The organism is Streptomyces sp. NPDC031265 (assembly GCF_055570295.1).
Genome location: NZ_JBVIHM010000003.1, coordinates 407097 through 459131 on the forward strand (window position 1 = coordinate 407097; position 52035 = coordinate 459131).

Here is a 52035-nt window from a genome sequence, read left to right on the forward strand (position 1 = left end):
TGCCGTGCCGGCCCTCCTCGGCGGTCCAGCGGTGCACCCAGGTGCCCCAGGCGCCGTCGCGCCCGAAGAGGCTGGCGATCTCGTGGTGGTAGCTCGGCAGGTTGTCCTCGGTGAGGAGGTTCACCACCAGCGCGATCTTTCCTATGTCGGTGACCTTGGACTGCTGCGGCTCCCACGCCTCGCCGTCCTCGAAGAGGCCCGGGAAGTTGCGCGCGTCCGACCACGGCACATAGTCGTGCGGCATCCAGTCCTTGGCCACCTTGAGGTGCCGGTTGAGCTCCTTCTCGACGACCTCCTCCAGCGCGTACAGCAGTCGGGCGTCGGTCCACACGTCCGAACTGCCGAGGTGGGGAGAGGTGATCGTCACGAGGGTGCTCCAGGGGGACGGGAAGAGGGGACGGGCTACCTACGGCTACGTAGGTTACGAGACCGTAGGTTAAGCGCGCAGTAAGCCCCAGCCAAGTCCCGTCCTCCTCCCCCTTGACTACTCTCCGTTATTCCCGCAGGCCGTAGCGGTTTGAATAGAGACAAGTCGGACAACCTCAACTGCCCTCCCTCACCTCCTCAGCCGTCGTGTCGCGCAGCTCACCGTCGAGCAGCAGCCATCGGGTGACCCCGATCGACTCCAGGAACGGCACATCGTGGCTCGCCACGATCAGGGCGCCCTCGAAGGCGGCCAGCGCGTCGGTGAGCCGCCGCACGCTCGCCATGTCCAGGTTGTTCGTCGGCTCGTCCAGCATCAGCAGCCGCGGCGCGGGCTCGGCGAGCAGCAGCGCCGCGAGCGAGGCCCGGAAGCGCTCGCCCCCCGAGAGGGTCCCGGCCGGGCGGTCGGCCCGGGCCCCCTTGAACAGGAAGCGGGCGAGCCGCGCCCGGATCGCGTTGCCGGTGGCGCCGGGCGCGTACCGCGCCACGTTCTCCACCACGCTCAGCTCGTCGTCCAGCACATCGAGGCGCTGTGGCAGGAACCGCAGCGGCACATGCGCCTCCGCCTCGCCGGCCGCCGGTGTGAGCTGCCCGGCGAGCGCCCGCAGCAGGGTCGTCTTGCCGGCCCCGTTGCGGCCGACGAGCGCGATCCGCTCCGGTCCGTGGATCTCCAGGTCGCCCAACGCCCGCTCCCCGTACGGCAGCCGGAGGTCACGCAGGGTCAGGACGCCCTGGCCCGGGTGGATCTTGGTGTACGGGAGCTCGATGCGGATCTCGTCGTCGTCCCGGACCGCGTCGACCGCCTCGGTGAGCCGGCCCTGGGCCTGGGCGAGGCGCTCGGTCTGGAGGGCGCGGTGCTTGCCCGCCGACACCTGGGCCTCGCTCCTGCGCCCGTTGGCGACGATCTTCGGCACCCGCTTGTTCTCGTAGCTCTTCTGGGCGAACCGTTTTCGCCTGGCCAACTTGACGTGGGCGTCCGCGAGTTCGCGCTTCTGCCGCTGGACGTCGGCCTCGGCGGTCCGCACCATCCGCTCGGCCGCCTCCTGCTCCACGGCCAGCGCCTCCTCGTACGCCGAGAAGTTTCCGCCGTACCAGGAGACCTCGCCGTCGTGCAGATCCGCGATCTGGTCGACCCGGTCGAGGAGTTCGCGGTCGTGGCTCACCACGACCATCACTCCGGGCCAGGCCGCGACGGCGTCGTGGAGCCGCCGACGGGCCCGCAGATCCAGGTTGTTGGTCGGCTCGTCGAGCAGCAGGACGTCGGGGCGGCGCAGCAGCAGCGCGGCAAGGCGCAGCAGCACCGACTCGCCGCCGGAGAGCTCCCCGATGGTCCGGTCGAGACCGACGGCGTCCAGGCCGAGCTGTCCGAGCGCCGCCCGGGCCCGCTCCTCCACGTCCCAGTCGTCGCCGACCGCCGTGAAGTGCTCCTCGCGGATGTCGCCCGCCTCGATGGCGTGCAGCGCGGCCCGTACCCGGTCGATGCCGAGGGCCTCGTCGACCCGCATTCCGGTGGCCAGGGTCAGGTTCTGCGGCAGATAGCCGATCTCGCCCGCCGTGGCGACCCGGCCGCCTGTCGGGGTGAGTTCGCCCGCGAGCAGGCGCAACAGCGTTGACTTTCCTGATCCGTTGAGGCCGATCAGGCCGGTGCGGCCGGGGCCGACGGCCAGCTGGAAGCCGGCGAACACCGAGGTGCCGTCGGGCCAGGCGAAGGAGAGGTCGGAACAGCTGATGTGCGTCGAGGACGCGGAGTAAGCAGACATGGATGTCTCCCGGTTGCGGGGAAGGGCGGGGGCAACGGGAACTGAGACACCGGTGTCAGGGCAGCAGGAGAGAAGAAAAGAGGCCCTGGTCGTGGAGGACGGCTCGGAGGCAGGTCACACCGCGCGCGCGACACGGAAGGGAGTGCGCGAAACGGTGTCTCAGGTGCCTCAGACGAGCAACGTCCTACTCCGATCGACGACAACAGGGCCGAAATGAACGTACGACGTGGCGTCGGCCGGGGGCAAACGATTTACGGCACGCGGTTGACCGGCGCGGCGGCGGGTGCCGGCGGCGGGGCGGTCAGCACGCGTCGCGCAGCAGCACGGTGAGGTCCTCGTCGAGGTCGAGGTAGTGGTGCTCGTGGCCGGGGGGCACCATGAGCTGGGTGCGCTTGAGGAAGCGGCGCAGCTCGGAGGTGCGGATGTGCACCATCGCGGTGCCCTCGGGGGCGTGGAACTCCACGACCGTGCGGTCGAACCCGTACGGCCGGACCCGCACGTCGCCCATCCCCACTGAGGTGTCGACCCCCGCCTCAAGGAGTTCGCGCGCGAACGCCCAGCAGACCTCCACCCCTTCGAGGGTGGCGGGGGCGGGGAAGACCATCCGGACCGCGAACGGGTCCTCGCGGTCGTAGCTCAGCACCGCGGGGACGGTCTGCACCCGCGGGTCGGACGCGATCAGGCGGGCCTCGACGGCTTGCTCGATGACAGTGGACACGCCCTGTTCCCCTAACCTCACGACCGGGTACTTCTCTTCCTGCTGCTCACGAAGACGGCAGAAAACACGGTTGCGTGCACAAGAGCCGAGGGTGAGCTGTGTCACCTGATCGCTACGTGTGCGTCACTTACCGGTGCGTCACCGACCGTTCTCACGCGGTGCTCAACGGGCTCCGGATTGATGTCGGTACGGTCGAATTTCGCCCTCTGGACGCCCTTCGCGAGGTCGGCTAACTTCCAGCGCCATGAAGCCCATGGGGAAGACGAGACGCATGCTGTCGGTGGGGCTGGGCGGGGTGGCGCTGGCGGCCGCGCTGACCGCACCGGCCCAGGCGCACGGCCACGGCGAGCATCACGGCGACGGCCGCCCGGCACCGGCCTGGCAGCCGAGGCAGACCGGTACGGACGCGCGGTTCCGCGGCCTCGCGGCGGTCAGCCGGACCACCGCGTGGGTGGCCGGCACGAAGGGCACGGTGCTGCGGACCACCGACGGCGGGCGCAGCTGGCGCGATGTCTCGCCTCCGGGCGCGGGTGGGCTGGAGTTCCGCGACGTGCAGGCCTTCGACCGGCAGCGGGCCGTGGTGCTCGCCATCGGCGAGGGCGAGGCGTCCCGCGTCTACCGGACCGAGGACGGCGGCGCCACCTGGAAGGAGTCGTTCCGCAACCCCGACCCCAAGGCGTTCTACGACTGCCTCACCTTCTTCGACCACCGCCACGGCCTGGCGGTGAGCGACCCGGTCGACGGCAGGTACCGCATCCTGTCCACCGCCGACGGCGGCCGCTCCTGGAAGGTGCTGCCGAATACCGGGATGCCCGACGCGCAGCCCGGCGAGGCCTCCTTCGCGGCGAGCGGACAGTGCCTGGTGAGCTCCGGGCCGCACGACGTGTGGCTGGCCACCGGCGGCGCCGCCACCGCGCGCGTCCTGCACTCCGCCGACCGTGGTCTGACCTGGACGGCGACCGCGTCGACGGTCCCGGCCGGGGACCCGGCGCGCGGCGTCTTCGGGCTCGCCTTCCGCGACCGTACGCACGGGATCGCGGTCGGCGGCGACTACCGGGCCGGACAGGCCTCGCCCCGGGCGTCCGAGGTCACCGGGAACGGCGGCCGCAGCTGGCTCCCGGCGGCGGCCCCGGTCGCGGCCTACCGCTCCGGCGTCGCCTGGCTGCCGCACAGCCGGTCGGCCGCCCTCGCGGTGGGCCCCACCGGCACCGACGCCACCACCGACGGCGGCCGCACCTGGCGGACCGTCGACACCGGCTCGTACGACACCGTGGACTGCGCGCCGGACCGCGGCTGCTGGGCGGCGGGCGAGAAGGGCCGGGTGGCCAGGCTGGCTCGCTAGGGCCTGTCCGGCGGATCTTGTCCGGGACGCGGGGTCCTGGCGCGCCCTGCCCCAAGGCCTCAAGGGCCAGGGGGGACCCCCATCGCGTCGACGCCCTCCTCCGCCTTGCGGCATTGGGGTCTCCCCTGCTCGAACGAAGTGGAGAGCTTGGGGAAGCACCAGGACCCCGCTCACCAGGACCGAAAGGCGCAGGCACCTCGCGGGCGACCAGATCCGCCGGACAGGTCCTAGGCGGGCAGCTCCTGCTGCAATGAGGCCAGTTCGGGGGCGACCTTGGTCGCGTAGAACTCGGTGATCCGGTAGGCGCAGACGCCGTTGACGCTGAAGGGGTCGGTCGCCGTGATCTTCTCGATCGCCGCGCGGTCGTCCCCGACGGCCAGGATGATCCCGCCCTCGCGGGGCTCCTTGCGGCCGGAGGCGATGAACACTCCGGCCTCGTACTGCCCGTTCAGCCAGAGGACGTGCTCGGCGAGCAGGTCGTCGACGCGCTCGATGGGGGCGGTGTAGGTCAGGTCCAGTATGAACATGATCGTCAGGCTACTCCGGCCCGCGTCTAGGGTGAGGGGCATGGTGACGCTCACAGACATCCCCGAGGGCTGGCCCGCCGACGAGGCGCGGGCGCTGGCCGTGCAGGACGAACTGCGCGGCCGGGTCGTGCTCGACGAGCCCGGCCCGCCCCCCGGCACCGGGCTGGTCACGGGCGTGGACGTGGCGTACGACGACGAGCGGGATGTCGTCGCTGCGGCCGCCGTCGTCCTGGACGCGGCCACCCTGGAGGTCGTCGAGGAGTCCACCGCCGTCGGCCGGGTCGCCTTCCCGTACGTGCCCGGGCTGCTCGCCTTCCGCGAGATCCCCACGATCATGGCGGCCCTCGGCGCGCTGACCTCCGACCCGGGCCTGGTGGTGTGCGACGGGTACGGGCTCGCCCACCCGCGCCGCTTCGGCCTCGCCTCCCACCTCGGCGTCCTCACCGGGCTCGCGGTGATCGGCGTCGCCAAGAACCCGTTCACCTTCGCGTACGAGCAGCCGGGCACCCGGCGCGGCGAGGCCTCGGCGCTGGTGGCCGGGCAGGGCGAGGAGGTCGGCCGGGCGCTGCGCACCCAGGACGCCGTCAAGCCGGTGTTCGTGTCCGTGGGCCACCGGGTGAGCCTGGACAACGCGTGCGCCCACGTCCTGCGCTTGACCCCGAGCTACCGCCTCCCGGAGTCGACCCGCAGGGCGGACTCCCTGTGCCGGGAGGCATTGCGTACGGCGCTGCGGCTGGTGTAGCGCCCCGTAAGGGGCGCGGGGCTGTGTCATGGTGCGGCTCCGCCGCGATGGGGGTGCCTCCTGTTCGAGCGAAGCCGAGAACTTGGGGGAGCGACGAGCCGCAGACGGCCCGCGGTCGAAATCCAGCGCCCCCAGCGGAGCGCCTAGCGCGCGTCGGCCACCCGAAACCGGATCCCCGCCTTCTGGATCCGGTCCAGAAGGGCATCGCCCATCGCCGTCACGGTCGTCAACTGCCCAGCCACCTGTGGCAGTTCGTCGAACGCCAGGCTCAGCGCACCCTCCGCGAGGATCTTCGCGGTCTCGCCGTACCCCGGGTCGCCGCCCGAGACCTCGGTGAACACCCGGCGCCCGCCGCCCTCGCCGACGAAGCGCAGCGAGAACCAGCTGCGGTCGCGGCGCTCCTGGTCGGGGCCGCTGCCCGGCTCGTAACGGTTGATCAGCCACCGCCGCGCGGCGGGCAGTTGGGCCACGCCGAACGCCGCGCCCGCCCCGGCCAGCGCGCCGAGCGCCAGCGGCAGCCGCCGCACGGCCGCGTAGTGGCGGTAGCGGAAGTCGGGACCGTAGCGGGCGCTCGCCGAGGCCGAGCGGGCCACCACCATCGGGTCGAGGACCGGCAGCGGCAGCGCCCAGGCGCCGGTCTCGCGGCTGAAGTGCGGTGTGCCCAGCGGGGCACGGGCCCGGCGCCCGACGAGCCGGGGCTCGTGCAGCCGCCGCTCCCGGGCCGCCCGCAGCTGCTGCGGGCCGCGCCCCATCGCGGTGAGCGCGGAGGCCAGGGTGCCGCCGGAGAACGTCGCGTTGGAGCGTACGAAGCCGTCCACGCGCAGCGGTACGCCCTCGGGCAGCTGCTGGACCGTGTAGTACACACCCAGGTCGCACGGAACCGAGTCGAAGCCGCAGGCGTGCACCAGGCGCGCGCCGGTCTCCCTGGCCCGCGCGTCGTGGCGTACGTACATCGTGTCCACGAACTCCGGCTCGCCGGTCAGATCGAGGTAGTCGGTCCCCGCCTCGGCGCACGCGGCGACCAGGCCCTCGCCGTACCAGACGTACGGGCCGACCGTGGTGGCCACCACGCGGGCGGACTCGGCGAGCGCGCGCAGCGACTCGGGGTCGGCCGAGTCCGCGGTGATCAGGGGGAGCGAGGCGCACGCCGGGTCGATCGCGGCCAGCTTCTCGCGCAGCCGCTCCAGTTTGGCGGCCGACCGCCCGGCCAGCGCCCAGCGGCACCCCTGGGGCGCGTGCGCGGCCAGATACTCCGCCGTGAGGGTGCCCACGAAGCCCGTGGCCCCGAACAGCACGATGTCGTACGGCCTCGCCGCCCGCCGCGCCTGCTGCTCCGCCGACCGCTCTGCCCGTTGCGACCGTTCCAAGGGAATTTCCTCCGCTTCTGCCCCGGTCGCGCTCCCGCGCCGTTGCCGGTGGCTGAGGCGAGGGCCTGGCCGGTGCATCCGGTCGGCACGCGCACCGAAAACGCGCCGGGGCCGAAGCCGACCGAATCCGCCGGACAGACCCTAGCGTGAGAAGCGGTGTCGCGGGTGATCGAGGAGGACGGACATGGGAGCACCGCCGAAGGCCGCGCTGGCGAAAAGGGAGAAGGTGCGGGCGTTCGCCCTGGGCCTGCCGGGGGCCGTCGAGGAGTACCCCTGGGGCGAGACCGTGGTCAAGGTCAACAAGAAGATCTTCGTTTTCCTCGGCGTCGGTGACGGCAGTTACCCGCTGGGCATGGGCGTCAAGCTGACGGACGAGGCCACGCACGCGCACGCCCTGACCTCGCCGGGCGCCCAGCCGTCCGGGTACGGCCTGGGCAGGTCGGGATGGGTGCAGGTGCCGCTGGCCGAGAAGGGCGCGCCGAGGGCGGATCTGCTGTGTGAGTGGGTGGAGGAGAGCTATCGGACGATCGCCACGAAGAAGCTGATCGCGGAGCTCGACGCCGACTGAGCCGGGCCGGTGGAACACTGGAGGACCACTCGCTAAAAACCAAGCGCTTGCTCTCGCAAGGGGCTTGTGCGAAGTGGAACGTGTTCTTAGCATCACTGGTGTTACATCAGTTGTGTCACAGTGCTGGGGGCTCGATGACAGGTTCAGGGAACGGCCCGCTCACCGGGGTGCGCGTGGTCGAGCTGGCGGGGATCGGGCCCGGCCCGTTCGCCGCGATGCTCCTGGCCGACCTCGGCGCCGATGTGGTCAGGGTCGACCGCCCCGGCGGCGCGGGCCTGGCCGTCGACCCCGCGTACGACCTGACCAACCGCAACAAGCGCTCCGTGCTGATCGACCTGAAGTCCGAGGACGGCCCCCGCCGCGTCCTCGACCTGGTCGAACGGGCCGACATCCTCGTCGAGGGCTACCGCCCCGGCGTCGCCGAGCGACTCGGCGTCGGGCCCGGCGAGTGCCTGGCCCGCAACCCGAAGCTGGTCTACGGACGGATGACCGGCTGGGGCCAGGACGGCCCGCTCGCGGCCCGCGCCGGACACGACATCGCGTACATCGCCGTCACCGGCACCCTCGGCATGATCGGCAAGCCGGACGAGGGCCCGACCGTCCCCGCCAACCTCGTCGGTGACTACGCGGGCGGCTCGCTCTACCTCGTCGTCGGCGTCCTCGCCGCCCTCCAGCACGCCCGGACGACGGGGGAGGGGCAGGTCGTGGACGCCGCGATCGTGGACGGCGCCGCGCACCTCGCCACCATGATCCACGGAATGCTGGCGGCCGGCGGCTGGCAGGACCGGCGCGGCGCCAACCTGCTCGACGGCGGCTGCCCGTTCTACGGCACCTACGAGACCTCCGACGGCGAGTACATGGCCGTCGGCTCGCTTGAGCAGCAGTTCTACGACGAGTTCATCCGCCTCCTGGGGCTCGACGCGGTAGCCCCGGCCCGTAAGGACCCGGCCCGCTGGGACGAGCTGCGCACCGCCATCACCGAGCGGTTCCGCACCCGTACGCGCGACGAGTGGACGGCCGTCTTCGAGGGGTCGGACGCGTGCGTGGCGCCCGTGCTCTCGCTCCGCGAGGCGCCCGGCCACCCCCATCTGGCCGCCCGCGCCACCTTCGTCGAGCACGGCGGCCTCACCCAGCCGGCGCCCGCGCCCCGGTTCTCGGCCACCCCCGGCTCGGTCCGCCGTCCGCCCGCCCTGCCCGGCGCCGACACCGCCGAGGTCGCCCGCGACTGGGGCGTGCCGGAGCTCGCCGCGGCCGGGAGCGCCAAGTCCACAGAGGAGAACGACCGTTGAAGCGGCAGATCTTCACCGCCGAGCACGACGCCTTCCGCGAGACCGTCCGCACCTTCCTCGCCAAGGAGGTCCTGCCGCACTACGAGCAGTGGGAGAAGGACGGCATCGTCTCGCGCGAGGCCTGGCTGGCCGCCGGGCGCCAGGGGCTGCTCGGCCTCGCGGTGGACGAGGAGTACGGGGGCGGCGGCAACGCCGACTTCCGCTACGGCGTGGTCCTCGCCGAGGAGTTCACCCGGGCCGGCGCCGCGGGCCTCGCGCTCGGGCTGCACAACGACATCATCGGGCCGTACCTGACCGGGCTGGCCACGGAGGAGCAGAAGCGGCGCTGGCTGCCGGGCTTCTGCGACGGCTCCCTGATCACGGCGATCGCCATGACCGAGCCCGGCGCCGGATCCGACCTCCAGGGCATCGCCACGCACGCCGAGGACAAGGGCGACCACTGGCTGCTCAACGGCTCCAAGACCTTCATCTCCAACGGCATCCTCGCGGACCTGGTGATCGTCGTCGCCAGGACCACCCCCGAGGGCGGCGCCCACGGGCTCTCCCTGCTGGTCGTCGAGCGGGGCACGGAAGGCTTCGAGCGCGGCCGCAACCTCGACAAGATCGGCCAGAAGTCCCAGGACACGGCCGAGCTGTTCTTCAACGACGTACGGGTTCCCAAGGAGAACCTCCTCGGCGAACTCAACGGCGCCTTCGTCCACCTGATGACGAACCTGGCGCAGGAGCGCATCGCCATCGCCGTCGCCGGGATCGCCGCCGCCGAACACCTGCTGGAGATCACCACGCAGTACGTGAAGGAACGCGAGGCCTTCGGGCGGCCGCTGGCCACCAAGCAGCACATCCGCTTCGAGATCGCCGAGATGGCCACCGAGTGCGCCGTCACCCGTTCGTTCATCGACCGCTGCATCGTGGATCACTCGAACGGGGAACTCGACGCCGTGCACGCCTCGATGGCCAAGTGGTGGGCCACCGAGCTCCAGAAGCGCGCCGCCGACCGCTGTCTGCAACTGCACGGCGGCTACGGCTATATGACCGAGTACCGCGTCGCCAGGGCTTTCACGGACGGACGCATCCAGACCATCTACGGCGGGACCACCGAGATCATGAAGGAGATCATCGGTCGTTCCCTGCTCGGCTAACCCTCCTTGAAAGGCTTTTCAGTGAGCACCGAAGCGTATGTGTACGACGCGATCCGCACCCCGCGCGGCCGGGGCAAGGCCAACGGCTCCCTGCACGGCACCAAGCCGATCGACCTCGTCGTCGGGCTGATCCACGAGATCCGCGGGCGCTTCCCCGGCCTCGACCCGGCGGCGATCGACGACATCGTCCTCGGCGTGGTCGGCCCGGTCGGGGACCAGGGCTCCGACATCGCCCGGATCGCGGCGATCGCCGCCGGGCTGCCGGACACCGTCGCCGGAGTCCAGGAGAACCGCTTCTGTGCCTCGGGCCTTGAGGCGGTCAACCTGGCCGCCGCCAAGGTCCGTTCGGGCTGGGAGGACCTGGTGCTCGCGGGCGGCGTCGAGTCGATGTCGCGGGTGCCGATGGCCTCGGACGGCGGCGCCTGGTTCGCCGACCCGATGACCAACTTCGACACCAACTTCGCCCCGCAGGGCATCGGCGCCGACCTCATCGCCACGATCGAGGGCTTCTCGCGGCGCGACGTCGACGAGTACGCGGCGCTCTCCCAGGAGCGGGCCGCCGAGGCCTGGAAGGACGGCCGCTTCGCCCGGTCCGTCGTCCCCGTCAAGGACCGCAACGGCCTGGTCGTCCTCGACCACGACGAGCACATGCGCCCCGGCACCACCGCCGACTCGCTCGCGTCCCTGAAGCCGTCGTTCGCCGCCATCGGGGACATGGGCGGCTTCGACGCGGTGGCGCTCCAGAAGTACCACTGGGTGGAGAAGATCGACCACGTCCACCACGCGGGCAACTCCTCCGGCATCGTCGACGGCGCAGCCCTGGTCGCCATCGGCTCGCGCGAGGTCGGCGAGCGCTACGGCCTCACCCCGCGCGCCCGTATCGTCTCGGCGGCCGTCTCCGGCTCCGAGCCGACCATCATGCTCACCGGCCCCGCCCCCGCCACCCGCAAGGCGCTCGCCAAGGCAGGACTCACCATCGACGACATCGACCTCGTCGAGATCAACGAGGCGTTCGCCGGAGTGGTGCTGCGCTTCGCCCGGGACATGGGCCTCTCGCTCGACAAGATCAACGTCAATGGCGGCGCCATCGCCCTGGGCCACCCGCTGGGCGCCACCGGCGCGATGATCCTCGGCACGCTCGTCGACGAGCTGGAGCGCCGCGACCAGCGCTACGGCCTCGCCACGCTGTGCGTGGGCGGCGGGATGGGCATCGCCACCGTCGTCGAGCGTCTCTGACCGTCCTCTTCCCGGCCAACCCCGTTACGGAGCAGCAGCAATGACCGAGAGCACCACCATCCGCTGGGAACAGGACGAGACCGGCGTCGTCACCCTCGTACTCGACGACCCCAACCAGTCCGCCAACACGATGAACCAGGCCTTCAAGGACTCCATCGCGGCGATCGCCGACCGCGCCGAGGCCGAGAAGGACTCCATCCGGGGCATCGTCTACACCTCCGCCAAGAAGACCTTCTTCGCGGGCGGCGACCTCAAGGACATGATCCAGGTCGGCCCGGAGAACGCCCAGCAGGCCTTCGACACCGGCACCGCCATCAAGAACTCGCTGCGCCGCATCGAGACCCTGGGCAAGCCGGTCGTCGCCGCCATCAACGGCGCCGCGCTCGGCGGCGGTTACGAGATCGCGCTCGCCAGCCACCACCGCGTCGCGCTCGACGCCCCCGGCTCCAAGATCGGCCTGCCCGAGGTGACGCTCGGTCTGCTCCCGGCGGGCGGCGGCGTGACCCGTACCGTACGGCTGATGGGCATCGCGGACGCGCTCCTCAAGGTGCTGCTCCAGGGCACCCAGTACTCCCCGCAGCGGGCGCTGGAGAACGGCCTGGTGCACGAGGTCGTGGCGACGCCCGAGGAGATGCTCGCCAAGGCCCGCGCCTTCATCGACGCCCACCCCGAGTCCCAGCAGCCCTGGGACGCCCCGGGCTACCGGATCCCGGGCGGCACCCCGTCGAACCCCAAGTTCGCCGCCAACCTGCCCGCCTTCCCGGCCAACCTGAAGAAGCAGCTGAACGGCGCCCCCTACCCGGCTCCGCGCAACATTCTCGCGGCCGCCGTCGAGGGCTCCCAGGTCGACTTCGAGACCGCGCTGACCATCGAGGCCCGCTACTTCACCGAGCTGGTCACCGGGCAGACCGCGAAGAACATGATCCAGGCGTTCTTCTTCGACCTCCAGGCCGTCAACTCCGGCGCCAACCGCCCCAAGGGCATCGAGGAGCGCCCGGTCCGCAAGGTCGCCGTCCTCGGCGCCGGCATGATGGGCGCGGGCATCGCGTACTCGTGCGCCCGGGCCGGCATCGAGGTCGTCCTCAAGGACGTCTCGCCGGAGGCCGCGCGGAAGGGCAAGGCGTACTCCGAGAAGCTCCTCGCCAAGGCGCTCTCCCGGGGCCGCACCACCGAGGCCGAGCGCGACGAGCTGCTCGCCCGGATCACCCCCACCGCCGCCCCGCAGGACCTGGCGGGCTGCGACGCGGTCATCGAGGCCGTCTTCGAGAGCACCGAGCTCAAGCACAAGGTGTTCCAGGAGATCCAGGACATCGTCGAGCCGGACGCGCTGCTCTGCTCCAACACCTCGACCCTGCCGATCACCGGCCTGGCCGAGGGCGTCTCGCGCCAGGAGGACTTCATCGGGCTGCACTTCTTCTCGCCCGTGGACAAGATGCCGCTCGTCGAGATCATCAAGGGCGAGCGCACCGGCGAGGAGGCGCTGGCCCGCGCCTTCGACCTGGTCCGCCAGATCAGGAAGACCCCGATCGTGGTCAACGACTCGCGCGGCTTCTTCACCTCGCGGGTCATCGGCCAGTTCATCAACGAGGGCGTCGCGATGCTCGGCGAGGGCGTCGAGCCCGCGTCGATCGAGCAGGCGGCGGCCCAGGCGGGCTACCCCGCCAAGGTGCTCTCGCTGATGGACGAGCTGACCCTCACCCTGCCCCGCAAGATCCGCGACGAGACGCGGCGGGCGGTCGAGGAGGCCGGCGGCGTCTGGCCCGGCCACCCGGCGGACGCGGTCATCGACCGCATGGTCGACGAGTTCGGCCGCACCGGCCGCAGCGGCGGCGCGGGCTTCTACGAGTACGACGGCGACGGCAAGCGCGTCCGCCTCTGGCCGGGGCTGCGCGAGCACTTCGGCAAGCCGGGCGCGGAGGTCCCCTTCGAGGACATGAAGGAGCGGATGCTCTTCGCGGAGTCCCTCGACACCGTCCGCCTCTTCGAGGAGGGCGTGCTCACCTCGGTCGCCGACGCCAACATCGGCTCCATCATGGGCATCGGCTTCCCGGCCTGGACGGGCGGCGTGATGCAGTACATCAACGGCTACGAGGGCGGTCTGCCGGGCTTCGTGGCCCGTGCCCGCGAACTGGCCGAGCGCTACGGCGACCGGTTCCTGCCGCCCGCGCTGCTCGTGGAGAAGGCGGAGAAGGGCGAGAAGTTCGCCGACGCGTAAGCGAGGGGCGAGGGGCCGGGGACGGCGTTCCCGGCCCCTCGCCCCCCCCGGGTCCCCTCGTTCCGGCTATTCCGCTTCCGCGCGGAACGCCGCCCGCAGCTCCTCCTTGAGCGAGCGCTGGAACGCCGTGACCAGCGCCTGCACCACCATGGGCTGCATATGCGCCGACAGCGACCGCATCGCCGCCACATGGTCGGGGTCCGACTCCCGCTCCCGGTACGGGTTCCACACCTCGTCCCGGAACAGCCGCGTCAGCTCGTGCGCGGCCGAGCGGGTGTGTTCCAGCAGTACGGTCCGCGCCGCCAGGATCGTCTCGTGCGCGATCGGCACGTCCAGGAGCTGCACCCCGAGCGCGAGCAGGCCCGGGTCGACCAGGAACGCGTCGGTCTTCCCCTCGGTCCGCTCAAGGACGCTCATCGCGGCCAGCCGGTCGAGGTCCGTGTCGGACAGCGCCCGCCCGGCCCGCCGCTCCAGCTCGGCCCGGGTCGCCTCCTCGGCCGCGTCCGGGGCCCAGGAGGCGACCACGGCGCGGTGGATGGCCAGGTCGTGCGCGCTGAGGTCGGGCGGCAGCTGCTCCAGATAACGCTCGATCGCGGCCAGCGTCATCCCGTGATGCTGCAACTCCTCGATCAGCGCGAGCCGGGACAGGTGCGCCGGACCGTAGTGGCCGACGCGGCGCGGCCCGATCGCGGGCGGCGGCAGCAGGCCGCGCGTGCTGTAGAAACGGATGGTGCGGACGGTGACCCCGGCCCGCGCGGCCAGTTCGTCGACCGTCAGGGTCGGCTCCTCGGTCTCCGTCGCCATGGCGGTGCCTCGTTTCCCGGGTGCGCGGACTGCGACGCAACAGTATTGCTGTCTCACCACTGTTGTCACCCACCTGGGGAACGGACCGCCCCGGCCGGCTCAGCCGCCCGCGACCAGCGGGTAGTGGTCGGAGAGGTTGGTGTACGTGTAGCTCTTGCCCCAGCTGCTCACCGTCCAGGGCGCCGACTGCTCCTTGACGACGTTGTTGTTCCAGCCGGAGGGACGCGCGTGCCCCTGGTAGTGCAGCACGTAGTCGAGGTCCTCGCGCGCCTCACCGGGGTAGCGGTAGGTGGCGATCGAGTTGTCGACGGTGTCGAACGAGTACGTGTGGCCGGTGCGCGAGTCCGCCGCGACCAGGCCGCCGTCGGTGAGCATCGAGGCGTACTCGGAGCTGTGCGAGTCGACGTTGAGGTCACCGGCGAGCATGACCTCCTCGTTCGCCGGGATGTTCTTGGCGTCGAGGAACGACTTGACCGCCTTGAGCTGGAGGGAGCGGTCCTTGGCGGCCTCGCCCGCACCGCACCCGGAGTCGGTGGACTGCAGATGCGTGCCGACGACGTGCACCTTGGTGCCGTTGACATTGAGCACGACGTACGCGATGCCCTTGTCGGACCACCAGTCGGCGCCGCAGGCGTCCTTGAAGATCACCTGCTCCTTGCGCAGGATCGGCCACTTGCTGAGCACGGCGACGCCGCCGTCCTCGGGGGTGGTCGAGGAGTACGAGCCGCTCGTCGCGTCCCAGCCGTCCTTGCTCCGGCCGACGACCGGCGTCTGGTACGGGTACTGGGCGGCGGCGTTCCGCTTCAGCGCGTCCGACGTGGAGTTGTCGAACGCCTCCTGGAGGACGACGACGTCGTTGCCCTGGAAGAAGGACGCGGCGGGTATCGCCTGGGCGCGGTGCTCCTGGCCCCAGTTCGGGTACAGATCGGTGCTCATCATGAACGTGTTGTAGGTCAGGACCTTGAGCCGGGGCGCGTCCGCCGCAGCTGTGGCGGCCGATGCCGAAGGGGTGGCGGCGGCCAGCGTGGCGGCGGCGAGCGCGGTGGCGAGGGCCGCGCCGGGGACACGGCGAAGCGCGGAGTGCGGCACTGGAACTCCCGTGGGTGGAGTGGGGGGTTGGACTGGCGGGCACATCAAACCAGCCACAGTTACTTCGGGGTAACCGTCCGGTGGCGCATTTCTTGCCGGGGCCCTACGAGCGGGCGATCTTGCGCGGAGACGTGAGGTGCGAGAGGGCATCCAGGGGACGCCTGTCGGCAGAAGTGATCTGTCGGCCAAGGGATGACAGAGGGGGAATTGTGTCATCTGTCATCTGGTAAGTCTGGATACGTGATCGAAAGCCGTACGCCGTCCGACCCCGTCCCGCCTCCGCCCGGCGGCGTCCTGTGGAGCCTCGCCGGTGACGCGCGGATGCTGCTCACGCTGCCCGCCGCACTCACCCTCCAGGTCGCGCACCCGGCCGTCGGCGCCGGGGTCGACGAGCACTCCGTGTTCCGGACCGACCCCTGGGGGCGCGGCGAGCGCTCCCTGCGCTCCCTCCAGCTCTGGGTGTACGGCGGCGAGGCGGCCGTCGAGGAGGGGCGGCGGCTGCGCCGGCTGCACCGGACCATCCAGGGCACCGACACCCGGGGCCGCCGCTACCACGCGCTGACCCCGGCGAACTACGCCTGGGTGCACGCCACCGGCTACCCCGTCTTCGCCCACTCCCAGAAGTATCTGAACCGCCCCCTCACCGAGGCCCAGGAGCGGCAGATGTACGCGGAGTGGCTCCAGGTGGGGCGCGTCCTGGGCATCCACGACCGGGACATGCCGCAGACCATCGAGGAGTTCTGGCCGTACTACCGCAAGATGCTGGGCGCCGAGATCGACTCGAACGCGGTCGTCGAGGAGCTGATATCCGTCGACGCGAAGGTCCCGGCGCCCGACCGGGGCCCGCTGCCCGTCCGGCTGCTGCTCCGGCTGTTCTGGCCGGTGCTCCTGCCGCCCATGGCCCGCTTCCGGCGGTTCGTGACCGTCGGGTTCCTGCCGCCGGACGCGCGCGAGGCGCTGGGCCTGGAGTGGACCGACGCGCAGGAGCGGAAGCTGCGCCGGTTCGGCCGCGTGGTGCGGGCCGTCGTGCCCGTACTGCCCGAGCGGCTGCGCTACCTGCCGCTCGCCCGGGAGGCGAGGGCGCGGTTCAGGCGCTGACCGAAGCCTCCGGCCACTTCCCTCAGGCCGAAGCCCGGTGCACCAGCGCCGTCTCCGTGATCACCGACGTCGGAGTGTTGGCCGGGCCCTCGGCCAGGCCCCTCAGCAGCAGCCGGGCCATCAGCCGGCCCATGCCCTCTATGTCCTGGCGGACCGTGGTCAGCGGAGGGTCGGTCGTCTCGGCGACCCCGCGCATGTCGTCGAAGCCGACCAGGGCCACGTCCTCGGGCACCCGGCGCCCGCGTTCGCGCAGCACCCGCAGGGCGCCCGACGCCATCAGGTCGTTCGCGGCGAACACCGCGTCCAGGTCCGGGCGTCGCTCCAGCAGCCGGGCCATCGCACGGGCTCCGCTCTCCTCGGTGAAGGCGCCGCCCGCGATCAGCTCCGGATCGGCGCCGGGCAGGACGTCGTGGTACCCGTCGAGCCGGTCCGTCGCCGACGTCTGGTCGCGCGGGCCCGCGATATGGGCGATACGGGTACGGCCGAGCGAGAGCAGATGGCGTACGGCCTCCCGGGCGCCGCCCCGGTTGTCGGCGTCCACGTACGGGACGGGCCGGTCGCCCGGTGCCGTCGGCCAGCTCGGGCGGCCCCCGTACACCGTCGGCATCCCCGTCCTGCGGGCGATCGCGGGCAGCGGGTCGTCGGTGTGCAGCGAGAAGGCGAGCGCGCCGTCGACGTGGCCGCCCGCCAGGTAGCGCGCGACCCGGTCGTAGTCGCCCGGCTCCTCCACCAGGAGCAGCACCAACTGCGTGTCCTGCGCGGTGAGTTCTTTGCTGATGCCCCGGACCTGCTGCGAGAAGAACGGGTCGGAGAAGATCCTGATCTCCGGCTCGGCGATGATCACGGCGACGGCGCCGGTGCGGCGGGTGACCAGGGTCCGGGCCGCGTGGTTGGGGATGTAACCAAGCTCCTCGACCGCCTGGCGCACCTTGTCGACGAGCGGTGGCCGCACCCCCGCGCCGCCGTTGACGACCCGGGAGGCCGTGGCCCGCGAGACGCCGGCGCGCGCGGCGACGGCTTCCAGTGTGGGGCGGGACCCGGAGTGCTGCACGGTCAAGGCGGGTGCTCCTCGTGCGCGGCGGCGGTGGCGGTGTGCCACGTACAGCGTATGCGAGGCTGCGCGCTTCGCTGGAGGTGCATGATCTCCGACTGCGGACCCCGCGCCCCCAAGGGGCGCGGGGAACTGCGCGACCGGCCACAGACAGCCCGCAGTCGAATCACCACATCTCCAGCGGAGCGCTCAGCGGTGGTCGTGGATCTCGTTGGTCGCCGCGATCTTCTTCCAGGACTTCGGCTGCGCCGCCGGCGCAGCGGCCGGACCGGCCACCAGCTTCGCCTTCTTCTCGGCCGGGGCGGCCGGCTTGACGGGCTGGTACAGCCAGGTGTCGAAGAGCCCGGCGAGCGGCTTGCCGGAGATCTTCTCGGCGTACTGCACGAAGTCGCCCACCTTGGCGTTGCCGTACTGGTGGGCCGTCGGCCAGCCCTTGAGGAGCGTGAAGAAGCTCTGGTCGCCGACCGCGTTGCGCAGCGCCTGGAGGGCGAGCGCGCCCCGGTCGTAGACGGCGAGGTCGAACTGGTTCTCCGCGCCCGGGTCGCCCGGCTTCACCTTCCAGAACGCGTCGTCGGCCGGGTGCTGCGCGTACACGTAGTCCGCGAGCTCCTGCGCGGTGCCCTCGCCCTCCTTCTCCGACCAGAGCCACTGGGCGTAGCGGGCGAAGCCCTCGTTGTTCCAGATGTCCTTCCAGCCGTCCACCGAGACGCTGTCGCCGTACCACTGGTGGGCCAGTTCGTGGACGACCACCGAGGCGTTGGCGCCGTTCGCGAACTGCCTGGGGCTGTAGTACGGCCGCGTCTGGGTCTCCAGGGCGAAGCCGGTGGTCACGTTCGGCACATAGCCGCCGACCGAGTTGAACGGGTACGGGCCGTAGAGGTCACTCAGCCACTCGGCGACCTCCTTGGTGCGCTCGACGCTGGCGCGCGCCGCGCCGTCGTTGTCGCCGAGGTCCTTGCTGTACGCGTTGATGACCGGCAGGCCGCTCGCGGTGGTGTCGGTGGTGATGTCGAACTTGCCGATCGCCAGCGTCGTCAGATAGGTGGCCTGCGGCTTGTTGGAGCGCCAGTTGTACCGCGTCCAGCCCCGCGCGGAACTCTGCGACTGGAGCGTGCCGTTGCTGATCGCCTGGGTGCCTTCGGGCACGAGCACCGACACGTCGTACGTGGCCTTGTCCAGCGGGTGGTCGTTGGACGGGAACCACCACACGGCCGAGTCGGGCTCCTGCGCCGCCACACCGCCGTCCGGGGTGCGGTGCCAGGCCGTGTACCCGTCGACGCTGAGCTCGGACGGCTTGCCCGCGTACTTCACCACCACCGAGACCGACTTGCCCTTGGCCAGCGGCGCGGCCGGGGTGATCTCCAGCTCCTGGGTGCCGGACCTGGTGTACTTCGCCTTGGTTCCGTCGACCCTGATCTCGCTCACCGCGAGCCCGAAGTCGAGGTTGAAACGGGAGAGGTTCTGCGTGGTGGTGGCCAGGATCGTCGCTGTGCCCTCCAGGAGGTCGGTGGCGGGCTGGTACTTCAGTCTCAGGTCGTAGTGGGAAACGTCGTAACCGCCGTTGCCGCTGCTCGGGTAGTAGGGGTCGCCGATACCCGGGGCGCCCGGTGTGAAGTCCGTCGCGGATGCCGGGATCGCCAGCAGCAGGGACGCGGCGAGCACGCTCGGGGCGAGGATTTTGCGGTGCACGAGTGCTCCAAGTCGTCGGGGTGAACGATCTCTTCGGACCCTATTCAGCCCCGCCCGGCAGGTCATGTCCATGGCCCCTCCTGTCACACGATCGCCATTGCGCCGACACGTTGACCTGATCGTCCCGGAGCGCTTTTGGACCGCGCCTGCCCCCTTTTGCACGGGAGTTGACGGGAGTACCGTCCGCCCATGCCGATTCCTGCGCGGTCCAGCCGCACAAGGTTCAGATCGCTCCGGTCGCCCCGTTGGGCGCGCCTGCTCGTAGTGGCGGCCGCGGCCGCCCTGACGGCCCTGTTCCTCTCACCGGCGGGCGCCCAGGCCGCCCGCGCCAAGGAAAGCACGCCCGTCTACTCGTACGAGAACGCGATACGCGAATCCGTCTGGGTCGACACCCGGCTCGACGAGGACGGCGACGGCAAAAGCGACCGGGTCGCCGTCGACATAGTCCGCCCCCGCGAGCCCGCGAGCCAGGGCCGCAAGGTTCCGGTCATCATGGACGCCTCGCCGTACTACGCCTGCTGCGGGCGCGGCAACGAGAGCCAGCTCAAGACGTATGACCCGCAGGGCAACGTCGTCCAGATGCCGCTCTTCTACGACAACTACTTCGTGCCGCGCGGCTACGCCTTCGTCGGCGTCGACCTGGCCGGAACCAATCGCTCGGACGGCTGCGTCGACATCGGCGGACCCTCCGACATCCAGTCCGCCAAAGCGGTCGTCGACTGGCTGGGCGGCCGCGCCCGCGGCTACACCACACGGACCGGCGGCCAGCGGGCGAGCGCGGGCTGGACCAACGGCCGCACCGGAATGATCGGCAAGAGCTGGGACGGCACCATAGCCAACGGCGTGGCCGCCACCGGCGTCGAAGGCCTCAGGACGATCGTCCCGATCAGCGCCATATCCTCCTGGTACGACTACTACTTCGCCAAGGGCGCCCCGCTCTACGACTCCGGGCCCGACTGGCTCTCCAACGTGGTGGAGAGCCCCCAGGCGCAGGCACACTGCGGTGCCGTACAGCAGAAGCTGGTCGAAGGGGCGCCGCGCACCGGCGACTGGACGCCGCTGTGGAGCGGGCGCGACTATGTGGCCGACGCGGGCGACGTCAAGGCGAGCGTGTTCGTGGTGCACGGCATGCAGGACCTGAACGTACGGACCAAGAACTTCGGCCAGTGGTGGGACGCGCTGGCGGCGCACGGCGTCGAGCGCAAGATCTGGCTCTCCCAGACCGGGCACGTCGACCCCTTCGACTACCGCCGCGCCGACTGGGTCCCCACCCTCCACAAGTGGTTCGACCACTACCTCCTCGGCTACGACAACGGCATCGAGCGCGCGCCGATGGCCGACATCGAGCGCCACCCCGACCAGTGGTCCACCGACCGCACCTGGCCCCCGGCCGGCACCCGTGACGCCGTACTGCGCCCGGTCACCGGCTCCGCGCCCGGCGTCGGCCGCCTCGCCCTGGACCCGGCGCCCGCCGGCGCGACCGAGACGTTCACCGACGACCCCCAGCTGGACGAGGCGGGCTGGTCCGCCGCCGTGGACCGGTCCACCCCGGAGAAGGCCGGGTTCGTGACCCAGCCGCTCGGCTCCGACCTGCGGCTGTCCGGCTCCTCGAAGGTGACCGTCACCGCGACCCCGACCACCACCAGCGCCCACCTCTCGGCGGTCCTGGTCGACCTGGGCCCCGACACCGTCCGCAACTACGGCGGTGCCGGCGAGGGCATCCTCACCGGCACCACCCGCACCTGCTGGGGCGCGAGCACGGCCGGGGACAGTGCCTGCTTCAAGGTGACGTCGGCCGACACCAAGGCCGTCGACCACACCGTGTTCAGCCGCGGCTGGGCCGACCTCGGCAACTACGCGGGCGGCACCGGGCAGCCGCTCACCCCGGGCAGGCCGTACACGATCACCCTCGACCTGCACGCCACCGACCACGTCGTCCCGGCCGGCCACCGCCTCGCGCTGATCGTCGCGGGCACCGACAAGGACCTCATCGACCCGCCCGCGAGCCGCCCCACCCTCACCCTCGACCTCGCCCGCACCTCGGCGAAGCTGCCGCTCCTCGGCGGTACGGGGGCGTTCCGGCGGGCCACGTCCGCCGCCCCGCACCACCTCGCGCCGCAGGTCCCGCACCCGGCCGGCGTCGAGGTGCCGCGCCTGCTCCGCCCGGTCCCGGAGGCGCGATGAGAGGCCGCACGCTGCTCCTCGGCGTCACCGGGGCCGCACTCGCCGTGCCCCTGGTGACGGTCCCGGCGCGGGCGACCGCGAGCCCGCCCCGTACCGGCTTCGAGGTGAGCGCCGGGGCGCGCTGGACCGGTGAGCGCGAGGAGCAGGACTTCCTGGCGGCCCTCGCCCAGGGCGGCACCCAAGCCTCGGTCCTGCGCATCGGCACCACCACGCAGGGCCGCCCGCTCCAGCTCGTCCGCGTCGGCAGCGGGCACACCGCGAACCGGGTCCTGCTGGTGTGCAGCCAGCACGGCGACGAGCCGGCCGGCCGCGAGGCCTGTCTGGTCACCGTCCGCGACCTCGCCTACGCCAAGGACCGGGAGACCCGGCAGCTCCTGGCGCACACCACGCTCTACGTCGTACCGACCGCCAACCCGGACGGCCGGGCCGCCGACACCCGCGTCAACGCCGACGGCATCGACATCAACCGCGACCACATCGCCCTGCGGACGCCCGAGGCACGGGCCGTGGCGGCGGTCCTGCGCGACGAACAGCCCGACGTCGTCTACGACCTGCACGAGTACGGGTCCACGCCCAAGTACTACGACAAGGACCTGTTCGACCTGTGGCCGCGCAACCTCAACACCGCCCCGGCGGTGCACGAGGAGGCCCGGACGCTGTCGAGCGCGTACGTACGGGAGGCCGCCAGGGCGGACGGCTTCTCCACCGGCACCTACGGCATCTGGACCGATCCCGTCACCGGCGACCCGGTCAAACAGGTCGCGGGCGACGGCCAGGAGCGGATCCTGCGCAACACGGCGGGCGTCAAACACGCCGTGGGCCTGCTCATCGAGAGCCGCGTAGACGCGGCGAGCGACGCCGAGAAGGCCGACCCGGCGCTCAACAACCGGCGCCGGGTGTTCTCCCAGCTGAGCGGACTGCGCGGGCTGCTGAGCTTCACGGCGGAGCGCAGGCGCGGCATCGAGGCGGCGACCTCGGCCGCCCGGCTGGCCGGATACCGCGACCGGGGGCCGGTCTACGTCGGGGGCGCGGACAACGAGCCCGCCACCCCCGCGCAGACCCTCGCCGAGCCCCCGTGCGGCTACCGCCTCACCGCCGCCCAGTACGCCGAGGTGAAGGACCGGCTCGCCCTGCACGGCATCAGGGCGAGGCGGTCCGGCGACGGCGCGTTCGTCCCGCTGCGCCAGCCGCTGCGGGCGCTCGTGCCCCTGCTGCTCGACGCCCGTGCGCAGTACGGGCTGACGGCGGCCGAACCCGTACGGCGCTGCTGAGACGGGTTCTCACCGGAGGGGAGTGCGGGAGGCGGCCAGTGCGGCCGCCTCCCGCGCACACCCCCAGGCGACGGTGACCCCGGCGCCGCCGTGCCCGTAGTTGTGCACCAACAGGCCGCCGGACGCGGTGGTTTCGGCCTCGATCCGCACCCCCGCGTCCCGCACCGGCCGCAGCCCCACCCGGTGGGCGAGCACCCGCGCCCCGGCGATCTCGGGACGCACCAGCGCGCACCGCGCCACGATCTCCTCGGCGACGCGCGGGTCCGGGGTGAGGTCCCAGTCGTCGTCCTGCGCGGTGCCGCCGAGCAGCAGCCCGTAGGGCTGGGGGAAGAAGTAGGTCGTGGCGCTGGAGGAGTGGTCGACGGAGGTGTACCACTCGGTCACCCCGGGGTTCTCGACGACCACCAGCTGGCCGCGCACCGGCCGCATCCCGGGGTCGGGCACGAGCGTACGGGCGCCCAGGCCCGTGCAGTTGACCACGACCGGCACGTCCGGGTAGGGGTCTCCCCTGGTCGAACGGAGTTGAGAGCTTGGGGAAGCGTCGAGCGCACGCCTCTCCACCGTCCCGCCCGCCGCCTCCAGACGCTCTCGCAGCCAGGCCAGGTGCACCGGCATGTCGATCAGCGGTATCCGGGCGTGCACCCCCTGCGCCGACTGGCGCAGCCCGTCCACCTCGGCCGCCCACGGCCCCAGTTCGGAGAGCCGGATGCCCGACTGCAGCCCCTGGACGAGCCGCACCCCGGTCCGCCCGGGATCGGCGGCCAGCTCCTCGTACACCCGCAAGGAGGCGAGCGCCCACTCGCCGACGAGCCCGGCGGGCTCGATGCGGTACGGCCACCACAGCGCCCCCGCCACCGCCGACGTCGTCTCCCCGACCGGATCCCGGCTCCACACGCTCACTTGGCGGCCCGACTCCGCCAGGACCACCGCCGTGGTCAGACCGATGACTCCGCCACCCAGCACGATCATCTGTTCGCTCATGGCGGGACGGTAGCGGAATGGGTGACGTCGTGCTCGGATCAGCCGCAGATGGGAATACTCAGGACATGTCTGCCGCGTACGCGACCTTCGGACTCGCCCCCGCGATGCGGGCAGGCGATATCGCGGGGGCCCATTCTCCCCAGCTGCACCGCGACTTCATGGACTTCGTCGTCGACGGACGGCCGCTGCTGCTCCAACTCGCCGACCTGGACGCCGTCTCACCGCTCGCGGCGGACGTGCCGCCAGCCATCCTCGGCGCCCAGGTGCGCAGCCTGCTCCTGGAGACCGAACCGCCGCTGGCCCACGGGCGGTACGTGGTCTACGCCTGCCCGGAGTGCGAGGACCTGGCGTGCGGCGCGGTCACCGCCGTCATCGAGCGCTCCGGCGGCGACATCATCTGGCGCGACTTCGCCTGGCAGACCGGGCCCGTGCCGGATCTGCAACTCAACGGCTACCACGGGATAGGGCCGTTCCGCTTCCGCGCCGAGGAGTACAGAGCCGCCCTGGAGCGGCTGCTCTCCGACGAGCCGCCCCGGCGCCGGGTCCTGCTGATCGGGGCCCGCGCGACCGTCCTCGGCAAGCTCGCGGCGGCCCTGCGCTCGATCGGCATCGGCGCGGACATCGCGCACGACGTGACCGACGCGATCCCGCAGGAGCTCGTCACCTACGGGGCGGTCGCCTTCGGCCGCGCGATCCCGGAGGCCGAACGCGCGGCGGTGCGCGCCGCGTTCGGGCGCGCCCACGCGCACCCCGTCTACGTGACGGGTCTGGCCCCCATCACCCCGCTCCTGGTGGCCCAGCTGGAACAGGCCCTGGACCGCACACCGCCGGGCCAGCGCCGCCTCACCTACCTCTCCGCCTCCCCGGACGAGGCCCGGCTCGCGGTCGGCGCGACCTGCCGTGTCCGGCTCACCGCGTACCGCCTGGACCGGCTGCACCGCGTCCACACCCAGGAAGTCCTGGACGCGGTCCTCGACCCGGGGCCGCACCGCATCCCGCTGGACGAGCGCGCCCTGCGCGGCGAGTCCTTCCTGGTGGCCCGCACCACGGGCGGGGTGATCACGACGGCGGTGGTGCGCTGAAGCGGTCCACTGGACCGGAGCGCGGAACCGGTCCGCCGAGCAGCAGGGCCGGGCCCCGGCCGATACCCGTCGGCCGGCGCCGGCACACCCCAGTAGGATCTATGTCCTCATGACTGCCACTCTCGTCGCCAAGGACCTCGCCGCCGGCCACGGCGACCGCACGCTCTTCGCCGGGCTCGACCTCGTCGTCGCCCCCGGTGACGTCATCGGCCTCGTCGGGGCGAACGGGGCGGGGAAGTCCTCCCTGCTCCGGCTGCTCGCCGGACTCGACACACCGGAGGAGGGCGAGCTGCGGCTCTCCCCGCCGGGCGCCACCGTGGGGCACCTGCCGCAGGAGCCGGACCGGCGCCCCGGCGAGACCGTCCGCGCCTTCCTCGCCCGCCGCACCGGCGTGGCCGCCGCCCAGGAGGCCATGGACACGGCCACCCAGGCCCTGGTCGACGGAGCACCCGGCAGCGACGACGCGTACGCGGAGAGCCTGGAGCGCTGGCTCGACCTCGGCGGCGCCGACCTGGACGAGCGCGCCGAGGAGGTGGCGGCCACCCTCGGCCTCACCATCGGCCTCGACCAGCCGATGACGGCCCTCTCCGGCGGCCAGGCCGCCCGCGCGGGACTGGCCTCGCTGCTGCTCTCGCGGTACGACGTGTTCCTGCTCGACGAGCCCACCAACGACCTCGACCTGGACGGTCTGGAGCGCCTGGAGTCCTTCGTCAAGGGCCTGCGCGCGGGCACGGTCGTGATCAGCCACGACCGCGAGTTCCTCACCCGTACCGTCACCAAGGTGCTCGAACTCGACCTCGCCCAGCAGCAGATCACGCTCTACGGCGGCGGCTACGAGGCGTATCTGGAGGAGCGCGAGACCGCCCGCAGGCACGCCCGCGAGGACTACGACGAGTACGCGGACAAGCGCTCGGCCCTGGAGGGCCGGGCCCAGATGCAGCGCGGCTGGATGGACAAGGGCGTCAAGAACGCCCGCCGCAAGGCCGGCGACAACGACAAGCTCGGCCGGAAGTTCCGCAGCGACGCCAGCGAGAAGCAGGCCTCCAAGGCCCGCCAGACCCAGCGCATGATCGAGCGCCTGGACGTCGTCGACGAGCCCCGCAAGGAGTGGGAGCTCCGTATGGAGATCGCGTCCGCCCCGCGCTCGGGCGCGGTCGTCGCCACCCTCAGCCAGGCCGAGATCCGGCGCGGCGACTACACCTTCGGCCCCGCGTCCCTCCAGATCGACTGGGCCGACCGCGTGGCGATCACCGGCGCCAACGGTGCGGGCAAGTCCACCCTGCTCGCCGCCCTGCTCGGCCGCCTCCCGCTCGACGCGGGGCGGGCGACGCTCGGCTCCGGCGTCGTCGTCGGCGAGGTCGACCAGGCCCGGGGGCTCTTCGTCGGCGAGGAGTCCCTGCTCGACGCGTTCTGCGCGGCCGTCCCCGACACCGAGCCGGCCGAGGTGCGCACACTTCTCGCCAAGTTCGGCCTGCGGGCCGACCACGTACTGCGCACCGCCGCCTCGCTCTCGCCCGGCGAGCGCACCCGGGCCGCGCTCGCGCTGCTCCAGGGCCGGGGTGTCAACCTGCTCGTCCTCGACGAGCCGACCAACCACCTCGACCTCCCGGCGATCGAGCAGCTGGAGTCCGCCCTCGACTCGTACACCGGCACCCTGCTCCTGGTCACCCACGACCGCCGGATGCTGGACGCGGTGCACACCACCCGGCGCATCGAGGTCGCCGACGGCAAGGTCACCGAGGAGTGATCTGACCGGTCAGTGCCGCGAGCCCCGGGACGCGCCCGCGCTACGTGAGCGGCGGTGGTCGCCGTCAACGGCCGCTCCGTGGAACGGCCTGCAGTCGGTCGCGGTCGCGGTCCACGCGCTCACCGTACGCGTGCTCGGCGCGCGCCTTCGTCCGCATGGCCCGCGGCCCGCAACGGCTGGGCCAAAACCCGCCGCAACGCGGAACCGATCACGACCGGGCCGGTGGCCCCGGAGGGCTGGGGCCTGTCCGGGGGATCTGGTCGTCCGCGAGGTGTCTGCGTCTTTCGGTCCTGGTGAGCGGGGTCCTGGTGCTTCCCCAAGCTCTCCACTTCGTTCGAGCAGGGGAGACCCCAATGCTGCAAGGCGGAGGAGGGCGTCGACGCGATGGGGGTCTCCCCCCCCGCTCGAACGAAGTCGAGAGCTTGGGGGAGTCGGCAACCTACGACAACGCCACTGGGGTCCCAGGTCCCCCCTGGCCCTTGAGGCCTTGGGGGAGGGCGTGCCAGGACCCCGCGTCCCAGACAACATCCGCCGGACAGGCCCTGGGGGCGGGGCGCCCTGCCCTCCCTCTCCACCTAGCTGTGGGCATGCGTGCCGCCAGGGGCGATGGGGGTCCCCCTGCTCCTCAAGAGCTTCGGGGAGGGTGGGCACAGCGGCACCCGACCCCGGGCCACCGCTCCACCCGCCCAGCCCCCGTACCGCGCGCCCTGGCGGCAGACATGCCCACAGCGGCGTCAGCGCTTCCCGCGCCCCCCGGACCCCTTCGCATCCAGCAGCCCCGCCTTGCGCAACGCATCCGCCATCGCCCCGTTCGCGGGCGCCGGTGCCTGCCGACCACGGTCGCGGTCGCGCTCGCCACCCCGGCGGTCACCGCCGCCCCGGCGCGGCTGCGGGGGCCGCCCACCCCGTTCCTCCCGCTTCGCCCCACCGCCCGAGGCGCCCGTGTTCGCCTCGTCATCCAGCCGCAGCGTCAGCGAAATCCGCTTGCGCGGCACATCCACGTCCAGGACCTTCACCTTGACGATGTCGCCCGGCTTGACCACCTCGCGGGGGTCCTTCACGAACGTCTTGGACAGTGCCGACACATGCGCGAGCCCGTCCTGGTGCACCCCGATGTCGATGAACGCGCCGAACGCCGCCACGTTCGTCACCACGCCCTCCAGCACCATCCCCTGCTCCAGGTCGCCGATCTTCTCGACGCCGTCCTTGAAGGTCGCCGTCTTGAAGGCGGGCCGCGGGTCGCGCCCGGGCTTCTCCAGCTCGCGCAGGATGTCCGTGACGGTCGGCAGACCGAACGTCTCGTCCACGAACGTGTCGGGCCGCAGCGACCGCAGCACCGCCGTGTTGCCGATGAGCGCCGCCACCTCGCTCCCCGTCGACTTCACCATCCGGCGCACCACCGGATACGCCTCGGGGTGCACGCTGGACGAGTCCAGCGGGTCGTCGCCACCGCGGATCCGCAGGAAGCCCGCGCACTGCTCGTACGCCTTCGGGCCCAGCCGCGCCACGTCCTTGAGCGCCTTGCGGGAGCGGAACGGGCCGTTGGCGTCGCGGTGCGCCACGATGTTCTCGGCGAGCCCGGCGCCGATGCCCGAGACGCGCGAGAGCAGCGGCGCGGACGCGGTGTTGACGTCCACGCCCACCCCGTTCACACAGTCCTCCACGACCGCGTCGAGCGAGCGCGAGAGCTTCACCTCGGAGAGGTCGTGCTGGTACTGGCCGACGCCGATCGACTTGGGGTCGATCTTCACCAGCTCGGCGAGCGGGTCCTGGAGGCGGCGGGCGATGGAGACCGCGCCGCGCAGCGACACGTCCATGTCGGGCAGCTCCTGCGAGGCGAAGGCCGACGCCGAGTACACCGAAGCGCCCGCCTCCGACACCATCACCTTGGTGAGCTTCAGCTCGGGGTGCTTGGTGATCAGTTCACCGGCGAGCTTGTCGGTCTCGCGGGACGCCGTGCCGTTGCCGATGGCGATCAGGTCGACCGCGTGCTCCTCGGCGAGCCGCGCCAGCTTGGCGAGCGCCTCGTCCCACTTGTTCGCCGGGACGTGCGGGTAGATCACGTCCGTCGCCACGACCTTGCCCGTGGCGTCCACGACGGCCACCTTCACGCCCGTACGGAACCCGGGGTCGAGCCCCAGCGTCGCGCGCGTCCCGGCCGGGGCGGCGAGCAGCAGGTCGCGCAGGTTCGAGGCGAAGACCCGCACCGCCTCGTCCTCGGCGGCCGTGCGCAGCCGCAGCCGCAGGTCGATGCCGAGATGGACCAGGATCCGGGTGCGCCACGCCCAACGGACGGTGTCCGCCAGCCACTTGTCGCCCGGCCGGCCCCGGTCGGCGATGCCGAAACGGCGCGCCACCATGTTCTCGTAGGCGGAGGGGCCGGGGACTTCCGACGGTTCCTCGGGCTCCAGGACGAGGTCGAGGACGTCCTCCTTCTCGCCGCGCAGCATCGCCAGGACCCGGTGCGAGGGCAGCGCCGTGAACGGCTCGGTGAAGTCGAAGTAGTCGGCGAACTTGGCGCCCGCCTCCTCCTTGCCCGCGCGGACCTTCGCCGCGAGGCGGCCCTTCGTCCACATGCGCTCGCGCACCTCGCCGATCAGGTCGGCGTCCTCCGAGAACTGCTCGGTGAGGATGGAGCGAGCACCCTCCAGGGCCGCCGCCGGGTCCGCTACGCCCTTGTCCGCGTCGACGAACGCGGCCGCGGCGGCGAGCGGGTCCACCGACGGGTCGGTGAGCAGCCCCTGCGCCAGCGGTTCGAGGCCCGCCTCGCGCGCGATCTGCGCCTTGGTGCGCCGCTTGGGCTTGAAGGGCAGATAGATGTCCTCCAGGCGCGCCTTGGTGTCGGCGGCGCGGATCTGCCGCTCCAGCTCCTCGGTGAGCTTGCCCTGCTCGCCTACGGAGTCGAGGACCGCCGTGCGGCGGTCCTCCAGCTCGCGCAGATACCGCAGCCGCTCCTCCAGGGTGCGCAGCTGGGCGTCGTCGAGCATCTCGGTCGCTTCCTTGCGGTAGCGCGCGATGAACGGCACGGTCGACCCGCCGTCGAGCAGCTCGACGGCGGCCTTCACCTGCCGCTCCCGTACGCCGAGTTCCTCGGCGATCCTGCCTTCGATGGACGTCGTCACGATCACGTACCGCCTTCTCGCAGAGCTTGAGGCGCCATTGTGGCAGGCGGCACCCACAATCGGCGGTCAGCCCTTGCCGGAGAGGTCGGCCGGGAACGCGCCCGCCGCCACCGCCGTCATCAGGAACCCCCGGGCCAGTTCGGTCAGCCGGTCAACGCCGTCCGCGCCGAGCAGCTCGTACGGGGCGAGGTCGAGCCGGTCGGTGCGGTCCTCGACCTCGGCGCGCAGTGCGGTGCCCGCCTCGGTCAACTCGCCCTCGGCGTCCAGGATCCCGCGCTCACGCAGTCGTACGGCGGCCGCGTCCCAGTCGGCGCGCCGCCAGCCGCGCGTGCCCAGGATCCAGCGCGGCGCCATGCCCTTGCCGGTGGCGGTGTGGCTGACCAGCGCCTCCAGCGGGTCGAGCCCGGCGTCGAGCAGTGCCGCGAGGTGGCCGTCGCCCCGGTGCTCGCGCAGCAGCGTCGCGGCGTGCCAGTACGCCAGGTGCGGCTCCTCGGGCACCGGCAGGTCGGCGTGGGCGGCGTACAGCGGCCGGGCGTAGCGGGTGCAGCCTTCGGCGGCGCGCAGGGCGAGGCGCGCGGCCTCGGCCATCTCCGGCGAGGCCACCGCCTCGTCGCCGAGGAGGCGCCGCAGGGTGCTGTCGACGGCGCGCAGCCGGGCGGCGAGGACCGTCTCGGGGGAGGCGATGTCCCAGACGGCGGGCACGTGCAGGGCGACCAGCTCGTGGTTGAAGTTGTAGAAGGTGGCGGTGACCGTGCCGGGGCCCACCGCGCCCAGTGCGGCGGCCCGCCCGGCGAAGTAGGCGGCGCGCGCGTCCTCGATGCCGATCTCCGCGAGCTCCTTGGCGAAGTCGGGGGAGAAGTAGACGGTCGAGTGCAGCGGGTTGACGGAGTTGTGGCAGCGGCGGCCGGCGCGCGGCGGGAGAGACGTCATACCCGCAGGTTACCGACTGGTCGGTACGCCGTGAAGCCCCGGGGCGGGACGGGCCGCGCCATGGCAGGAAAGGTGGGGTACTCGTCATTGCGGACATCGGGTGCGCCCCGAAGAATCGTGGGTATGGCACAGCGATCCGTCCTCATCCTCCTCTTCGAGGACGTCCAGAGCCTGGACGTCACCGGCCCCATGGAGGTCTTCACCGGCGCCGGCCACTTCGCCGAGGCCGTCGGCGACGAGTACCTCGTCCGCACCGCCACCCTGGACGGTGGCCCGGTCCGCAGCTCCAGCCGCCTCACCCTTGTCCCCGACTTCGCCCTGGCCGGGGCGCCCGAGCCGCACACCCTGCTGGTGCCGGGCGGCCGCGGCACCCGCGACCCGGACCCGGCCCTCATCACCTGGCTGCGCGAGCACGGGCCGCGGGCCGAGCGGCTGGTCTCCGTGTGCACCGGGGCCGCGCTCCTCGCGGAAGCGGGGCTGCTCGACGGGCGCCGCGCGACCACCCACTGGGCGTACTGCGAGTCCCTCGCGCGCCGGCACCCGAAGGTCACCGTCGAGCCCGACCCCATCTACGTACGCGACGGGAACGTGGCCACCTCGGCGGGGGTGACGGCCGGGATCGACCTCTCCCTCGCGCTCGTCGAGGAGGACCTGGGGCGCGAGGCCGCGCTCACCGTGGCCCGGCACCTGGTGGTGTTCCTGCGCCGCCCGGGCAACCAGGCCCAGTTCAGCGCCCAGCTCTCCGTCCAGACCGCCCGGCGCGAGCCGCTGCGCGAGGTGCAGCACTGGATCACCGAGCACCCCGGCGAGGACCTCTCGGTGGAGGCGCTCGCAGCCCGTGCCCGGCTGTCGCCGCGCCACTTCGCCCGCGCCTTCCACGCCGAGACCGGCTCGACGCCGGGCCGCTACGTCGAGCGCGTCCGCGTCGAACACGCCCGGCGCCTGCTCGAAGACACCACCGACGGAGTCGAGGAGATCTCCCGCGCCTGCGGCTACGGCACTCCCGAAGCGATGCGCCGCGCCTTCCTCAAGTCCCTCGGAACCGCTCCCGCCGAGTACCGGCGCCGGTTCCACCCCGCCAACTGACCCGCCGTCCGACCCACTCCGAGAGGAACCCGATGCAGATCGCCATCCTGCTCTACGACCGCTTCACCTCGCTGGACGCCATCGGCCCGTACGAGATGCTCTGCCGCCTGCCCGACGCCGAGACGGTCTTCGTCGCCGAGCAGGCCGGACCGGTGATCAACGACAGGGGCAGCCTGCACATCGTCGCCGAGAAGGCCCTCGACGAGGTGCGCGCCCCGGACGTCGTGGTCGTCCCGGGCGGCCCCGGCACCCGGGAGATCCTCGGCAACGAGGCCCTGACCGGTTGGCTGCGCGCGGTCGACGCCGGCACCACCTGGACGACATCGGTGTGCACCGGCTCGCTGCTGCTCGCGGCGGCCGGGCTGCTGAAAGGCCGGCGCGCCACCACGCACTGGCTCGGCTACGACGCCCTGGCCGCGCTGGGTGCCGAGCCGACCGGCGAGCGGGTGGTCACCGACGGCAAGTACCTCACCGCCGCCGGGGTGTCCTCCGGCATCGACATGGGGCTCACCCTGGTCGGCCGCCTAGCGGGCGACGAGTTCGCGCAGGCCGTGCAGCTGCTGACCGAGTACGACCCGCAGCCGCCCTACGACGCGGGCTCGCCCGACAAGGCCCCGGCGGAGCTGGTGGCCAAGCTGCGCTCGGGCGGCCATGTGCTCGTGGAGTAGCCCGGCCCGCCCCGCGCGGTTCAGCCCGAAGCGGTCCAGCCGAAGCGCGGGGCCCTGCGCTCCAGGAACGCGGCGACGCCCTCGGCGGTGTCGCCGCTGCCGCCCGCCTGCTCCCTCCAGTACGTGTCCCGGTCGGTGCGCCCGTTCGTGAACTCCTTGGCCGCCGCCTGGGTCAGCTGCGAGCGGGCGGCCAGGACGCGGGTGAACTCGGCCACCCGCTTGTCCAGTTCACCGGCCGGCAGCACCTCGTCCACCAGGCCGGTCCGCAGCGCCCGCGCCGAGTCGATCAACTCCGCCGAGAACAGCAGGTACTTGGCGGTCGAAGGGCCCACCAGGGCGGCCAGGCGCCGGGTCGAGGACGACGCGTAGACGATGCCGAGCCTGGCGGGCGTGATCCCGAACGAGGCACCCTCCTCCGCGAAGCGCAGATCACAGGCGGCCGCGAGCTGACAGCCGCCGCCCACGCAGTAGCCGCGCACGGCGGCCAGCGTCGGCTTGGGGAAGGCGGCGAGCGCCTCCTCGGCCCCCACCGCGAGCGACTGCGGGTCCTCGCCCGGCCCGGGCGCGCGCAGCGAGGAGATGTCCGCGCCCGCGCAGAAGGTCGGCCCGGCACCGGTCAGCACCAGGGCCCGTACGTCCCGGTCGGCGGCCAGCTCGTCGAGCAGCGGCGGCAGCGCCCGCCACATCCCGGCCGTCATCGCGTTGCGCTTGGCGGGGTTGCTGATGACGACGGTGGCCACCCCGTCCGCCACGGTGTGCTCCAGCTGCGGCTCCATGCGCCGGATGCTATCCGGGCGGGCCGATCCGGTGATCAAGAGGGGCCGACCGGCGATGCCACGAGGAGAGGCTGATGGCCGCACCCGCAACCGCAAGCGACAGCAAGAAGCTCCGCCGCGGTTTCGGACGGCTGACCGTCCTCGGGGCGGTCCTCGCGCTCGCGGTCCTGGCCGGTCCCGTCTACACGGACGTGGCGACCCTCACCTCGATGCTCCTGTTCGGCCGGCTGCTGCTGGTGGGCGGCGTGGTCGGTCTTATGCACGCGATCCAGTCGCGCGGCACGAACTTCTCGGTCCCGTCTTCGACGGCCTGGGCCTGATCGCGCTCGGCGTCGGCGGTCGGCGGGTCGTGGGCCTGGTGACGGACGCGCGGGCGGACACCGACGCCAGGGAGTCCGAATTCGTATCGCAGACATCCCCGCAAGCCGTGGCAAAGCCGTCAGACAGCGATCAGGGGCGCTTTGGGAGGTGACATAGGAGGGCGATTGCGATCAGAAGGCGTCGATACGCGCTGACTTCTGTTCAGTCGCCCGGTCCGGACCATCCCACTCCCAGACACTCGTTACCAAGAGCCTGACAGCCGAGTGCGAGGGTGGTGCCGGAACATGGAGATCCGCGGGAGCGTGCCACCCGACGCCGCGACGGCCAGGCCGTTCCCGTACGAGGGGGTCTGGCGCTTCACAGCTCCCGCGATGGACGCCTCGGTCCCGCAGGCCCGGCACGCCGTACGCGACCTGCTCCGCCGGCAGGGCGTGCCCATCCACGACGACCTCGTCGAGGGCCTGCTCCTGATCGTCTCCGAGCTGGTCACCAACGCGGTCAAGCACGCGGCCCTGCTCTCCCCGCAGGTGGCCGTGGAGGTAGCCATCGGCGCCGAGTGGATCCGGGTCTCGGTGGAGGACAACCACCCCTACCGCCCCAAGGCGCTGGAGACCGACTACGGGCAGACGGGCGGGCGCGGCCTGCTGCTGGTGCGCGAGATCACCTGCGAGGCGGGCGGGGCCTGCGATGTCGAGCAGACCGCGAGCGGTGGCAAGATCATCTGGGTGGCCCTGCCGCTGGCCCCGGTCTCCGCCGCGGTCACCAGCCCGCGGCAGGCCCTGTGAGCTCCCTGACCGCGGGCCGGGCCGCGTCCAGGACCGTCATGAACCACGCGGAGAAGGTGGCCCGCCCGTGCAGCGCGGCCAGCTCCTGCGGCGAGACGACGGCGGTCTCGTAGACCTCCTCCGGGTCCGGCAGCACGGGCGACTGCACCAGACCGACGAAGAGGTGGTTGTACTCCTGCTCCACCAGGCCCGAGTCCGGGTCCGGGTGGTTGTAGCGGACCGTGCCCGCCTCGGCGAGCAGCGAGGGCGAGACGCCCAGCTCCTCGTGGGTGCGCCGGGCGGCCGCCGCGAAGGGGGACTCGCCGGGGTAGGGGTGCCCGCAGCAGGTGTTCGACCAGACGCCGGGGGAGTGGTACTTGCCGAGCGCGCGGCGCTGGAGCAGCAGCTTGCCCGCCGGGTCGAAGAGGAAGACGGAGAACGCCCGGTGCAGCTTGCCGGGGGCCCGGTGGGCGGAGAGCTTCTCCGCGGTGCCGATGGTGTTGCCGCTCTCGTCGACCAGTTCGAGCATGATCTCTTCGGCGGTCCCGTTCGACGAGCTGTTCGCCGTAGTGGCTGGTGTGGTCGGCATAACCATCCTTCGCTTCGGTCCTCAGCTGCCAAGTCTGCCGTACAAAAGCGGCGTGTCCGCACTTCGACGGGCGGCGCATGTCCGTAATGCGTCGGGTGCGTGACACCACCGAAGAAGGGATCGTGCCCAGCCGCACCGGAGCGGAATCATCGAACGTGCGAACGAGCCGGGGTGTCCGCCCCGGTGCCGGTCAGCGGCAGAGCCCGGCCTCGTGGGCCGCGTGGCCGCTCGGCTCCAGCTGGAAGGTGCAGTGCTCCACATCGAAGTGATCACCCAGGCAGCCCTGCAGATCGTGCAGCAGCTTCTCGTGGCCCACCGAGTCCAGGACCTCCTGGCTGACCACCACATGGGCCGAGAGCACCGGCATCCCGGAGGTGATCGTCCAGGCGTGCAGGTCATGGACGTCCTCGACGCCAGGCAGGGCCACGATATGCGCCCGCACCTCGCCCATGTCGACGCCCTTGGGCGCGGCCTCCAGGAGCACGTTCAGCGTCTCCCGCAGCAGCTTCACCGTACGCGGGACGATCATGAGGCCGATCACCAGCGAGGCGATCGGGTCGGCGGCCTGCCAGCCGGTCGTCATGATGATCGCGGCCGAGAGCAGTACGGCCACGGAGCCGAGCGCGTCCGCGAGCACCTCCAGGAAGGCGGCGCGCACATTGAGGCTCTCCTGCTGACCGCCGACCAGGAGTGAGAGCGAGACCATGTTGGCGACCAGACCGATCAGGCCGAAAACGATCGTCGTCGGCCCCGAGGTGTCGGCCGGTTCGACGAACCGCTGGACCGCCTCGTACAGCACGTATCCACCGACGCCGAGCAGCAGCAGACAGTTGGCGAGCGCGGCCAGGATCTCGGCGCGGGCGTAGCCGAACGTCCGGTTGTGGCCGGCCGGGCGGTTGGCGAAGTAGATGGCGAGCAGCGCCATCGCGAGCCCGAGGGCGTCCGTCGCCATGTGTGCCGCGTCCGCGACCAGCGCCAGCGAGTCCGCGAGCAGCCCGCCGACGATCTCGACCACCATCACGCCCAGCGTGATGCCCAGGGCCACCCGCAGCCGCCCCTTGTACGCCGCGGCGGCCGTCCCGGTGGGCGGCGGTCCGCCGTGCGCGTGCCCGTGGTCGTGCCCAGCCCCCATGGAAGGCCACCTCTCAGACTGTCGGCAAGGTTGTGCGATCTGTGTACGAGGGGCAGTGAACTACGGGCGGGGGGTATGGGGCAACACGGCACTGAACACCGTTGTCATGTGCTCTGACCTGCGGAAACGCTCTCCCCGCGATGTTTGTACGTCGTTCGCACAGGCGTCGCAGGTCAGAGCGGTGTGCGGCCGTCCGCCGCGGTGCGGAGCCCCGGGAGCGACAGACGGGGGGCGGTTTGTGGGGCGCGGCCTCGATCGACGATGATGATCCACGCGGCGGTCCCCCGCCGCAGGGCCCGATCGGGGCGTAAACAGGCGATGAACTCCCGGTTCCACGCATCCGATAGCCTCCCGATAGCCTCTGCCGACGTGCCGCCCGCCGTTTGTTTCCGGGCCGGGCCGTCGGCCATCAGCCATGCCAGCTCCAAGGAGTGAGTTCGTCTGTCGACCGCCATCCTGACCGGGCTTCCGGTCCCCGGGTCGCAGCTCGGGCCCGAGCTGCGCTCGCTGGGCTTCGACGTACGGTCCGCCCAGCGGCCCGAGGACCTGCCCGGCCTGCTCGCCGAGGCCCCGCCCGGTGAGCGGGTCGCCCTGGTCGACCCGTCCTTCGTGGGCCACACGCACGCCCTGCGCCTCGCCCTGACCGACCCCCGGTTCCCGGCGGCGGCGGTCACCGGAGCCATGGCTGTCCAGGCGGAGGCCCGCCCCGCGCTCGTGCGCGTGCTCGCGGACCTCGCCGGGCCGCCCGCGCCGACCGCCGCGGGCGCCTCGGTCGCCGTGAACGCCCCGTCCACCGGGACCGGCGTCCTCACCGACCGCGTCGCCTCCGCCCTGGAGGACGGGGGCGTCGCCGTGCACCGCCCCGATCTGGGCTCGCTGGTGGCCACCGTGCCCGCCGGGCCCGAGGCCGCCTTCGCCGCACGCCGGGCCGTCGACGCCGTGGACGACGAGGCCGTCCGGCTGCGTACGGCGGTGAAGTCCCGCGACGGGTTCTTCACCACCTTCTGCATCAGCCCGTACTCGCGCTACCTCGCCCGCTGGTGCGCGCGCCGGGGCCTCACCCCCAACCAGGTCACCACCGCCTCGCTGCTCACCGCGCTGATCGCGGCCGGCTGCGCGGCGACCGGGACCCGGGGCGGCTTCGTCGCGGCCGGCGCGCTGCTGCTCTTCTCCTTCGTCCTGGACTGCACCGACGGGCAGCTCGCCCGCTACTCGCTCCAGTACTCCACGCTCGGCGCCTGGCTGGACGCGACCTTCGACCGGGCCAAGGAGTACGCGTACTACGCGGGCCTGGCGCTCGGCGCGGCTCAAGGCGGCGACGACGTATGGGCGCTGGCACTCGGCGCGATGGTCCTGCAGACCTGCCGCCACGTCGTGGACTTCTCGTTCAACGAGGCGCACGTCGTGGGCACTGACGCCAGCGCCAACACCAGCCCCACCGCCGCCCTCTCCGACAAGCTCGACTCGGTCGGCTGGACGGTCTGGGTGCGCCGGATGATCGTGCTGCCGATCGGCGAGCGATGGGCGATGATCGCGGTCCTCACCGCCGTCACCACGCCCCGTACCGTCTTCTACGTACTGCTCATCGGGTGCGCGTTCGCGGCCTGCTACACCACGGCGGGGCGCGTGCTGCGCTCGCTGACCGGCCGGGCGACCCGTACCGACCGGGCCGCCCGGGCGCTCGCGGAGCTCGCGGACAGCGGGCCGGTCGCCGAGCTGGTCGCCGCGAAGGGTCCGCGGATCGCGGGTGCCCCGGTGATCGCCGCCGTCGGGGCGGTCGCCCTCGTCGCCGCCGCACTCACCCAGCCGTTCGGCAGCCGCCAGATGATCGTCGCGGCCGTGTTCTACGCGATCACGTCCGGCCTCGCCGTCGCCGCCCCCCTCAAGGGCGCCCTCGACTGGCTGGTGCCGCCGTTCTTCCGGGCCGCCGAGTACGGCACGGTCCTGGCCCTCGCCGCCCGCTCCGAGGTGGACGGGGCCCTGCCCGCGGCCTTCGGACTGGTCGCGGCGGTCGCCTACCATCACTACGACACGGTCTACCGCATCAAGGGCGGCTCCGGCGCGCCGCCGCGCTGGCTGGTGCGCCTGGCAGGCGGACACGAGGGGCGGACGCTGGTGGTCGCGGTGCTCGCCGCGGCCCTCGCCGACCGCGGCACGGACTTCACCCTGGCGCTCACCGCCCTCGCGGTAGGCATCGCGCTCCTGGTGGTCGTGGAGTCCATCCGCTTCTGGGTGTCCTCCGGAGCACCCGCAGTACATGACGAAGGAGAACCCGCATGATCGGCCTCGTACTCGCAGCCGGTGCCGGACGGCGTCTGCGCCCCTACACCGACACGCTCCCGAAGGCCCTCGTGCCCGTCGACGGTGACACCACCATCCTCGACATCACCCTCGGCAACTTCGCCGAGATCGGTCTCACCGAGGTCGCCATCATCGTCGGCTACAAGAAGGAGGCCGTCTACGAGCGCAGAGCCGCGCTTGAGGCGAAGTACGGCCTCAAGCTGACGCTGATCGACAACGACAAGGCCGAGGAGTGGAACAACGCCTACTCGCTGTGGTGCGGCCGTGACTCGATCAAGCACGACGTGATCCTCGCCAACGGCGACACCGTGCACCCGGTCTCCGTCGAGAAGACGCTGCTCGCCGCCCGCGGCGACGGCAAGAAGATCATCCTCGCCCTCGACACGGTGAAGAACCTCGCCGACGAGGAGATGAAGGTCATCGTCGACGACGAGAAGGGCGTCCAGAAGATCACCAAGCTGATGGACCCGGCTACGGCCACCGGCGAGTACATCGGCGTCACCCTCATCGAGGGCTCCGCGGCCGACGAGCTCGCCGACGCGCTGAGGACCACCTTCGAGCGCGACCCCGACCTCTACTACGAGGACGGCTACCAGGAGCTCGTCCACCGCGGCTTCAAGATCGATGTCGCGCCGATCGGCGAGGTCTCCTGGGTCGAGATCGACAACCACGACGACCTCGCGAAGGGCCGTGAGATCGCGTGCCAGTACTGACCCGGCTCATTCCGTCGCCGGTCGTCGTCGACATCAGCCGGGGCGCCCTGGACGACCTGGCGGGCCTCCTGGCCGACCAGCGGATCTCGGCCTCCGGCAAGCTGGCGATCGCGGTCAGCGGCGGCTCGGGCCAGGCGCTGAGCGAGAAGCTGGCGCCGGTGCTCCCGGGCGCCGACTGGTACCCGGTCGCGGACGGCACCATCGACTCGGCGGTGCAGCTCGGCGACGACATCAAGGGCAAGCGGTACGACGCGGTCGTCGGCCTCGGCGGCGGCAAGATCATCGACGTGGCGAAGTACGCCGCGGCGCGGGTCGGGCTGCCCATGGTCGCGGTCGCCACCAACCTCTCGCACGACGGCATCTGCTCGCCGGTCTCGATCCTGGACAACGACAACGGCCGCGGCTCCTACGGCGTGCCCACGCCCATCGCCATGGTCATCGACCTCGACGTCATCCGTGAGGCACCGGTCCGGTTCGTCCGCTCGGGCATCGGCGACGCGATCTCCAACATCTCCGCCATCGCGGACTGGGAGCTCTCGCACGAGGTCAACGGCGAGCCGGTGGACGGCCTGGCCGCCGCCATGGCCCGCACCGCGGGCCAGTCGGTGCTGCGCCACCCCGGGGGCGTGGGCGACGACGAGTTCCTCACCGTCCTGTCCGAGGCGCTGGTGCTCTCCGGCATCGCCATGTCGATCAGCGGGGACACCCGCCCCTCGTCCGGCGCCTGCCACGAGATCAGCCACGCCTTCGACCTGCTCTACCCCAAGCGCTCCGCGCTCCACGGCGAGCAGGTCGGGCTCGGCGCCGCCTTCGCGATGCACCTGCGCGGCGCCGCCGAGCAGTCCGGTCTCTTCACGGAGGTACTGCGGCGGCACGGCCTGCCGGTGCTGCCGCAGGAAATCGGCTTCTCCGCCGACGAGTTCGTCCGGGCGGTGGCCTACGCGCCGCAGACCCGGCCGGGCCGTTTCACGATCCTGGAACACCTCAACCTGTCCACAGCCCAGATCAAGGACGCTTACGCCGACTATGCAAAAGCCATCGGTAGCTGAACTCCGCCCGGTCGTGCACCCTCCGGGCGTCAAGGACCGGCGGAGCGGCGAGCACTGGGGCGGCCGGCTCTACATGCGCGAGATCTCCCTGCGCGTCGACCGGCACCTGGTGAACACGCGGGTCACGCCCAACCAGCTGACCTACGTGATGACCGTTGCCGCCGCCCTCGCGGCCCCGGCCCTCCTGGTGCCGGGGATCTGGGGCGCCGTGCTCGGCGTGGTGATGGTCCAGCTGTATCTGCTGCTCGACTGCGTCGACGGCGAGGTCGCCCGCTGGAAGAAGCAGTACTCGATGACCGGGGTCTATGTGGACCGGGTCGCCGCGTACGTGTGCGACGCCGCGGTCCTGGTCGGCTTCGGTCTGCGTGCGGCCGACATCTGGGGCTCCGGGCGGATCGACTGGCTGTGGGCCTTCCTCGGCACCCTCGCCGCTCTCGGCGCCGTCATGATCAAGTCCGAGACCGACCTCGTCGGCGTCGCCCGTCACCAGCAGGGCAAGCCGCCGGTCAAGGAGACGGCGTCCGAACCGCGTTCGTCCGGCATGGCGCTGGCCCGCCGGGCCGCCGGTGCGCTCAAGTTCCACCGTCTGATCCTCGGGATCGAGGCGTCCCTGCTGATCCTGGTCCTGGCGATCGTGGACCACGTGCGCGACGACTTCTTCTTCTCCCGCCTCGGCGTCGCCGTGCTCGCGGGCATCGCCCTCCTCCAGAGCGTGCTGCACCTGGTGTCCATCCTCGCCTCCAGCAGGCTCAAATGAGTGCCCCGCTGAAGGTCGGCGCGGTCGTCATCACCATGGGCAACCGCCCCGAGGAGCTGCGCGCGCTGCTCGACTCGGTCGCCAAGCAGGACGGCGACCCGGTCCAGGTCGTCGTCGTCGGCAACGGCGCCCCGGTCCCGGACGTCCCGGCGGGCGTGCGGACCGTGGAGCTGCCCGAGAACCTGGGCATCCCCGGCGGGCGCAACGTCGGCATCGAGGCGTTCGGCCCGTCCGGCGCCGAGGTCGACATCCTGCTCTTCCTCGACGACGACGGGCTGCTGCCGAACACCGACACGGCCGAGCTGTGCCGCCAGGCGTTCGCCGCCGACCCGAAGCTCGGCATCGTCAGCTTCCGCATCGCGGACCCGGAGACCGGGGTCACCCAGCGCCGCCACGTCCCGCGGCTGCGCGCCTCCGACCCGATGCGCTCCTCGCGCGTGACGACCTTCCTGGGCGGCGCCAACGCCGTACGGACGAAGGTCGTCGCGGAGGTCGGCGGGTTGCCCGACGAGTTCTTCTACGCCCACGAGGAGACCGATCTGGCCTGGCGGGCGCTGGACGCCGGCTGGATGATCGACTACCGCGCGGACATGGTCCTGTTCCACCCCACGACGGCGCCGTCCCGGCACGCGGTCTACCACCGGATGGTGGCCCGCAACCGGGTCTGGCTGGCCCGGCGCAATCTGCCGGCCCTGCTGGTCCCCGTCTATCTGGGGGTCTGGATGCTGCTCACGCTCGCCAGGAAGCCCTCCGGGCCCGCCCTCAAGGCGTGGTTCGGTGGCTTCAAGGAGGGCTGGACCACTCCGTGCGGACCGCGCCGCCCCATGAAGTGGCGTACGGTCTGGCGGCTGACCCGGCTGGGCCGTCCGCCCGTCATCTGACACTCTCTGGTCTGAGCACATCGGGTTGGGCCGTTCGGGCCCTGGGCACTTCGGGTCATGGCCATCGGGCGTACTTCTTTGAAAGCGAAAGTTTCCACTTGTGAGTGACACAACTCTGTCCCCGGCGGACCTCGCCGCCAAGCACGGCCTGGCGGTGAGCGGCGCCCGGCCGGGGCTGTTCGAGTACTGCCGCCAGCTCTGGGGGCGGCGCCACTTCATCCTGTCGTTCTCGCAGGCGAAGCTGACCGCCCAGTACAGCCAGGCGAAGCTCGGCCAGATCTGGCAGGTGGCCACCCCGCTCCTCAACGCGCTGGTCTACTACTTCATCTTCGGCGTGCTGATGGATGCCAAGCGGGGCATCCCGTCGGACGTGTACATCCCGTTCCTGGTGACGGGCGTGTTCGTGTTCACCTTCACCCAGAACTCGGTGAACGCGGGCGTCCGGGCGATCTCCGGCAACCTCGGCCTGGTGCGCGCGCTGCACTTCCCGCGCGCCTCGCTGCCCATCTCCTTCGCGCTCCAGCAGCTCCAGCAGCTGCTGTTCTCGATGATCGTCCTGGTCCTCGTGGTGGTCGTGTCGGGCACCATGCCGATGGCGTCGTGGCTGCTGATGGTGCCGGTCCTGGCGCTCCAGTTCGTCTTCAACACCGGACTGGCGATGATCATGGCCCGGCTCGGCAGCAAGACCCCGGACCTGGCCCAGCTGATGCCGTTCATCCTGCGCACCTGGATGTACGCGTCGGGCGTCATGTTCAGCATCAAGGTGGTCCTCCAGGGCAAGCCGCACTGGCTCGCCCAGGTCCTCCAGGTGAACCCCGCCGCGGTCTACATGGACCTGGCCCGGTTCGCCATGATCGACGGATACGGTGCCCACAACCTGCCGCCGCACGTCTGGCTGCTGGCGGTCGGCTGGGCCCTCGTCGTGGGCGCGGCGGGCTTCGTGTACTTCTGGAAGGCAGAGGAGCAGTACGGCCGTGGCTGAGGACAACAACCGGCTCGCCGACGCGAGCGGCGAGCGCATCCCCACCGTCATCGCCGACGACGTGCACATCGTGTACACGGTCAACGGCGCGGGCGGCGGCCGGGGCAGCGCCACCGCCGCGCTGAGCCGGATAGTGAAGGGGGACAAGGGCGAGTCCCGCGGCATGCGCAAGGTGCATGCCGTACGGGGCGTCTCCTTCACCGCGTACCGCGGCGAGGCGATCGGCCTGATCGGCACCAACGGTTCGGGCAAGTCGACCCTGCTGCGGGCGATCGCCGGGCTGCTGCCGCCGGCCAAGGGCCGGGTCTACACCAACGGCCAGCCGTCGCTGCTCGGCGTCAACGCCGCGCTGATGAACGAGCTGACCGGCGAGCGCAACGTGATCCTGGGCGGCCTGGCCATGGGCATGTCGCGCGAGGAGATCAAGGAGCGGTACGAGGAGATCGTCGACTTCTCCGGCATCAACGAGAAGGGCGACTTCATCACCCTGCCGATGCGGACGTACTCCTCGGGCATGGCGGCCCGGCTGCGGTTCTCCATCGCCGCCGCCAAGGACCACGACGTCCTGATGATCGACGAGGCGCTCGCCACCGGTGACCGCAAGTTCCAGATCCGCTCCGAGGAGCGGATCCGCGAGCTGCGCAAGCACGCGGGTACGGTCTTCCTGGTCAGCCACAGCATCGGCTCCATCAGGGACACCTGCAACCGGGTGCTCTGGCTGGAGCGGGGCGAGCTGCTGATGGACGGCCCCACCGACGAGGTCGTCAAGGCGTACCAGAAGGAGACCGGCCGCTGACGGTCGGTCACCGTTCGAATGATCCCGAAGGCCCCCGCCGATCAACCCCGGCGGGGGCCTTCGCGTCCTTGGGGGCGGCCCGCAGGACGGCCCGGGACGTCGAGGCTCCGTCAAGTCGCCTGTGCCGGGGGAAGGTTGGCGCGGATTGAAGTGTTCTTGTAATGCGCGCAACACCCCGACGTGTTGTCTGGCGTTGTACAACGTAAGCTGTACCGGTGTTGATCGTGACGGACGGGCGGTACCGCCCCGGGCAGCCCGCGCGGGAGCCGTCCTCCACTCGGGAGGCTCGGCGGCGTGTCCGAAATGGGATGTTTTGGGTCGGCGGTGTAGAACGGGAGATGTGACGGCAATGGGTACGGGAAATCTCCAGCTACGAGAGACCTCCGCCGTTCCCGTACCGGGCGGCCCCCGGTGACAGGTGTCCGGGACGTGCGCACCGAATCCCCCTCGCGCACCACGCTGGGCAAGGCCACGGAGGAGAACTTCCCGGTGGCCCCCTTCTTTCTGCCGCGCGCCTGGCGCGACGACCTGATGGCCGTGTACGGGTACGCGCGCCTGGTCGACGACATCGGCGACGGCGACCTCGCGCCCGGCGGCGCCGACGCCCGGTACCTGGGCGTGGCCCCCGCCGACGCGGACGACCGGCTCGTGATGCTCGACGCCTTCGAGGCTGATCTGCGCCGCGTCTTCGACTCCACCCCGCACCACCCGCTGCTGAAGGCCCTGCAGCCCACCGTCCGCCGACGCTCGCTCACCCCCGGGCCGTTCCTCGGCCTGCTCGCGGCGAACCGGCAGGACCAGCAGGTCAAGCGGTACGAGACCTATGAGGACCTGGTCGCGTACTGCGAGCTGTCGGCCAACCCCGTGGGCCGCCTGGTGCTGGCGATCACCGGCACCGAGAGCCCCGAGCGCGTCCGCCGCTCGGACGCCGTCTGCACGGCGCTCCAGATCGTCGAGCACCTCCAGGACGTCACCGAGGACCTCGGCCGGGACCGCATCTACCTGCCCGCCGAGGACATGAAGCGGTTCCACGTCACGGAGGCCGATCTGGCCGCGCCGCGCGGGAGCGCGTCGGTGCGCGCCCTGGTCGCGTTCGAGGCGGAACGCGCCGCACGGCTGCTGAATGAAGGCACCTCCCTGGTGGGTAGCGTCCACGGCAGACTCAGGCTGCTGCTGGCCGGATTCGTGGCCGGGGGGCGCGCCGCGATCGACGCGGTGGCGGCCGCCGGCCACGACGTACTCCCTGGACCTCCCAAGCCCACCAAGTCCAGTCTGCTGCGCGAAGTGGGAGCCGTGTTGCGTAGAGCGCGTAGAGAGGGGTGAGCCGGACCGTGGATCCACACGCACACGTGTCCGCGCCGGTACAGGCCGCGTACAGCTACTGCGAGGCGGTTACCGGACAGCAGGCGCGCAATTTCGCGTACGGCATCAGGCTGCTGCCGACCGACAAGCGCCAGGCGATGTCCGCGCTCTACGCGTTCTCGCGGCGCGTCGACGACATCGGCGACGGCGCCCTGCCCCCCGAGGCCAAGAAGCAGCGCCTTGAGGACACCCGTGCGCTGCTCGGCCGGATCGCCGAGGGCGCGGTCGAGGAGGACGACACCGACCCGGTGGCCGTGGCGCTCGCGGACGCGGCGCGCCGCTTCCCGATCCCGCTGGACGGGCTCGACGAGCTCATCGACGGCGTCCTGATGGACGTGCACGGCGAGACCTATGAGACCTGGGACGACCTGAAGGTCTACTGCCGGTGTGTCGCGGGTGCCATCGGCCGGCTCTCCCTGGGCGTGTTCGGTACGCAACCGGGCGCACCGGGCGCCGAGCGCGCCGCCGAGTACGCCGACACGCTGGGTCTCGCGCTGCAACTCACCAACATCCTCAGGGACGTTCGCGAGGACGCGGGCAACGGGCGCACCTATCTGCCCGCCGACGACCTGGCGAAGTTCGGGTGCGCCGCGGGCTTCCACACCCCGGTGCCGCCCGCCGGCTCCGACTTCGCGGGCCTGGTCCACTTCGAAGTGCGCCGCGCCCGGGCCCTGTTCGCCGAGGGCTACCGGCTGCTGCCCATGCTCGACCGGCGCAGCGGCGCCTGTGTCGCCGCGATGGCCGGAATCTACCGCCGCCTGCTCGACCGCATCGAGCGCGACCCGGAGGCCGTGCTGCGCGGCCGGGTCTCGCTGCCCGGCCGGGAGAAGGCGTTCGTGGCGGTACGCGGACTGTCCGGGCTCGACACCCGTACCGTCTCGCGGCAGACCGCCAGGAGGCGCGCCTGATGGCCCATGGGCACCTGGACATGCGGCCGAGGAGCATTACGCGCAGAGGGTGTGCAACCCTCGCTCCGGCCAGGGCGTCCCTGACTGCGACGGCCGGGCGTGCGCACGACACGGGCCCGGTCGGAGGGGAGGGCGCATGACAACCCCGCAGCCCGAACGCGCGGTGGTCGTCGGCGGCGGCCTGGCCGGAATCACCGCCGCGCTCGAACTGGCCGACGCAGGCCTCGGCGTGACCCTGATCGAGGGCCGCCCGCGCCTGGGCGGCCTCGCCTTCTCCTTCCAGCGCGGCGAACTCACCGTCGACAACGGCCAGCACGTCTACCTGCGCTGCTGCACGGCCTACAGCTGGTTCCTGGACCGCGTCGGCGGTACGCATCTGGCGCCCCTCCAGAGCCGCCTCGACGTGCCCGTCCTGGACGTCGCCCACCCCGGCGGGCCCCGACTCGGCCGGCTGCGCCGCTCGGCCCTGCCCGTCCCGCTGCACCTGGCCAGGAGCCTCGCCACCTATCCGCACCTCTCGCTCGCCGAGCGGGCCTCCGTCGGGCGCGCCGCACTCGCGCTCAAGCGCCTCGACCCGGCCGACCCGGCGCTCGACGGGGTGGACTTCGCGACCTGGCTCGGCCGCCACGGCCAGTCCGCCCGCACCATCGAGGCCCTGTGGGACCTGGTCGGCGTGGCGACCCTGAACGCGACCGCGGCGCACGCCTCCCTGGGGCTCGCCGCGATGGTCTTCAAGACCGGCCTGCTCTCCGAGCCGGGCGCGGCCGACATCGGCTGGGCGCACGTACCGCTGGGCGAGCTGCACGACACGCTGGCCCGCAAGGCGCTCGCCTCGGCCGGGGTCCGCGTCGAGACCCGCACCAAGGCCGAGTCCGTCTCCCGTACGGAGAGCGGCGCCTGGCGGGTCGAGGCGAGCGGCGAGACGCTGGACGCCGAGGCGGTCGTGCTGGCCGTCCCGCAGCGCGAGGCGCACGACCTGCTGCCCCAGGGCGCGCTCGACGACCCGGGCAAGCTGCTCGACATCGGCACCGCGCCGATCCTCAACCTCCATGTCGTCTACGACCGCAAGGTGCTGCGGCAGCCGTTCTTCGCCGCCCTCGGCTCGCCCGTGCAGTGGGTCTTCGACCGCACCGAGTCCTCCGGGCTCGCGGGCACTCCCGGCGGCCGGGGCTGCCAGTACCTGGCCGTGTCCCAGTCGGCCGCCGAGGACGAGATCGACGAGCCGGTGGCGGCGCTGCGGGCGCGCTACCTGCCCGAGCTCGAACGGCTGCTGCCCGCCGCTCGCGGCGCGGGCGTACGGGACTTCTTCGTGACCCGGGAGCGTACGGCGACGTTCGCGCCCACCCCCGGCGTCGGCAGGCTGCGGCCGGGCGCGCACACCGATGCGCCCGGCCTGTACCTGGCGGGCGCGTGGACCGCCACCGGCTGGCCCGCGACGATGGAGAGCGCCGTACGCAGCGGATTCAGCGCCGCGGGCGCGGCTCTCGCCGTACTCGGCCGCTCCCACGCCCACCCGCTTCAGGAGGCGGCATGACCGTTAGCACCACTGGAACAAGAGGAGAGACCGTGCCGACTGTGCCTTCGGCGAACTCGGCTGTCGACACCGTGGACGTCGCCGCCCTTCTGGAGCGGGGGCGGACGCTGTCCACTCCGGTGCTGCGCACGGCCGTGGACCGGCTCGCGGCTCCCATGGACACCGTCGCGGCCTACCACTTCGGGTGGATCGACGCCCAGGGCAACCCGGCGGACGGCGACGGCGGCAAGGCCGTGCGGCCCGCGCTCGCGCTCCTCTCCGCCGAGGCGGCCGGGGCCCGGCCCGAGGTCGGCGTGCCCGGCGCGGTCGCGGTCGAGCTCGTCCACAACTTCTCGCTGCTCCACGACGACCTGATGGACGGCGACGAGCAGCGCCGCCACCGGGACACGGTGTGGAAGGTGCACGGCCCGGCGCAGGCGATCCTCGTCGGCGACGCGCTCTTCGCGCTGGCCAACGAGGTCCTCCTGGAGCTCGGCACGGTCGAGGCGGGGCGCGCCACGCGCCGGCTGACCACCGCGAGCCGCAAGCTGATCGACGGCCAGGCCCAGGACATCTCCTACGAGCACCGCGAGCGGGTCACCGTCGAGGAGTGCCTGGAGATGGAGGGCAACAAGACGGGTGCGCTGCTGGCCTGCGCCTGCTCCATCGGCGCGGTGCTCGGCGGCGCGGACGACAAGACGGCCGACACCCTTGAGGCGTACGGCTACCACCTCGGCCTCGCCTTCCAGGCCGTCGACGACCTGCTCGGCATCTGGGGCGACCCGGAGGCCACCGGCAAGCAGACCTGGAGCGACCTGCGCCAGCGCAAGAAGTCCCTGCCGGTGGTGGCCGCGCTCGCGGCCGGCGGGCCGGCCTCGGAGCGCCTGGGCGAGCTGCTCGCCGCCGACGCCAAGAGCAACGACTTCGACACCTTCTCCGAGGAGGAGTTCGCCACCCGGGCGGCGCTCATCGAGGAGGCGGGCGGCCGGGAGTGGACCTCGCAGGAGGCCCGCAGGCAGCATGCCGTGGCGATCGAGGCGCTGGGCGCCGTCGACATGCCCGAGCGGGTGCGGGCGCAGCTGACCGCGCTGGCCGACTTCGTGGTCGTACGGAAGAGATGATCACCATTCGCATATGACGCGACGTCGCCGGAGCGGGCCCGCCAGGGGGCCGCGTCCGACGGAGACCCCAGCACAGCAGAAGAACCACTGCACTTGCATTAAGGGGAAGCCATGACAGCGACGACCGACGGAAGCGCCGGGGCCCCGCGACCCCCGGCCGCCGCGGCCAGCGAACCGACCGCACCACCACCCGGCGCCGACGAGGTGCTCGACGCCGCCCGGCGGGCGGCGGACCGTGCGGTCGAGCACCTGCTCGGCAGGCAGGACGCCCTCGGCTGGTGGAAGGGCGACCTGGAGACCAACGTCACCATGGACGCCGAGGACCTGCTGCTCCGTCAGTTCCTCGGGATCCAGGACGAGAAGACCGTCCAGGCGGCCGCGCTCTTCATCCGGGGCGAGCAGCGCGACGACGGCACCTGGGCCACGTTCTACGGCGGCCCGTCCGAGCTCTCCGCCACCGTCGAGGCGTACGTGGCGCTGCGGCTCGCCGGGGACCGGCCGGACGACCCGCACATGACGCGGGCCTCGGCGTGGGTCAGGAGCCAGGGCGGCATCGCTGCCTGCCGGGTCTTCACCCGGATCTGGCTGGCCCTGTTCGGCTGGTGGAAGTGGGACGACCTGCCGGAGCTGCCGCCGGAGCTGATCTTCCTGCCCAAGTGGTTCCCGCTCAACATCTACGACTTCGGCTGCTGGGCCCGGCAGACGATCGTGCCGCTCACGGTGGTCTCCGCCAAGCGGCCGGTGCGGCCCGCGCCCTTCGCGCTCGACGAGCTGCACACCGACGCGCGCGACCCCAACCCCGCCAAGCCGCTCGCCCCCGCCGTGAGCTGGGACGGCGCCTTCCAGCGGCTCGACAAGGCGCTGCACGTCTACCACCGCCTCGCCCCGCGCAGGCTGCGCCGCGCCGCGATGGACACCGCCGCCCGCTGGATCGTCGAGCGCCAGGAGAACGACGGCTGCTGGGGCGGGATCCAGCCGCCCGCCGTCTACTCGGTGATCGCCCTGCACCTGCTCGGCTACGACCTCCAGCACCCGGTGATGCGGGCCGGGCTCGAATCCCTCGACCGGTTCGCGGTGTGGCGCGAGGACGGCGCCCGGATGATCGAGGCCTGCCAGTCCCCGGTGTGGGACACCTGCCTCGCCACCATCGCGCTCGCCGACGCCGGGCTGCCCGCCGACCACCCGGCCCTGGTCAAGGCCGTCGACTGGATGCTCGGCGAGGAGATCGTCCGGCCTGGCGACTGGGCGGTGAAGAAGCCCGAACTCCGGCCGGGGGGCTGGGCGTTCGAGTTCCACAACGACAACTACCCGGACATCGACGACACCGCCGAGGTGATCCTCGCGCTGCGCCGGGTGCGCCACCCCGACCCCGACCGGGTCGAAGGGGCCATCCGCCGGGCCGCGCACTGGACGCTCGGCATGCAGTCGAAGAACGGGGCGTGGGCCGCCTTCGACGCCGACAACACCAGCCCGTTCCCCAACCGGCTGCCGTTCTGCGACTTCGGGGAGGTCATCGACCCGCCGTCGGCCGACGTCACCGCGCACGTGGTGGAGATGCTGGCGGTCGAGGGCCGGGCCCATGAGCCGCGCGCCCGGCGGGGCATCGAGTGGCTCCTCGCCGAACAGGAGACGAGCGGCGCCTGGTTCGGGCGCTGGGGCGTCAACTACGTCTACGGCACCGGCTCGGTGGTGCCGGCGCTGACGGCCGCGGGCATGCCCGCCTCGCACCCGGCGATCCGCCGGGCCGTCGCCTGGCTGGAGTCGGTGCAGAACGAGGACGGCGGCTGGGGCGAGGACCTGCGCTCCTACCGCGAGGAGAAGTGGATCGGGCACGGCGCATCCACCGCCTCCCAGACCGCCTGGGCGCTGCTCGCGCTGCTGGCGGCGGGGGAGCGGGAGGGCAAGGCGGTCGAGCGGGGCGTCGCCTGGCTCGCCGCGACCCAGCTGGCGGACGGCTCCTGGGACGAGCCGTTCTTCACCGGCACCGGGTTCCCCTGGGACTTCTCGATCAACTACCACCTCTACCGCCAGGTGTTCCCGCTCACCGCGCTCGGCCGTTACGTCCATGGAGAACCGTTCTCCCCCAACGGCCACAAGGGGAAGTGATGGACGTAAGCCCCGCCCTGCCGGAACCCGTACCGCTGCTGGTCGCCTGCGCGCTCACCATCGAGGAGCTGGCGCTGCGCAGCGGCGGCCGGGGCCGGACGCCCGGCCAGGTGGTGACCGTGCTGCGCAGCGGCATGGGACCCAGGGCCGCCGAGCGGGCCGTGCTGCGGGGCCTGGGTACGTCGGTGAACCGGGAGGCGGCCGTGATCGCCTCCGGGTTCTGCGCCGGTCTGGTCCCCGGGATGCACCCCGGGGACCTGGTCGTCGCCTCGGAGACCCGCGACCCACGCGGCACCACTGCCTGCGTGGGTACGGAGGTGCTGGCCAAGGCGCTGAGCGTGGCGCTGCCCGGTCGCACCGTGCACACCGGTCCGCTCACCGGCTCCGACCACGTGGTGCGTGGTCACGAACGGGCCGAGCTGCGCGCGACCGGGGCGATCGCCGTGGACATGGAGTCCGCGGCGACGCTGTGGAGCGCCGTCGGGGCCGGAGAGCGTCCGGTTGCGGCCGTACGGGTGGTCGTGGACGCTCCAGAACATGAACTCGTCCGGATCGGCACGGTACGCGGTGGAATATCGGCCTTCCGCGTTCTTCGTGTCGTCCTTCCCGCTTTCTTTGAATGGCACCGTTCTTTGCCGCTCCCCAGGAGGTGAGCCAGATGGCCATGCCGCTTCGCCAGTCCATCAGGGTCGGGACCTATCTTTTTGAACAGAAGCTCCGCAAGCGTGAGAAGTTCCCGCTGATCGTCGAGCTGGAGCCGCTCTTCGCGTGCAATCTGAAGTGCGAGGGCTGTGGGAAGATCCAGCATCCGGCCGGGATCCTGAAGCAGCGCATGCCGGTGGCCCAGGCCGTCGGCGCCGTCCTGGAGTCCGGTGCCCCCATGGTCTCCATCGCGGGCGGCGAGCCCCTGATGCACCCTCAGATCGATGAGATCGTGCGCCAGTTGGTAGCGAAGAGGAAGTACGTCTTCCTCTGCACCAATGCCCTGCTGCTGCGCAAGAAGCTGGAGAAGTTCACCCCGTCCCCGTACTTCGCGTTCGCCGTGCACATCGACGGGCTGCGCGAGCGGCACGACGAGTCGGTGGCGAAGGAGGGCGTGTTCGACGAGGCGGTGGCGGCGATCAAGGAGGCCAAGCGCCAGGGCTTCCGGGTCACCACCAACTCCACCTTCTTCAACACCGACACCCCGCAGACGATCATCGAGGTGCTCAACTTCCTCAACGACGACCTCCAGGTCGACGAGATGATGATCTCGCCCGCGTACGCCTACGAGAAGGCGCCCGACCAGGAGCACTTCCTGGGAGTCGAGCAGACCCGCGAGCTCTTCAAGAAGGCGTTCTCCGGGGGCAACCGGCGCCGCTGGCGGCTCAACCACTCCCCGCTCTTCCTGGACTTCCTGGAGGGCAAGGCGGACTTCCCGTGCACGGCCTGGGCGATCCCCAACTACTCGCTCTTCGGCTGGCAGCGGCCCTGCTACCTGATGAGCGACGGGTACGTACCGACGTACCGGCAGCTCGTCGAGGAGACCGACTGGGACAAGTACGGCCGGGGCAAGGACGACCGGTGCGCCAACTGCATGGCGCACTGCGGCTACGAGCCCACCGCCGTCCTCGCGACCATGGGGTCGCTCAAGGAGTCGCTGCGCGCGGTCCGCGAGACCGTGCAGGGAAACCGCGGGTGACGTGATGAGGACCGGAGAGCCCGTCTCCCTGGGTCTCCCCGCACCGCCGGCCCGGCCGCCGGCGGTGGGGCGCCCCCCTCTGCGCACCCCAGGTGGGTCGGGGGGAGGGGGGGGGGGGGGTCCTATGTTGTCGTAATTGCCGACGAAGACACTTC

44 protein-coding genes and 1 pseudogene (1 of these 45 cut by a window edge) are annotated in these 52035 nt (G+C 71.9%); 30 read left to right on the forward strand and 15 right to left on the reverse strand.

Annotation, left to right across the window (positions count from 1 at the left end; all coding sequences use genetic code 11):
- The 3 genes from ACZ499_RS08345 to ssgD form a co-directional block, all read right to left on the reverse strand.
- Nucleotides 1-367, reverse strand: the 5' end (the start) of a protein-coding gene (locus tag ACZ499_RS08345) for an acyl-ACP desaturase (RefSeq protein ID WP_468673284.1). 608 nt of this gene lie to the left of the window's left edge; 367 of the gene's 975 nt are visible here — the first part of the coding sequence; its start codon is at nt 365-367; its stop codon lies beyond the left edge, outside the window.
- Nucleotides 368-542: 175 nt separating this feature from the next.
- Nucleotides 543-2183 (reverse strand): ABC-F family ATP-binding cassette domain-containing protein, encoded by a 1641-nt coding sequence (locus ACZ499_RS08350; RefSeq protein WP_468673285.1) that lies wholly within the window; start codon nt 2181-2183, stop codon nt 543-545.
- A gap of 301 nt (nt 2184-2484) precedes the next feature.
- Nucleotides 2485-2901 (reverse strand): spore wall synthesis regulator SsgD, encoded by a 417-nt coding sequence (gene ssgD, locus ACZ499_RS08355; protein ID WP_468673286.1) that lies wholly within the window; start codon nt 2899-2901, stop codon nt 2485-2487.
- A gap of 253 nt (nt 2902-3154) precedes the next feature.
- Here ssgD and ACZ499_RS08360 point away from each other — a divergent pair, with 253 nt between their 5' ends.
- Nucleotides 3155-4243: a WD40/YVTN/BNR-like repeat-containing protein gene (locus tag ACZ499_RS08360; protein WP_468673287.1), complete on the forward strand. Its 1089-nt coding sequence runs from the start codon at nt 3155-3157 to the stop codon at nt 4241-4243.
- Nucleotides 4244-4470: 227 nt separating this feature from the next.
- Here the strand turns inward: ACZ499_RS08360 and ACZ499_RS08365 are convergent, their stop codons facing one another.
- Nucleotides 4471-4770, reverse strand: a complete 300-nt coding sequence (locus ACZ499_RS08365; RefSeq protein ID WP_468673288.1) for a YciI family protein — start codon at nt 4768-4770, stop codon at nt 4471-4473.
- 40 nt (nt 4771-4810) lie between these two features.
- Here ACZ499_RS08365 and ACZ499_RS08370 point away from each other — a divergent pair, with 40 nt between their 5' ends.
- Nucleotides 4811-5512, forward strand: coding sequence for an endonuclease V (locus ACZ499_RS08370; RefSeq protein WP_468673289.1), 702 nt, complete (start codon nt 4811-4813; stop codon nt 5510-5512).
- Nucleotides 5513-5655: 143 nt separating this feature from the next.
- Here the strand turns inward: ACZ499_RS08370 and ACZ499_RS08375 are convergent, their stop codons facing one another.
- Complete coding sequence (locus tag ACZ499_RS08375; protein ID WP_468673290.1) at nt 5656-6879, reverse strand: saccharopine dehydrogenase family protein; 1224 nt, start codon at nt 6877-6879, stop codon at nt 5656-5658.
- A 184-nt stretch (nt 6880-7063) separates the two neighbouring features.
- On the opposite strand from ACZ499_RS08375, the gene ACZ499_RS08380 reads away from it, so the two are divergent.
- The 5 genes from ACZ499_RS08380 to ACZ499_RS08400 all read left to right on the forward strand — a co-directional run bounded on the left by ACZ499_RS08380 (nt 7064) and on the right by ACZ499_RS08400 (nt 13326).
- Nucleotides 7064-7447 carry an MmcQ/YjbR family DNA-binding protein gene (locus ACZ499_RS08380; RefSeq protein ID WP_468673291.1) on the forward strand — a complete coding sequence of 128 codons (384 nt, stop codon included), beginning with the start codon at nt 7064-7066 and terminating at the stop codon, nt 7445-7447.
- 134 nt (nt 7448-7581) lie between these two features.
- On the forward strand, nt 7582-8736 hold the full coding sequence (locus ACZ499_RS08385) for a CaiB/BaiF CoA transferase family protein (protein ID WP_468673292.1): 1155 nt from the start codon (nt 7582-7584) through the stop codon (nt 8734-8736).
- On the forward strand, nt 8733-9875 hold the full coding sequence (locus tag ACZ499_RS08390; RefSeq protein ID WP_468673293.1) for an acyl-CoA dehydrogenase family protein: 1143 nt from the start codon (nt 8733-8735) through the stop codon (nt 9873-9875). Before ACZ499_RS08385 ends, ACZ499_RS08390 begins: the two co-directional genes overlap by 4 nt.
- A gap of 21 nt (nt 9876-9896) precedes the next feature.
- The gene (locus ACZ499_RS08395) at nt 9897-11111 is read left to right on the forward strand and encodes an acetyl-CoA C-acetyltransferase (RefSeq protein WP_468407187.1); all 1215 of its coding nucleotides are present in this window, start codon (nt 9897-9899) and stop codon (nt 11109-11111) included.
- Between the two features lie 40 nt (nt 11112-11151).
- Nucleotides 11152-13326, forward strand: a complete 2175-nt coding sequence (locus ACZ499_RS08400) for a 3-hydroxyacyl-CoA dehydrogenase NAD-binding domain-containing protein (RefSeq protein WP_468673294.1) — start codon at nt 11152-11154, stop codon at nt 13324-13326.
- A gap of 66 nt (nt 13327-13392) precedes the next feature.
- Here the strand turns inward: ACZ499_RS08400 and ACZ499_RS08405 are convergent, their stop codons facing one another.
- Nucleotides 13393-14130: a MerR family transcriptional regulator gene (locus tag ACZ499_RS08405; protein WP_385533484.1), complete on the reverse strand. Its 738-nt coding sequence runs from the start codon at nt 14128-14130 to the stop codon at nt 13393-13395.
- A 99-nt stretch (nt 14131-14229) separates the two neighbouring features.
- Complete coding sequence (gene sph / locus ACZ499_RS08410; RefSeq protein ID WP_468673295.1) at nt 14230-15219, reverse strand: sphingomyelin phosphodiesterase; 990 nt, start codon at nt 15217-15219, stop codon at nt 14230-14232.
- 240 nt (nt 15220-15459) lie between these two features.
- Between sph and ACZ499_RS08415 the strand changes: the two genes are divergently transcribed.
- On the forward strand, nt 15460-16317 hold the full coding sequence (locus tag ACZ499_RS08415) for an oxygenase MpaB family protein (RefSeq protein ID WP_468673296.1): 858 nt from the start codon (nt 15460-15462) through the stop codon (nt 16315-16317).
- 22 nt (nt 16318-16339) lie between these two features.
- Here the strand turns inward: ACZ499_RS08415 and ACZ499_RS08420 are convergent, their stop codons facing one another.
- On the reverse strand, nt 16340-17374 hold the full coding sequence (locus ACZ499_RS08420) for a LacI family DNA-binding transcriptional regulator (RefSeq protein WP_468673297.1): 1035 nt from the start codon (nt 17372-17374) through the stop codon (nt 16340-16342).
- 183 nt (nt 17375-17557) lie between these two features.
- Nucleotides 17558-19057, reverse strand: a complete 1500-nt coding sequence (locus ACZ499_RS08425) for a M1 family metallopeptidase (protein WP_468673298.1) — start codon at nt 19055-19057, stop codon at nt 17558-17560.
- A gap of 189 nt (nt 19058-19246) precedes the next feature.
- Between ACZ499_RS08425 and ACZ499_RS08430 the strand changes: the two genes are divergently transcribed.
- Together ACZ499_RS08430 and ACZ499_RS08435 are read left to right on the forward strand one after the other, a co-directional pair.
- A complete protein-coding gene (locus ACZ499_RS08430) occupies nt 19247-21241 on the forward strand; it encodes a Xaa-Pro dipeptidyl-peptidase (protein ID WP_468673299.1) in 1995 nt (664 codons plus the stop codon).
- Nucleotides 21238-22512, forward strand: coding sequence for a M14 family metallopeptidase (locus tag ACZ499_RS08435; protein WP_468673300.1), 1275 nt, complete (start codon nt 21238-21240; stop codon nt 22510-22512). The genes ACZ499_RS08430 and ACZ499_RS08435 overlap by 4 nt, the downstream gene beginning before the upstream one ends.
- A 9-nt stretch (nt 22513-22521) precedes the next feature.
- Here the strand turns inward: ACZ499_RS08435 and ACZ499_RS08440 are convergent, their stop codons facing one another.
- Nucleotides 22522-23493, reverse strand: a complete 972-nt coding sequence (locus tag ACZ499_RS08440; protein ID WP_468673301.1) for an FAD-dependent oxidoreductase — start codon at nt 23491-23493, stop codon at nt 22522-22524.
- Between the two features lie 65 nt (nt 23494-23558).
- On the opposite strand from ACZ499_RS08440, the gene ACZ499_RS08445 reads away from it, so the two are divergent.
- Nucleotides 23559-24575: an oxidoreductase gene (locus ACZ499_RS08445; RefSeq protein ID WP_468673302.1), complete on the forward strand. Its 1017-nt coding sequence runs from the start codon at nt 23559-23561 to the stop codon at nt 24573-24575.
- Nucleotides 24576-24684: 109 nt separating this feature from the next.
- Nucleotides 24685-26322 (forward strand): ABC-F family ATP-binding cassette domain-containing protein, encoded by a 1638-nt coding sequence (locus tag ACZ499_RS08450; protein WP_468407167.1) that lies wholly within the window; start codon nt 24685-24687, stop codon nt 26320-26322.
- A gap of 734 nt (nt 26323-27056) precedes the next feature.
- Here ACZ499_RS08450 and ACZ499_RS08455 read toward each other — a convergent pair.
- Both ACZ499_RS08455 and ACZ499_RS08460 read right to left on the reverse strand, forming a co-directional pair.
- Nucleotides 27057-29444, reverse strand: a complete 2388-nt coding sequence (locus tag ACZ499_RS08455) for a Tex family protein (protein ID WP_468673329.1) — start codon at nt 29442-29444, stop codon at nt 27057-27059.
- A 66-nt stretch (nt 29445-29510) separates the two neighbouring features.
- Nucleotides 29511-30374 (reverse strand): SCO6745 family protein, encoded by an 864-nt coding sequence (locus ACZ499_RS08460; protein WP_468673303.1) that lies wholly within the window; start codon nt 30372-30374, stop codon nt 29511-29513.
- A gap of 123 nt (nt 30375-30497) precedes the next feature.
- Between ACZ499_RS08460 and ACZ499_RS08465 the strand changes: the two genes are divergently transcribed.
- Together ACZ499_RS08465 and ACZ499_RS08470 are read left to right on the forward strand one after the other, a co-directional pair.
- Nucleotides 30498-31460 (forward strand): GlxA family transcriptional regulator, encoded by a 963-nt coding sequence (locus tag ACZ499_RS08465; RefSeq protein WP_468673304.1) that lies wholly within the window; start codon nt 30498-30500, stop codon nt 31458-31460.
- 32 nt (nt 31461-31492) lie between these two features.
- The gene (locus tag ACZ499_RS08470; RefSeq protein ID WP_468673305.1) at nt 31493-32128 is read left to right on the forward strand and encodes a DJ-1/PfpI family protein; all 636 of its coding nucleotides are present in this window, start codon (nt 31493-31495) and stop codon (nt 32126-32128) included.
- A gap of 20 nt (nt 32129-32148) precedes the next feature.
- Here ACZ499_RS08470 and ACZ499_RS08475 read toward each other — a convergent pair whose 3' ends face one another.
- A complete protein-coding gene (locus ACZ499_RS08475) occupies nt 32149-32904 on the reverse strand; it encodes an enoyl-CoA hydratase/isomerase family protein (RefSeq protein WP_468673306.1) in 756 nt (251 codons plus the stop codon).
- Between the two features lie 74 nt (nt 32905-32978).
- Between ACZ499_RS08475 and ACZ499_RS08480 the strand changes: the two are divergent.
- Nucleotides 32979-33194 (forward strand): annotated as a pseudogene (locus tag ACZ499_RS08480) (HdeD family acid-resistance protein); the annotation flags it as partial.
- Between the two features lie 315 nt (nt 33195-33509).
- On the forward strand, nt 33510-34010 hold the full coding sequence (locus tag ACZ499_RS08485; RefSeq protein WP_468673307.1) for an ATP-binding protein: 501 nt from the start codon (nt 33510-33512) through the stop codon (nt 34008-34010).
- Here ACZ499_RS08485 and idi read toward each other — a convergent pair.
- Nucleotides 33985-34578 carry an isopentenyl-diphosphate Delta-isomerase gene (idi, locus tag ACZ499_RS08490; protein WP_468673308.1) on the reverse strand — a complete coding sequence of 198 codons (594 nt, stop codon included), beginning with the start codon at nt 34576-34578 and terminating at the stop codon, nt 33985-33987. The genes ACZ499_RS08485 and idi overlap by 26 nt on opposite strands.
- 190 nt (nt 34579-34768) lie before the next feature.
- Entirely contained in the window at nt 34769-35710 is a 942-nt protein-coding gene (locus tag ACZ499_RS08495; protein WP_468673309.1) for a cation diffusion facilitator family transporter, read from the reverse strand.
- A 441-nt stretch (nt 35711-36151) separates the two neighbouring features.
- On the opposite strand from ACZ499_RS08495, the gene ACZ499_RS08500 reads away from it, so the two are divergent.
- From ACZ499_RS08500 to hpnH, 14 genes are all read left to right on the forward strand, one after another.
- Nucleotides 36152-37990, forward strand: a complete 1839-nt coding sequence (locus tag ACZ499_RS08500; RefSeq protein ID WP_468673330.1) for a DUF5941 domain-containing protein — start codon at nt 36152-36154, stop codon at nt 37988-37990.
- Entirely contained in the window at nt 37987-38724 is a 738-nt protein-coding gene (locus ACZ499_RS08505; protein WP_468407151.1) for a phosphocholine cytidylyltransferase family protein, read from the forward strand. Before ACZ499_RS08500 ends, ACZ499_RS08505 begins: the two co-directional genes overlap by 4 nt.
- Entirely contained in the window at nt 38712-39773 is a 1062-nt protein-coding gene (locus ACZ499_RS08510) for an iron-containing alcohol dehydrogenase family protein (RefSeq protein WP_371655723.1), read from the forward strand. Before ACZ499_RS08505 ends, ACZ499_RS08510 begins: the two co-directional genes overlap by 13 nt.
- Nucleotides 39751-40530: a CDP-alcohol phosphatidyltransferase family protein gene (locus tag ACZ499_RS08515; protein WP_385533539.1), complete on the forward strand. Its 780-nt coding sequence runs from the start codon at nt 39751-39753 to the stop codon at nt 40528-40530. Before ACZ499_RS08510 ends, ACZ499_RS08515 begins: the two co-directional genes overlap by 23 nt.
- Nucleotides 40527-41411, forward strand: coding sequence for a glycosyltransferase family 2 protein (locus tag ACZ499_RS08520; protein ID WP_468673310.1), 885 nt, complete (start codon nt 40527-40529; stop codon nt 41409-41411). The genes ACZ499_RS08515 and ACZ499_RS08520 overlap by 4 nt, the downstream gene beginning before the upstream one ends.
- 100 nt (nt 41412-41511) lie before the next feature.
- A complete protein-coding gene (locus tag ACZ499_RS08525; RefSeq protein ID WP_371655726.1) occupies nt 41512-42393 on the forward strand; it encodes an ABC transporter permease in 882 nt (293 codons plus the stop codon).
- A complete protein-coding gene (locus ACZ499_RS08530; RefSeq protein ID WP_468407144.1) occupies nt 42386-43189 on the forward strand; it encodes an ABC transporter ATP-binding protein in 804 nt (267 codons plus the stop codon). Before ACZ499_RS08525 ends, ACZ499_RS08530 begins: the two co-directional genes overlap by 8 nt.
- Nucleotides 43190-43618: 429 nt before the next feature.
- Entirely contained in the window at nt 43619-44512 is an 894-nt protein-coding gene (gene hpnC / locus ACZ499_RS08535; RefSeq protein WP_468673311.1) for a squalene synthase HpnC, read from the forward strand.
- The gene (gene hpnD, locus ACZ499_RS08540; RefSeq protein WP_385533551.1) at nt 44509-45459 is read left to right on the forward strand and encodes a presqualene diphosphate synthase HpnD; all 951 of its coding nucleotides are present in this window, start codon (nt 44509-44511) and stop codon (nt 45457-45459) included. The genes hpnC and hpnD overlap by 4 nt, the downstream gene beginning before the upstream one ends.
- Nucleotides 45460-45595: 136 nt before the next feature.
- On the forward strand, nt 45596-46993 hold the full coding sequence (gene hpnE / locus ACZ499_RS08545; RefSeq protein ID WP_468673312.1) for a hydroxysqualene dehydroxylase HpnE: 1398 nt from the start codon (nt 45596-45598) through the stop codon (nt 46991-46993).
- Nucleotides 46990-48093 carry a polyprenyl synthetase family protein gene (locus tag ACZ499_RS08550; RefSeq protein WP_468673313.1) on the forward strand — a complete coding sequence of 368 codons (1104 nt, stop codon included), beginning with the start codon at nt 46990-46992 and terminating at the stop codon, nt 48091-48093. Before hpnE ends, ACZ499_RS08550 begins: the two co-directional genes overlap by 4 nt.
- Nucleotides 48094-48204: 111 nt before the next feature.
- Nucleotides 48205-50199: a squalene--hopene cyclase gene (gene shc, locus ACZ499_RS08555; protein WP_468673314.1), complete on the forward strand. Its 1995-nt coding sequence runs from the start codon at nt 48205-48207 to the stop codon at nt 50197-50199.
- A complete protein-coding gene (locus ACZ499_RS08560) occupies nt 50199-50852 on the forward strand; it encodes a phosphorylase family protein (RefSeq protein ID WP_468673315.1) in 654 nt (217 codons plus the stop codon). The genes shc and ACZ499_RS08560 overlap by 1 nt, the downstream gene beginning before the upstream one ends.
- A gap of 5 nt (nt 50853-50857) precedes the next feature.
- Nucleotides 50858-51880, forward strand: coding sequence for an adenosyl-hopene transferase HpnH (gene hpnH / locus ACZ499_RS08565; protein WP_468407130.1), 1023 nt, complete (start codon nt 50858-50860; stop codon nt 51878-51880).
- Nucleotides 51881-52035 lie beyond the last annotated feature (155 nt).

Coding starts and splice junctions, on each gene's coding strand:
- ACZ499_RS08350 (WP_468673285.1), bottom strand. CDS start 2,183: ATGTCTGCTTACTCCGCGTCCTCGACGCACATCAGCTGTTCCGACCTC.
- ACZ499_RS08360 (WP_468673287.1), top strand. CDS start 3,155: ATGGGGAAGACGAGACGCATGCTGTCGGTGGGGCTGGGCGGGGTGGCG.
- ACZ499_RS08365 (WP_468673288.1), bottom strand. CDS start 4,770: ATGTTCATACTGGACCTGACCTACACCGCCCCCATCGAGCGCGTCGAC.
- ACZ499_RS08370 (WP_468673289.1), top strand. CDS start 4,811: ATGGTGACGCTCACAGACATCCCCGAGGGCTGGCCCGCCGACGAGGCG.
- ACZ499_RS08380 (WP_468673291.1), top strand. CDS start 7,064: ATGGGAGCACCGCCGAAGGCCGCGCTGGCGAAAAGGGAGAAGGTGCGG.
- ACZ499_RS08385 (WP_468673292.1), top strand. CDS start 7,582: ATGACAGGTTCAGGGAACGGCCCGCTCACCGGGGTGCGCGTGGTCGAG.
- ACZ499_RS08400 (WP_468673294.1), top strand. CDS start 11,152: ATGACCGAGAGCACCACCATCCGCTGGGAACAGGACGAGACCGGCGTC.
- ACZ499_RS08405 (WP_385533484.1), bottom strand. CDS start 14,130: ATGGCGACGGAGACCGAGGAGCCGACCCTGACGGTCGACGAACTGGCC.
- ACZ499_RS08430 (WP_468673299.1), top strand. CDS start 19,247: ATGCCGATTCCTGCGCGGTCCAGCCGCACAAGGTTCAGATCGCTCCGG.
- ACZ499_RS08435 (WP_468673300.1), top strand. CDS start 21,238: ATGAGAGGCCGCACGCTGCTCCTCGGCGTCACCGGGGCCGCACTCGCC.
- ACZ499_RS08440 (WP_468673301.1), bottom strand. CDS start 23,493: ATGAGCGAACAGATGATCGTGCTGGGTGGCGGAGTCATCGGTCTGACC.
- ACZ499_RS08445 (WP_468673302.1), top strand. CDS start 23,559: ATGTCTGCCGCGTACGCGACCTTCGGACTCGCCCCCGCGATGCGGGCA.
- ACZ499_RS08450 (WP_468407167.1), top strand. CDS start 24,685: ATGACTGCCACTCTCGTCGCCAAGGACCTCGCCGCCGGCCACGGCGAC.
- ACZ499_RS08460 (WP_468673303.1), bottom strand. CDS start 30,374: ATGACGTCTCTCCCGCCGCGCGCCGGCCGCCGCTGCCACAACTCCGTC.
- ACZ499_RS08465 (WP_468673304.1), top strand. CDS start 30,498: ATGGCACAGCGATCCGTCCTCATCCTCCTCTTCGAGGACGTCCAGAGC.
- ACZ499_RS08470 (WP_468673305.1), top strand. CDS start 31,493: ATGCAGATCGCCATCCTGCTCTACGACCGCTTCACCTCGCTGGACGCC.
- ACZ499_RS08475 (WP_468673306.1), bottom strand. CDS start 32,904: ATGGAGCCGCAGCTGGAGCACACCGTGGCGGACGGGGTGGCCACCGTC.
- ACZ499_RS08485 (WP_468673307.1), top strand. CDS start 33,510: ATGGAGATCCGCGGGAGCGTGCCACCCGACGCCGCGACGGCCAGGCCG.
- idi (WP_468673308.1), bottom strand. CDS start 34,578: ATGCCGACCACACCAGCCACTACGGCGAACAGCTCGTCGAACGGGACC.
- ACZ499_RS08495 (WP_468673309.1), bottom strand. CDS start 35,710: ATGGGGGCTGGGCACGACCACGGGCACGCGCACGGCGGACCGCCGCCC.
- ACZ499_RS08505 (WP_468407151.1), top strand. CDS start 37,987: ATGATCGGCCTCGTACTCGCAGCCGGTGCCGGACGGCGTCTGCGCCCC.
- ACZ499_RS08515 (WP_385533539.1), top strand. CDS start 39,751: ATGCAAAAGCCATCGGTAGCTGAACTCCGCCCGGTCGTGCACCCTCCG.
- ACZ499_RS08520 (WP_468673310.1), top strand. CDS start 40,527: ATGAGTGCCCCGCTGAAGGTCGGCGCGGTCGTCATCACCATGGGCAAC.
- hpnE (WP_468673312.1), top strand. CDS start 45,596: ATGACAACCCCGCAGCCCGAACGCGCGGTGGTCGTCGGCGGCGGCCTG.
- ACZ499_RS08550 (WP_468673313.1), top strand. CDS start 46,990: ATGACCGTTAGCACCACTGGAACAAGAGGAGAGACCGTGCCGACTGTG.
- shc (WP_468673314.1), top strand. CDS start 48,205: ATGACAGCGACGACCGACGGAAGCGCCGGGGCCCCGCGACCCCCGGCC.
- ACZ499_RS08560 (WP_468673315.1), top strand. CDS start 50,199: ATGGACGTAAGCCCCGCCCTGCCGGAACCCGTACCGCTGCTGGTCGCC.
- hpnH (WP_468407130.1), top strand. CDS start 50,858: ATGGCCATGCCGCTTCGCCAGTCCATCAGGGTCGGGACCTATCTTTTT.